The 57,671-nt window shown below is 48.3% G+C and carries 53 protein-coding genes (2 of these 53 running past the window's edge); 30 read left to right on the top strand and 23 right to left on the bottom strand.

Going from position 1 to position 57,671, the window contains the following annotated elements:
• The 3 genes from K7B07_RS07965 to gltX all read left to right on the top strand — a co-directional run.
• A protein-coding gene (locus K7B07_RS07965; RefSeq protein ID WP_223708774.1) for a RagB/SusD family nutrient uptake outer membrane protein crosses the window boundary here: on the top strand, positions 1–1,100 show its 3' portion. 691 nt of this gene lie to the left of the window's left edge; the window shows 1,100 of its 1,791 coding nt (coding positions 692–1,791); the start codon falls outside the window, past its left edge; the stop codon is at positions 1,098–1,100.
• A gap of 40 nt (positions 1,101–1,140) precedes the next feature.
• On the top strand, positions 1,141–4,278 hold the full coding sequence (locus K7B07_RS07960; protein WP_223708773.1) for a glycosyl hydrolase: 3,138 nt from the start codon (positions 1,141–1,143) through the stop codon (positions 4,276–4,278).
• Between the two features lie 137 nt (positions 4,279–4,415).
• A complete protein-coding gene (gene gltX / locus K7B07_RS07955) occupies positions 4,416–5,945 on the top strand; it encodes a glutamate--tRNA ligase (RefSeq protein ID WP_223708772.1) in 1,530 nt (509 codons plus the stop codon).
• 79 nt (positions 5,946–6,024) lie between these two features.
• Here the strand turns inward: gltX and K7B07_RS07950 are convergent, their stop codons facing one another.
• The gene (locus tag K7B07_RS07950) at positions 6,025–7,842 is read right to left on the bottom strand and encodes an ABC transporter ATP-binding protein (RefSeq protein WP_223708770.1); all 1,818 of its coding nucleotides are present in this window, start codon (positions 7,840–7,842) and stop codon (positions 6,025–6,027) included.
• A gap of 67 nt (positions 7,843–7,909) precedes the next feature.
• On the opposite strand from K7B07_RS07950, the gene K7B07_RS07945 reads away from it, so the two are divergent.
• Entirely contained in the window at positions 7,910–8,287 is a 378-nt protein-coding gene (locus K7B07_RS07945) for a ribosome-binding factor A (protein ID WP_223708768.1), read from the top strand.
• A gap of 169 nt (positions 8,288–8,456) precedes the next feature.
• Positions 8,457–9,680 carry an FtsX-like permease family protein gene (locus K7B07_RS07940; protein ID WP_223708766.1) on the top strand — a complete coding sequence of 408 codons (1,224 nt, stop codon included), beginning with the start codon at positions 8,457–8,459 and terminating at the stop codon, positions 9,678–9,680.
• A gap of 171 nt (positions 9,681–9,851) precedes the next feature.
• On the opposite strand, the gene K7B07_RS07935 is transcribed toward K7B07_RS07940, so the two are convergent.
• Positions 9,852–10,685, bottom strand: a complete 834-nt coding sequence (locus K7B07_RS07935; RefSeq protein ID WP_223708765.1) for a transketolase — start codon at positions 10,683–10,685, stop codon at positions 9,852–9,854.
• 160 nt (positions 10,686–10,845) lie between these two features.
• Between K7B07_RS07935 and K7B07_RS07930 the strand changes: the two genes are divergently transcribed.
• The 5 genes from K7B07_RS07930 to K7B07_RS07910 all read left to right on the top strand — a co-directional run bounded on the left by K7B07_RS07930 (position 10,846) and on the right by K7B07_RS07910 (position 14,470).
• Entirely contained in the window at positions 10,846–12,000 is a 1,155-nt protein-coding gene (locus K7B07_RS07930; RefSeq protein ID WP_223708763.1) for a glycosyltransferase family 4 protein, read from the top strand.
• 86 nt (positions 12,001–12,086) lie between these two features.
• Positions 12,087–12,650, top strand: a complete 564-nt coding sequence (gene frr / locus K7B07_RS07925; protein ID WP_223708762.1) for a ribosome recycling factor — start codon at positions 12,087–12,089, stop codon at positions 12,648–12,650.
• Between the two features lie 72 nt (positions 12,651–12,722).
• Positions 12,723–13,139 carry a large conductance mechanosensitive channel protein MscL gene (gene mscL / locus K7B07_RS07920; protein WP_338041188.1) on the top strand — a complete coding sequence of 139 codons (417 nt, stop codon included), beginning with the start codon at positions 12,723–12,725 and terminating at the stop codon, positions 13,137–13,139.
• 106 nt (positions 13,140–13,245) lie between these two features.
• The gene (locus K7B07_RS07915; protein WP_223708759.1) at positions 13,246–14,034 is read left to right on the top strand and encodes a segregation and condensation protein A; all 789 of its coding nucleotides are present in this window, start codon (positions 13,246–13,248) and stop codon (positions 14,032–14,034) included.
• Between the two features lie 19 nt (positions 14,035–14,053).
• Entirely contained in the window at positions 14,054–14,470 is a 417-nt protein-coding gene (locus tag K7B07_RS07910) for an OsmC family protein (RefSeq protein ID WP_223708758.1), read from the top strand.
• 49 nt (positions 14,471–14,519) lie between these two features.
• On the opposite strand, the gene K7B07_RS07905 is transcribed toward K7B07_RS07910, so the two are convergent.
• Genes K7B07_RS07905 through K7B07_RS07895 form a run of 3 tightly spaced genes read right to left on the bottom strand, consistent with a single transcriptional unit; the run spans position 14,520 to position 18,304 of the window.
• A complete protein-coding gene (locus tag K7B07_RS07905) occupies positions 14,520–15,566 on the bottom strand; it encodes a patatin-like phospholipase family protein (RefSeq protein ID WP_223708757.1) in 1,047 nt (348 codons plus the stop codon).
• A gap of 8 nt (positions 15,567–15,574) precedes the next feature.
• A complete protein-coding gene (locus tag K7B07_RS07900) occupies positions 15,575–16,111 on the bottom strand; it encodes a hypothetical protein (RefSeq protein ID WP_223708756.1) in 537 nt (178 codons plus the stop codon).
• A 48-nt stretch (positions 16,112–16,159) separates the two neighbouring features.
• Positions 16,160–18,304: a helix-turn-helix domain-containing protein gene (locus K7B07_RS07895; RefSeq protein ID WP_223708755.1), complete on the bottom strand. Its 2,145-nt coding sequence runs from the start codon at positions 18,302–18,304 to the stop codon at positions 16,160–16,162.
• Positions 18,305–18,442: 138 nt separating this feature from the next.
• Here K7B07_RS07895 and K7B07_RS07890 point away from each other — a divergent pair, with 138 nt between their 5' ends.
• Positions 18,443–19,516: an AI-2E family transporter gene (locus K7B07_RS07890; protein ID WP_223708754.1), complete on the top strand. Its 1,074-nt coding sequence runs from the start codon at positions 18,443–18,445 to the stop codon at positions 19,514–19,516.
• 71 nt (positions 19,517–19,587) lie between these two features.
• Here K7B07_RS07890 and K7B07_RS07885 read toward each other — a convergent pair whose 3' ends face one another.
• The 5 genes from K7B07_RS07885 to K7B07_RS07865 are packed head-to-tail and all read right to left on the bottom strand — an operon-like array spanning position 19,588 to position 25,082.
• Complete coding sequence (locus K7B07_RS07885; protein ID WP_223708753.1) at positions 19,588–20,781, bottom strand: hypothetical protein; 1,194 nt, start codon at positions 20,779–20,781, stop codon at positions 19,588–19,590.
• A 9-nt stretch (positions 20,782–20,790) separates the two neighbouring features.
• Complete coding sequence (locus K7B07_RS07880) at positions 20,791–21,432, bottom strand: ATP-binding cassette domain-containing protein (RefSeq protein ID WP_223708751.1); 642 nt, start codon at positions 21,430–21,432, stop codon at positions 20,791–20,793.
• 6 nt (positions 21,433–21,438) lie between these two features.
• Positions 21,439–23,124, bottom strand: coding sequence for a DUF4836 family protein (locus K7B07_RS07875; RefSeq protein ID WP_223708750.1), 1,686 nt, complete (start codon positions 23,122–23,124; stop codon positions 21,439–21,441).
• Between the two features lie 40 nt (positions 23,125–23,164).
• Positions 23,165–24,535 (bottom strand): histidine--tRNA ligase, encoded by a 1,371-nt coding sequence (gene hisS, locus K7B07_RS07870; RefSeq protein ID WP_223708749.1) that lies wholly within the window; start codon positions 24,533–24,535, stop codon positions 23,165–23,167.
• Positions 24,536–24,593: 58 nt separating this feature from the next.
• The gene (locus K7B07_RS07865; protein ID WP_223708748.1) at positions 24,594–25,082 is read right to left on the bottom strand and encodes a low molecular weight protein-tyrosine-phosphatase; all 489 of its coding nucleotides are present in this window, start codon (positions 25,080–25,082) and stop codon (positions 24,594–24,596) included.
• A 109-nt stretch (positions 25,083–25,191) separates the two neighbouring features.
• Here K7B07_RS07865 and rlmN point away from each other — a divergent pair, with 109 nt between their 5' ends.
• Positions 25,192–26,238, top strand: coding sequence for a dual-specificity RNA methyltransferase RlmN (gene rlmN / locus K7B07_RS07860; protein ID WP_223708747.1), 1,047 nt, complete (start codon positions 25,192–25,194; stop codon positions 26,236–26,238).
• Positions 26,239–26,250: 12 nt separating this feature from the next.
• On the opposite strand, the gene K7B07_RS07855 is transcribed toward rlmN, so the two are convergent.
• The 4 genes from K7B07_RS07855 to K7B07_RS07840 all read right to left on the bottom strand — a co-directional run bounded on the left by K7B07_RS07855 (position 26,251) and on the right by K7B07_RS07840 (position 29,182).
• Complete coding sequence (locus K7B07_RS07855) at positions 26,251–27,078, bottom strand: aminotransferase class IV (protein ID WP_223708746.1); 828 nt, start codon at positions 27,076–27,078, stop codon at positions 26,251–26,253.
• Entirely contained in the window at positions 27,075–28,217 is a 1,143-nt protein-coding gene (locus K7B07_RS07850; RefSeq protein ID WP_223708745.1) for a DmpA family aminopeptidase, read from the bottom strand. Before K7B07_RS07850 ends, K7B07_RS07855 begins: the two co-directional genes overlap by 4 nt.
• A gap of 186 nt (positions 28,218–28,403) precedes the next feature.
• A complete protein-coding gene (locus K7B07_RS07845; RefSeq protein WP_223708743.1) occupies positions 28,404–28,874 on the bottom strand; it encodes a DUF5362 family protein in 471 nt (156 codons plus the stop codon).
• Between the two features lie 116 nt (positions 28,875–28,990).
• The gene (locus K7B07_RS07840) at positions 28,991–29,182 is read right to left on the bottom strand and encodes a hypothetical protein (RefSeq protein WP_223708741.1); all 192 of its coding nucleotides are present in this window, start codon (positions 29,180–29,182) and stop codon (positions 28,991–28,993) included.
• 158 nt (positions 29,183–29,340) lie between these two features.
• Here K7B07_RS07840 and K7B07_RS07835 point away from each other — a divergent pair, with 158 nt between their 5' ends.
• Both K7B07_RS07835 and K7B07_RS07830 read left to right on the top strand, forming a co-directional pair.
• Entirely contained in the window at positions 29,341–29,688 is a 348-nt protein-coding gene (locus K7B07_RS07835) for a phage holin family protein (protein WP_223708739.1), read from the top strand.
• Positions 29,689–29,928: 240 nt separating this feature from the next.
• Positions 29,929–31,224 (top strand): Ig-like domain-containing domain, encoded by a 1,296-nt coding sequence (locus K7B07_RS07830; protein WP_223708737.1) that lies wholly within the window; start codon positions 29,929–29,931, stop codon positions 31,222–31,224.
• A 92-nt stretch (positions 31,225–31,316) separates the two neighbouring features.
• Here the strand turns inward: K7B07_RS07830 and K7B07_RS07825 are convergent, their stop codons facing one another.
• Positions 31,317–31,736 carry a Fur family transcriptional regulator gene (locus K7B07_RS07825; RefSeq protein ID WP_223708735.1) on the bottom strand — a complete coding sequence of 140 codons (420 nt, stop codon included), beginning with the start codon at positions 31,734–31,736 and terminating at the stop codon, positions 31,317–31,319.
• A gap of 9 nt (positions 31,737–31,745) precedes the next feature.
• The gene (locus tag K7B07_RS07820) at positions 31,746–32,369 is read right to left on the bottom strand and encodes an SCO family protein (RefSeq protein ID WP_223708734.1); all 624 of its coding nucleotides are present in this window, start codon (positions 32,367–32,369) and stop codon (positions 31,746–31,748) included.
• Positions 32,370–32,487: 118 nt separating this feature from the next.
• Between K7B07_RS07820 and K7B07_RS07815 the strand changes: the two genes are divergently transcribed.
• Positions 32,488–32,889 (top strand): MerC domain-containing protein, encoded by a 402-nt coding sequence (locus tag K7B07_RS07815; RefSeq protein WP_223708733.1) that lies wholly within the window; start codon positions 32,488–32,490, stop codon positions 32,887–32,889.
• A 78-nt stretch (positions 32,890–32,967) separates the two neighbouring features.
• Positions 32,968–33,393, top strand: coding sequence for a YybH family protein (locus tag K7B07_RS07810; protein ID WP_223708732.1), 426 nt, complete (start codon positions 32,968–32,970; stop codon positions 33,391–33,393).
• On the opposite strand, the gene K7B07_RS07805 is transcribed toward K7B07_RS07810, so the two are convergent.
• Complete coding sequence (locus K7B07_RS07805; RefSeq protein WP_223708731.1) at positions 33,394–33,624, bottom strand: hypothetical protein; 231 nt, start codon at positions 33,622–33,624, stop codon at positions 33,394–33,396. It lies immediately after the preceding gene.
• Positions 33,625–33,856: 232 nt separating this feature from the next.
• On the opposite strand from K7B07_RS07805, the gene K7B07_RS07800 reads away from it, so the two are divergent.
• The 10 genes from K7B07_RS07800 (at position 33,857) to K7B07_RS07755 (ending at position 45,798) form a co-directional block, all read left to right on the top strand.
• The gene (locus K7B07_RS07800; RefSeq protein ID WP_223708730.1) at positions 33,857–34,327 is read left to right on the top strand and encodes an LSm family protein; all 471 of its coding nucleotides are present in this window, start codon (positions 33,857–33,859) and stop codon (positions 34,325–34,327) included.
• Positions 34,328–34,379: 52 nt separating this feature from the next.
• Positions 34,380–35,627: a transcription termination factor NusA gene (nusA, locus tag K7B07_RS07795; RefSeq protein WP_223708729.1), complete on the top strand. Its 1,248-nt coding sequence runs from the start codon at positions 34,380–34,382 to the stop codon at positions 35,625–35,627.
• Between the two features lie 82 nt (positions 35,628–35,709).
• Positions 35,710–38,628, top strand: coding sequence for a translation initiation factor IF-2 (gene infB, locus K7B07_RS07790; RefSeq protein WP_223708728.1), 2,919 nt, complete (start codon positions 35,710–35,712; stop codon positions 38,626–38,628).
• Positions 38,629–38,782: 154 nt separating this feature from the next.
• On the top strand, positions 38,783–40,183 hold the full coding sequence (locus K7B07_RS07785) for a peptidylprolyl isomerase (protein ID WP_223708727.1): 1,401 nt from the start codon (positions 38,783–38,785) through the stop codon (positions 40,181–40,183).
• A gap of 146 nt (positions 40,184–40,329) precedes the next feature.
• Complete coding sequence (gene gmk / locus K7B07_RS07780; protein ID WP_223708725.1) at positions 40,330–40,932, top strand: guanylate kinase; 603 nt, start codon at positions 40,330–40,332, stop codon at positions 40,930–40,932.
• A 39-nt stretch (positions 40,933–40,971) separates the two neighbouring features.
• Positions 40,972–42,219, top strand: coding sequence for a hemolysin family protein (locus K7B07_RS07775; protein WP_223708723.1), 1,248 nt, complete (start codon positions 40,972–40,974; stop codon positions 42,217–42,219).
• Between the two features lie 63 nt (positions 42,220–42,282).
• Positions 42,283–43,134, top strand: a complete 852-nt coding sequence (gene tatC, locus K7B07_RS07770) for a twin-arginine translocase subunit TatC (RefSeq protein ID WP_223708722.1) — start codon at positions 42,283–42,285, stop codon at positions 43,132–43,134.
• 11 nt (positions 43,135–43,145) lie between these two features.
• On the top strand, positions 43,146–43,601 hold the full coding sequence (gene rpiB, locus K7B07_RS07765) for a ribose 5-phosphate isomerase B (RefSeq protein ID WP_223708720.1): 456 nt from the start codon (positions 43,146–43,148) through the stop codon (positions 43,599–43,601).
• Positions 43,602–43,657: 56 nt separating this feature from the next.
• On the top strand, positions 43,658–45,199 hold the full coding sequence (locus K7B07_RS07760; protein WP_223708717.1) for a M28 family peptidase: 1,542 nt from the start codon (positions 43,658–43,660) through the stop codon (positions 45,197–45,199).
• Between the two features lie 131 nt (positions 45,200–45,330).
• Positions 45,331–45,798 (top strand): hypothetical protein, encoded by a 468-nt coding sequence (locus K7B07_RS07755; protein ID WP_223708716.1) that lies wholly within the window; start codon positions 45,331–45,333, stop codon positions 45,796–45,798.
• Positions 45,799–45,879: 81 nt separating this feature from the next.
• Here K7B07_RS07755 and K7B07_RS07750 read toward each other — a convergent pair whose 3' ends face one another.
• Positions 45,880–46,854: a deoxyhypusine synthase family protein gene (locus tag K7B07_RS07750; RefSeq protein ID WP_223708714.1), complete on the bottom strand. Its 975-nt coding sequence runs from the start codon at positions 46,852–46,854 to the stop codon at positions 45,880–45,882.
• 129 nt (positions 46,855–46,983) lie between these two features.
• Here K7B07_RS07750 and K7B07_RS07745 point away from each other — a divergent pair, with 129 nt between their 5' ends.
• Both K7B07_RS07745 and mutL read left to right on the top strand, forming a co-directional pair.
• Positions 46,984–47,526 (top strand): Uma2 family endonuclease, encoded by a 543-nt coding sequence (locus tag K7B07_RS07745; protein ID WP_223708713.1) that lies wholly within the window; start codon positions 46,984–46,986, stop codon positions 47,524–47,526.
• 127 nt (positions 47,527–47,653) lie between these two features.
• Positions 47,654–49,501, top strand: coding sequence for a DNA mismatch repair endonuclease MutL (mutL, locus tag K7B07_RS07740; RefSeq protein WP_223708712.1), 1,848 nt, complete (start codon positions 47,654–47,656; stop codon positions 49,499–49,501).
• A 782-nt stretch (positions 49,502–50,283) separates the two neighbouring features.
• Here mutL and K7B07_RS07735 read toward each other — a convergent pair.
• The gene (locus K7B07_RS07735) at positions 50,284–51,801 is read right to left on the bottom strand and encodes an OmpP1/FadL family transporter (RefSeq protein ID WP_223708711.1); all 1,518 of its coding nucleotides are present in this window, start codon (positions 51,799–51,801) and stop codon (positions 50,284–50,286) included.
• Positions 51,802–51,820: 19 nt separating this feature from the next.
• Positions 51,821–52,840, bottom strand: coding sequence for a hypothetical protein (locus K7B07_RS07730; RefSeq protein ID WP_223708710.1), 1,020 nt, complete (start codon positions 52,838–52,840; stop codon positions 51,821–51,823).
• Positions 52,841–53,129: 289 nt separating this feature from the next.
• On the opposite strand from K7B07_RS07730, the gene proS reads away from it, so the two are divergent.
• On the top strand, positions 53,130–54,605 hold the full coding sequence (proS, locus tag K7B07_RS07725; protein WP_223708709.1) for a proline--tRNA ligase: 1,476 nt from the start codon (positions 53,130–53,132) through the stop codon (positions 54,603–54,605).
• A 62-nt stretch (positions 54,606–54,667) separates the two neighbouring features.
• Here proS and K7B07_RS07720 read toward each other — a convergent pair whose 3' ends face one another.
• The 3 genes from K7B07_RS07720 to lpxA all read right to left on the bottom strand — a co-directional run bounded on the left by K7B07_RS07720 (position 54,668) and on the right by lpxA (position 56,752).
• A complete protein-coding gene (locus K7B07_RS07720) occupies positions 54,668–55,075 on the bottom strand; it encodes a cobalamin B12-binding domain-containing protein (protein ID WP_223708708.1) in 408 nt (135 codons plus the stop codon).
• Between the two features lie 269 nt (positions 55,076–55,344).
• Positions 55,345–55,971, bottom strand: a complete 627-nt coding sequence (locus K7B07_RS07715; protein WP_223708706.1) for an ABC transporter ATP-binding protein — start codon at positions 55,969–55,971, stop codon at positions 55,345–55,347.
• The gene (gene lpxA, locus K7B07_RS07710; RefSeq protein ID WP_223708704.1) at positions 55,946–56,752 is read right to left on the bottom strand and encodes an acyl-ACP--UDP-N-acetylglucosamine O-acyltransferase; all 807 of its coding nucleotides are present in this window, start codon (positions 56,750–56,752) and stop codon (positions 55,946–55,948) included. Before lpxA ends, K7B07_RS07715 begins: the two co-directional genes overlap by 26 nt.
• A gap of 167 nt (positions 56,753–56,919) precedes the next feature.
• Between lpxA and K7B07_RS07705 the strand changes: the two genes are divergently transcribed.
• On the top strand, positions 56,920–57,671 hold the 5' portion of the coding sequence (locus K7B07_RS07705) for a helix-turn-helix domain-containing protein (protein ID WP_223708702.1). 187 nt of this gene lie beyond the right edge of the window; 752 of the gene's 939 nt are visible here — the first part of the coding sequence; its start codon is at positions 56,920–56,922; its stop codon lies beyond the right edge, outside the window.

Here is a 57,671-nt window from a genome sequence, read left to right as displayed (position 1 = left end):
AACTGGAAGCAACATCAAAGACAGGAGAAGCGCAGGACGCCTACACCAAATCCATTCAGTATGGAAATGATGTAATCGACGGAGGCGTTTATTCATTAATGCAGGACCGGTTCGGGAAACGGGCGAGTGAAGCAACCATCAGCATCCCGGTATATAAAGGAGGACTTTACAGTACCGCAAGCATTGTAGACACGGTTCAGCAGACGACCAATGTTTTCTGGGACCTGTTCCAGGAAGGAAATGTCAATTACCAGGAGGGTAATAAAGAATGTATCTGGGCCGCCCAGGTCGATTATGCCGCTTATCGAACGGGAGACGGGGAATCGAAACTGCCGTATTCCAGAACCTATGGGCCCGTATTCAGGGATGGTTCTTCCGGTAATTTAACCGGAACCAATGAGGATGTAGGCGGTCGCGGCATTTCACAAATGATGCCCACATTTTATGCAAGGGAAGAAATATTCAGTTCCAAATGGGGCAACGACATGCGCAACAGCGATGCGGCGTTCCGCCGCAGGTTTAAAAGCAATGTGGTGGCTTCCTCCTATTACAGGAAAGAGGTGCCCTGGAGTGTTTTATACAATGGCAGTTCAGATAATACAACCAATATAAATAACAGAAGCCTCTGCTATCCCATTTCCTGTAAAATTGCTACCGATAAATATACGGGCATTCCCGACGGGGAGAATATGAGCAACCTGTTTCGCGATGAATACATTATCCGCTTGCCGGAAACCATTCTGTTACGGGCCGAAGCCAAACAGCGGAGCGGGGATAAGGCGGGTGCTGCCAGCGATATCAACCTGCTCAGAACCCGTGCACAATGTAGTTACAAGGTTACGGCAGGAGACATGGACGATAACTTCAATTTAATTCTTGATGAACGGGCGCGGGAGCTGATCTATGAAGAGTGCCGGTGGAACACGTTGTTGAGAATGGGCAAGGCCATTGCTGTTGAGCGGATTAAAAAGTATGCTTACTGGCCGGAGGCACAGGCTACGCTGACATTTAATTTCAACCTTTGGCCCATTCCGCAAAAGGTTATTGAAACCAATAAAGATGCGGTAATAGCACAGAACCCTGATTGGGTGAATAAATAAACCGGAAATAGTACCATTCTATAAAATACCTTTAATAAAAATGATACGCAGCATTTTTTTCCTAAGTATTTATTTGATCGTCGGAACGCAAATCCTGAACGGACAGCCGGGTGGTTATGATCTGCACACCACTAAAAATCTATCTGTCGATCAGATCAAAAAAGGGTTTACCATACCACCTCCGGAGGCAAGATTACGCTGCTACTGGTGGTGGCTCAACAGCATGGCCACCAAAGCCTCCATTACACGGGACCTGGAGGAGATGAAGAAAAAAGGATATGGAGGCGCCTCCCTGGTGGATGCCGGCAGCTCCAGTTATAACGAAGCGCGCAAGACCGCGGCAGGGCCCGTTTTTATGAGTCCGCAATGGATGGAGCTTTACCGGCATGCTGTAAAGGAAGCCGACCGGTTGGGTATTGAACTGAGTGTGAACATCCAGAGTGGCTGGAATCCCGGCGGGCCATTTGTTACGCCGGAATACGCACTCAAAAAAATGGTTACTGCAGATACCCTGATCAGCGGAGGAAGAAAGCTTTCTTTAGCACTGCCGCAGCCGCCCGCAACAATCATGTACCGGGATGTGCTGGTGCAGGCCATCCGCAGGCCCGCAGGCAATGTTCTTTTGAAAGATGCAGCGATTGCCGACTGGTCATTAAAAACATTCAACCGTTCGATGGGCGGTGCCGGCATCTACCCGCTGTATAAATTCCGGGCGGGCTTTGATACCGTATCCGGAACAACACCTTTGCAGCAAAGCACGATCGTCGACCTGACAAAGTACTTTGATGGAAAGCTGCTCAAATGGGAGGCTCCGCCGGGGGAATGGATCATTATCCGCTATGGCTGGACCAACACGGGCGTAATGACCTCTACCACCAGCGATGGCTGGAACGGATTATCGCTGGATCATCTGAACCCCGCTGCCTTTGACCTGTTCAACCGTTCAGTGATTTCCCCGTTGATCACAACGGCAAAGACTGCCGGAAATAGCGTACGCTATCTTCAGACAGACAGCTGGGAGATGGGCGTGGTTAACTGGACACAGGATTTTCCCGCGGAGTTCCGCAAACGCAGGGGGTACGATATCAGCCGGTTCATGCCGGTGCTGGCGGGTTACCTGGTGGAAGACCAGGGACTGACCAACCGCTTTTTGTACGACTTCAGAAAAACCGTGGGAGACTGCATCCTGGATAATCATTACCGGCTGTTTTACAAAACGGCACATCAGAACGGGATGGGGATACATCCGGAATCCGGTGGTCCGCATTCAGCCCCGATAGACGCATTGCAGGTAATGGGGATCAATGATTTTCCCCAGGGCGAATTCTGGGCTATGGCCAATACGCACCGGGTTTCGGATGCGGCCCGCCTGATCGTAAAACAAAGCGCCTGTGTGGCGCATACCAACGGGAAACGTTTTGTTGCAGCAGAGGGCCCTACCAGCATCGGCCCGCAATGGGAGCGTGCTCCAAAGGATCTGAAAAGTAATATCGACCGTATCTTTTGTTCCGGTGTCAACCGCATCGTGTGGCATACCTTCACCTCATCACCAAAAGAATACGGCCTGCCGGGCAATGAGTATTTTGCCGGCACCCATATGAATCCCAATGTTACCTGGTGGCAGGAAGCGGGCGCTTTTCTATCCTACCTGAACCGCGCCAGCTACCTGCTGCAGCAGGGATTATTTACAGCGGATGTGCTGTATTATTACGGAGATGATGTGCCCAATTTTGTTTTCTTAAAAGAAGAATTTCCACAGCTTCCTTTTGGTTACGACTGGGATAAATGTTCCAGGGATGTAGTGTTAAACCGGCTCAGCATAAAAGACGGCAGGATCCTGCTGCCCGACGGCATGCAATACCGGCTGCTGGTGCTTCCGCCGGAGCAGGCGATCAGTCTGGACGTATTAAAGAAAGTGGAACTGCTGGTAAAACAGGGGATGACCCTGTATGCTCCGCGTCCCGGATCTGCAACGGGTCTTACAGATTATCCCGGAAGCGATAAAGAACTCCGCACTGTTGCAGACCGCCTGTGGGGCAGGATCGACGGAGTAGCTGTAACGGAAAACCGGTACGGACAGGGCCGGGTCATCTGGGGGAAACCCCTTCCCGATGTGCTTGCTTCCATGCAGGTAACGCCGGATTTCAGCTTTACGGCTGCGGATCCGGGGGCTTCCTTCGATTATATCCATCGCTGTTTAAATGATGCTGATATCTATTTCTTATCGAACCGGTTTGAGCACCGGCAGTACAATGATTTTGAATACCGCTATCTTCCAACAGCCCCGGATCGTTATGAACAGATCGAGGCCAGTTTCCGTGTTACCGGAAAGGTTCCGCAACTCTGGGACGCTGTAACGGGTGAGGTGACGGAACTTGCGGTATACCGGGAAGAGAACGGCCGCACCATCGTCCCGCTTCATTTTGAGCCGGGCGGGTCAAAATTCATCATGTTTAAAAAGCCGGATGCACCCCATGTTCATATTACAGCGGCCGAATATGAAGGGCAGGCAATTTTCCCCGGCAATAAAATGACGGCGAAGACGTATCCGCAGGCACAGTTTTACCGGAAGGGCCAGCAAGTCATTGCCGACTTATATGAAGCAGGGACCTATACCCTTACCTGGTCCGATGGAAAGAAGACAAGCCTGGATGCTCCGGGCAGGAAGGAGCTTCCGGTGGATAAGCCCTGGAAACTGAAATTCGATCCTTTATGGGGACCTGCAAATGCTTTATCACTTGATACATTGAGGTCCTGGACCGCGCTGGAAGATCCCAAAGCAAAATACTATTCCGGAAAAGGCGACTATACCACTGCGGTTGAGCTGCCGGCAGCGGCATTAAAGAGTAGCCGGATCTTTCTTGACCTGGGGAATGTTCAGGATCTTGCTGCTATAACCGTTAACGGGAAGCAGCTGCCTGCAAACTGGTGTTTCCCGTTCCGTGCAGACATTACCAGTCTGGTTAAGGCCGGCCGCAATGAAATAAAAGTAGCAGTGGTGAACCTTTGGACGAACCGGCTTATCGGCGACAGCAAACTGCCTGAAGCAGCACGAAAGACCCGGACCAACGTGATCAAATTTGAAAAGGACGGCGCAGAAACACTGCTGCGGGTATCCGGTCTGCTGGGCCCGGTGGTAATAACGGCCGTGCCTGAAATAACACTGCCACAGCCCTGATGAATGCAGCTTGCTTTTCTGATAAACGGTAATCTAATTAAATCTCAAATCTCAAAATCCAAATCTCAAAACCCAAATCTCAAATCTCAACTTGCAAAACCTTAAATCCCAGCAATCAAGTCGTACCTTTGCCCACTATGACAACGGATAAAAAAGTACGGGTACGTTTTGCACCCTCGCCCACGGGCGGTCTGCATCTGGGCGGTGTAAGAACTGTGTTATACAACTATTTGTTTGCCCGTCAGCACGGCGGCGATTTTATTTTACGGATCGAAGATACCGATCAGACCCGCTTTGTGCCGGGTGCAGAGGAATACATTTTTCAATGCCTGGCCTGGGCCGGCCTGGAGCCGGACGAAAGCGTAAAGCACGGCGGTGCGTACGGTCCTTACCGGCAGAGCGAACGCAAAGAGCTTTATCGCAGCTATGCAGAACAGCTGGTGGAAAATGGCAGGGCCTATTATGCATTTGATACGCCTGAAGAGCTGGAACAGATGCGCCGGGATTTTAAAACAGAACAAAACCCTTCCCCGCAATATGATCATCAGGTGCGCGGCAAAATGCGTAATTCGCTGACACTGTCAAAGGAAGAAGTAGCGCGGCTGCTGAAGGAAAATACACGGCATGTGATCCGCATCCGGATGCCGGAGAATGAAACCATCGGTTTTACGGATATGATCCGGGGCGAAGTGAACTTTAATACCTCCCTTGTGGATGATAAGGTACTGCTGAAAGCAGATGGAATGCCGACCTATCACCTGGCGGTAGTGGTGGATGATTATTTAATGAAGATAACGCATGCATTCCGCGGGGAAGAATGGCTGCCCAGTGCGCCGGTGCACATCCTGTTGTGGCAATACCTGTTTGGTCTGGAGCAAATGCCGCAATGGGCACATTTTCCGCTGATCCTGGGGCCCAGCGGAAAACTGAGCAAGCGGGACGGCGCTAAATACGGGTTCCCTGTATTTGCAATGAACTGGACCGACCCCAAGAGCGGCGAGCTGACGGAAGGGTTTAAAGAAAAAGGATTTTTACCTGAAGCATTTATCAACCTGCTGGCAGTGTTGGGATGGAACGATGGTACCGAACAGGAAGTATTTTCGCTGGAAGAACTGATCCGCAAATTTTCAATGGACCGGGTACACAGTTCCGGGGCCAAATTCGACTATGAAAAGGCAAAATGGTACAACCACGAATGGATCAAAAAACTGGCACCGGAGGACCTCACACAACGCGTGAAGGAAATGCTGATTGCAAAAGAACTTCCGGTTACGGATGACGGGGCACTACAGCAGATCGTGGAAATGGTAAAGGACCGTACCACGTTACTACCTGACTTCTACGAGCAGACAGCTTATTTTTTTCAAACGCCTGAAAATATTGATATTGCAGCCATTCAGCCCAAGTGGAATGAGGCCAAGCAATTATTTTTTACAGAGCTGATCCGCAATTATGAACTTACCGATACCTGGGAAGCGGCAGTGCTGGAGAATAGCTTTAAAGAGATCGCTGCAGCCAGTCAGCTCAAGCCCGGAGAAGTGATGTTGCCATTGCGCATCATGCTGGTGGGTGGAAAATTTGGTCCGCATGTGTTTGATATCGCTGCGATCCTGGGGAAAAAGGAAACGATGCAACGCATCCGGCATACATTAGGGTTGTTGAATTAAGCAATTAGCTGTCAGCAAGCAGCATTCAGTAACCAGCACTGGTCTGACAAATGAATGCGGAATGCTGACAGCTCCAGTCTCACTTCACTTCCTGCATTTCCACCAGCTTTTTATAAAACCCGTTCTGTTCCAGCAGGCTGTGATGAGTACCCCGCTCCACGATCTTTCCTTTTTGAAGTACGATGATCTCATCCGCGTTCCGGATCGTACTCAGGCGGTGGGCAATCACGATGCTGGTCCGGTGCTGCATCATTTTATTGATGGCATCCTGCACCAGCCTTTCGCTTTCCGTGTCCAGCGAAGAAGTCGCCTCATCCAGGATGAGGATGGGTGGGTTCTTTAGCAGCGCCCGGGCGATGGTAAGGCGCTGGCGCTCTCCACCGCTCAGCTTACTGCCGCGGTCTCCGATATTGGTGGCATATTGCTGTTCCTTGTGCATAATAAAATGATGGGCGTTTGCAATTTTTGCTGCCTGCTCAATGGCTTCGGCACTGGCGCCCACTTCACCCAGCGCAATATTGCTGGTGATGGTGTCATTAAATAAAATGGGCTCCTGTGTTACAATACTCATGAGGCTCCGGACGGAGTGCAGGGAATAGTCCTTTATATTGATGCCATCGATCAGCACGGCGCCTTTTGTGGCATCATGAAAACGCGGTATAAGGTCGGCCAGGGTAGATTTGCCGGAGCCGGAAGAGCCCACCAGGGCAATGGTCTGGCCTTTCTTTATGGAAAGATCAATATCCCGTAAGATAATATGCTCGTCATAGGCAAAGGTTACGTTTTGAAAAGTGATCGCTTCTTCAAACTGTTTCAGCTCAATGCCGTTGGGGTTCTCATCAACCGTTACAGGGGTGTTCAGTACCTCTTCGATCCGCCGGATGGCCGCGGCTCCCTTATTTAAATTGCTGAAGGAGGTGGAAAGCGTTTTGACCGGGTTGATAAGATTGTAAAACATGGCCAGGTACGCAAAAAAATCGGGGGCTTCCAGGTCTATGCGGTCAGAAAGGATCAGCCGGCCTCCAAACCAGAGGATGCCTACAAATACCATAACCCCCAGGAATTCGGACATGGGCGAGGCCATATCGCGCCTGCGGCTGATGCGGTTCTTGGCATCGGTCAATGCATCATTCACCGCATCGAACCGTCCTCTTAAAAGGTTTTCGACATTAAAGGCCTTGATCACCCGCAGACCATTCAGGGTTTCATCCAGGATCGACAGGGATTCACCTAATTTGATGGCGGCCTCATTCGACTGGCGTTTCAGAGCTTTTGAAATGCGCCCCAGTATAAAACCGATCACCGGAATGCACAGGAGTATGAACCCTGTAAGGACAGGACTGATCAAAAACAATGCAATAAGTGTAAAAATAATATTGAGCGGATCCTTGATCCAGCCTTCCAGTACGCCGATCACTGATCCCTCCACCTCGTTCACATCATTGGTGACCCGGCTGAGGATATCGCCCTTGCGCTGTTCTGTAAAATAACCGATCGGTAATAGCAGTATTTTGTCATAAATATCCGACCGGAAGGTGTTTACGATCTTATTCTTAATCGGATTTAATACATATGCGGAGAGGTAAAGAAAAAGATTCTTTAAAAAGATGGCAACGATCAGCACCATACAGATGGCACCCAGCAGCTGCACCGCCGTCAGATCTGTTCCATTTACCAGCGCGATTAGAAAACCTTTGAGATTTGTTAAAATATTGGGAGCTGTCTCTGCAGCAACTGCCGGCTTTTTATCGCCGTAAAAGATGATATCAAAAAAGGGCTGCAGAAGGGCAAAGCTGAACAGCGCAAAAACAATGGACAAAACAGTGAACAAAAAAAACAGGAAAATACCGCCTTTGTAGGGGCGCAGGTAATATAAAACCCTTGAATATTTCTTCATTCCTTAAGGTTATGGTCACTAAAACCTGTAAAGTAACTAATTTTACACAGAACAGAAAGAGAAGATTATGCAGGAAAGTAAACGTCAGAAGCAGGTGGCCGCACTGCTCAATGAAGAGATGAACGGCATTTTTCAAAAGCTGGGTCTGAATATGATCGATGGGGGAATGGTGTCTATTTCAGGCGTTATGATAACGCCCGATCTGCTGGAGGCCCGCTTTTACCTGAGTTTTTTCCAGGTGAATGATGCCGGAGCGGCACTTCATAAAATTGAGGAGCGGCATCATGAGATAAAAAAAGAGCTGGCTGCGGCCGTAAGACATCAGCTGCGCAATATTCCGGTATTGAAATTTTATGCAGACGATACCCTGGACCACGTGTTTAAAATGGAAGAGCTGTTTAAGAAAATCGAAGAAGAACGGAAGCAGAACGGAAGGCCGGAATAAAGCGTCAGGCATCAGCGATCGCTTTGGGTATTATCAGCCGCTGGCTGTAAAAGGATCTTAAAGCCGGATGCGGATAACGGCGTTGATTTCAGCAGCTACCTGATAGCTGAAAGCTCAAAGCTGACAGCCAGCAGCTCAAGCACATAACCAACCATCAAAATCATATAAATTGCAGTTTCTATTTGCGTGGCGTTATTTCAGGGCCAAGAAGTCGACCAATGTGATCAATATTATCGCCTGGATCTGTATTGTGGCCATTATGATCGGAACGGCGGCGCTGATCCTGGTGCTGAGTGTGTTCAATGGTTTTGAAGGCCTGGTAAAATCGCTTTATTCCTCTTTTTATCCCGATATTAAAGTAACACCCGCCTCGGGTAAATTTCTTACGCTGAGTGAGCAGCAGCTGCAGCAATTAAGGGGCGTTAACGGATTACGGAATTACTCACTGGTAGTAGAAGAAAAAGCGATCCTGCGGAATGGTGACAACCAGGCCCTGGTATCCCTCAAGGGTGTGGACGACCGGTTCCGTAATGTGAATAATATCGCGGGCCATATCGTAAGCGGCCGTTTTGATATCGGAACGGCAGACCATCCCAGGCTGGTGGTGGGTGGTGGTATCGAGGGGTCACTGAGCATACGCGCCAATCCAAATGTAGAGCCGATCAGTATATATATCCCCCGTAAAAGTGAATCGGAAGAATTTGATGCGGTCAATAATATTACACCCGACACCATAAGAAGTGCGGGTACTTTTATCATCCAGCAGGATTTCGACAACAAATATGCCATTACGCAGATCCGTTTCCTGCAGCAGGCAATGGGAATAAACCCCAATGAATTCAGCGGGATCGAGATCGCCGTTAAGGATCCGGCTGCTACGGCTAAGGTTCAGCAGTCCATTCAGCGATTGCTGGGCAATGCTTTCCGGGTCCAGGACCGTTACCAGCAGAATCAGAGTTTATATGCGATCATGAACCTGGAACGGTGGGTATTCTATGCCATTCTCAGCCTGATACTGGTGGTGGCGGCATTTAATATGGTAGGTGCACTTACCATGCTGGTGCTTGAAAAGCAAAAGGACATCAGTGTGCTGAACGCCTTGGGTGCTGACCGCAGGTTTATTCTGAGGATATTTCTTAATGAAGGTTTTTTACTGGCTTTTATCGGGGGAGGCATGGGTATGTTGCTGGCATTATTACTGGTGCTGTTGCAGCAGCAGTTTCACCTGGTACCCTTACAGGGTGGTTCTTTTTTGATTGATTATTTTCCGGTAACACTAAAGCTGAGAGATTTCCTCCTGGTGGCGGTAACGGTAATGGTGATTGCTTTTATTGCCTCATGGGCACCGGCCTGGAAGGCTTCAAGAAAAGAGTTCTCTCTCAAAGCAGAGTAGACAATAAAAAAGGCTACCGCTTATGAATGCTGTAACCTTTTATTGTTCTTTCAATTTCTTATTTCTGCGAGGTTCCGAATGCCGGACTTCTTGCCCTTCAACTTTTCACTTGGGAATCGTATACAGATCAGCAGTATTCAGACAGAACCTGTAATCTGCAAGCTGTAACGCTTAGTAATCTCCCAGCGTTTCCGGCAATTGTGCCAGGGCTTTTGCCAGCTGTTCGTCATTGGGTGCGATACCGTGCCAACCGTGATCATTCTCCATAAAATCAATCCCCTTGCCCATCACGGTGTGCATCATGATAGCGATCGGTTTTCCGTTACCGGTAGCGGCTTTGGCTTTTTCAATAGTGGCTACCACTTCGTCCATATCGTTTCCGTTCATCTCCATCACTTCCCAGCCAAATGCTTTGAATTTTTCGGCAAGGTTACCCATGTTCAGCACTTTATCCGTAGGACCATCGATCTGCTGGCCGTTCCAGTCCACGGTGGATATGAGATTGTCTACTTTATGTGCCGCGGCAAACATAATGGCTTCCCAGTTCTGTCCTTCATTCAGCTCCCCGTCTCCGTGCAGTGAGAATACCAGGTGCGGATCCTTGTTCATTTTTTTGCTTAAAGCAGCGCCGATGGCAACACTCATTCCCTGTCCGAGCGACCCGCTCGCTACCCGTATACCCGGAAGGTGCTCGTGTGTGGCCGGGTGTCCCTGCAAACGGCTGTCTATTTTTCTGAAGGTAGCCAGCTCTTTTATATCAAAATATCCCGAGCGGGCCAGCACCGAATAAAATACGGGGGAAATATGGCCGTTGGACAAAAAGAAAAGGTCTTCATTGATACCATCCATATTAAAGGAGGGATCATGTTTCATTTCCTTAAAGTACAGGGCTGTTAAAAAATCAGCGCATCCAAGAGAGCCTCCGGGGTGGCCGCTGTTCGCTCCGTGAACCATTCGTACAATATCACGCCTAACCTGTGATGCAATTTCCTGTAAACTTGCCATAATCTGTTTTTTGAACAGCAAAAGTGCGCTTTTTTTTTGATAATTCCTGTTCATTAGCAATGAATTCTGGACTTCCCGGTTTTTGTTCCGGAATTAAAATCTGTATAAAAATTGGTATCTTGGTGATAAAGCTTACTTTTGTCGTCGTAAACCTTATTTGATGCTTGAAATTCTGGTGACAGCTGTTGTAGCTTTTACAGTTGCGTTTCTCGCAATTCCTGTAGTAATGCTCATTGCGGATAAGAAAAAACTCTATGATATCCCGGATGAGCGTAAGTTACACACCCATGCAATAGCCTCTCTTGGAGGTGTCGGTGTTTTTATCGGCTTTCTTTTTGCTGGTTTGCTTTGTCTTAATTTTACAAACACACCGGAGATCCGTTATTTTTTTGCCGCCGCTACCCTGACCTTTTTTATCGGACTGAAGGATGACCTTATTGCATTATCCGCCACAAAGAAATTCGTGGCGCAGATCATTGCGGCAGCCATTATCATCCACCTGGGCGGCATCCGTCTGGAAAGCATGCACGGTTTTTTGGGAATGGAGACACTGGATCCTATGTACGGCGTTCCATTGACCTATTTTACTATTATCCTTATCATCAATGCGTATAACCTGATCGACGGAATTGACGGGCTTTCCGGAAGCCTGGGGCTGATGGCCACCCTGCTTTTCGGAACCTATTTCCTGCTGGCGAAAATGTACCCTTATGCAGGTTTTTCATTTGCACTTTCCGCCGCTTTAATGGCATTCCTTATTTTCAATTATCACCCGGCAAAGATCTTTATGGGCGACTCCGGTTCTTTGCTGGTGGGTATGGTGGTATCCATACTGGTATTGAAATTTATTGATGTGGCCAGCCAGCCGGGAGCAGCCTTGCCCATTACCTCGGCAGTTGCCGTAGGTGTTTCGGTGCTGATCGTGCCATTGGTGGATACCATACGTGTTTTTGGAAACCGGATCCTCAGGGGAAGGTCGCCTTTTTCACCAGACCGGAACCATGTGCATCATTTGCTGCTGGATCGTGGCCTGGGGCATTCCACTGTTACATTGATTTGTGTTTCTGCAAATATATCCCTGATCCTGATTACTTACCTGACCCGCAACTTTGGGAATACGGCTCTTATCATAGCTCTTTTTGGCACCTCATTCCTGGCATTGGCCTTTCTTTACTATACCCTGCCGAAACGGAAACTGGTTATTCACCGGAGGTATGTGGTCAATCAAAACCGGCAGCAACGGGCAGCTCCGTCTGCACAATCCAAGGTTATCAATCTCCAGACCAAAGAAAAAGTTCAGGATAAGGTGCATTAAGCCATTGTAATTTATTCATTTCCGGCCGGGTTTTCCATTGTTTCGGTTCCTTTCATTAGATTTGCGTCTTTAAATTTTTTGATTTTATGCAGGAACAAGTAAGTAAGCTAATTGAATCATCGGAAGAGGGTATGAAGAAAGCCATTACGCACCTGGAGGCAGGACTGGCAAAAATACGCGCCGGAAAAGCAACACCACAGATACTGGATGGGATCTTTGTCGACTATTACGGATCCGCTATGCCGATTAACCAGGTGGGAAATATTACCGTGCTTGATGCCCGTACCATCAATATTCAGCCCTGGGAAAAAAATATGCTGCAGCCTATCGAACGGGCAATCATCGCTGCCAACATCGGCCTGAATCCCCAAAATGATGGTGTCAATATACGCCTGTTCCTGCCCCCCCTTACAGAAGAACGCAGAAAAGAACTGGTGAAGAAAAGTTTTGCTGAAGGCGAAAACTCAAAAATAGGAATCCGCAGTGCCCGCCGGGAAGTAATTGAAGGGATTAAAAAACTGCAGAAGGAAGGATTGAGCGAAGATGGCATGAAAGACGCAGAAGCAGTAGCCCAGCAACTTACAGACAAGTACATTGCCACTGTTGAAAAATACCTGGCTGTAAAGGAAAAAGAAATAATGGCCGTTTAACGTACATTATTTGCCCCGAAATATCAATAATCCAATCACTATTTTATAACTTAAAAATTCAAACACATGGGAATGCTTAAAGAATTTAAGGAATTTGCCATAAAAGGGAATGCGGTTGACCTGGCCGTGGGTGTTATTATTGGTGGGGCCTTTGGCAAAATTGTATCAAGCATTATTGATGATCTTATTATGCCGGTAGTAGGCGCGATCATCGGAAAACCGGACTTCAGCAGTCTTTACCTGGTGCTGAAAGGGAATGTCCCTCCAGGTACCAAACTGGAAGAAGCGCGGAAAATCGCGGATACTTCCATTTTCGCTTATGGTAACTTTATCACAATTGCCATTAATTTTCTGTTGCTGGCCCTGGTGATTTTCTGGATGGTGAAAGCAATGAATAGAATGAAGAAAGAGACCCCTGCGGAAGCAGCGGCACCTTCTTCTACAGACCAGTTACTGATGGAAATCAGGGATGCGCTGAAAAAGCAATAAAAATCTGCCCAACTTATTCACAAAACGTCCTGCATCACAGGACGTTTTTTAGTGTCAGGCCCTTATTTATTACATTTGTCTTCTTTTCACTGTTCAATATTTTCAGGTGAGTACAACATATCAGATAAAGCTTTCCCAGTTCGAAGGGCCTTTTGACCTCCTGCTATTCTTTATAGAGCGGGATGAACTCGATATTTACAATATCCCTATTACAAAGATCACCAACGATTTCCTGGTATATATCCGTGAACAGGAAGCCCTGAACATCGAATTGTCGAGTGAATTCATTCTTTTTATTTCCACGCTTATGCGCATCAAGGCAAAAATGCTGATCCCGCGCAAGGAACTGGATGCGCAGGGTAACGAGATCGATCCGAGGGAAGAACTGGTGAACAAGATACTGGAATATAAACGCTTTAAGGAAGCGTCAGCACAAATGGCCGAGCTTGAAGCGATGCGGATGCTGATGGTAAAAAGGGGGAATATTCAGAAAGAACTGTCGGTGATCGGGGAAGAAGCAGGCGAAGGCACCGAGATACACGCCATTACCATGTTCAAGCTGATGAAGGCGTTTGAAAAAGCGATGCAGCGGTATTCTGATAAGATAAATACTCCGGTGCATACGGTAGTACGGTACAACTATTCCATGGAAAACAGCCGGGTCAAGGTAATGGAAGAGGCGCAGCGTGCCAAGACACTTTCTTTCGAAAAGCTGTTTGATTACGCAGAGACCCGTGTGCACGCGATCTTCCTCTTCCTCTCCGTTCTGGAGCTGGTGCAGCAGAGCTTTCTGAAGATCATGATCGGAGACGGAAAGAATAATTTCATACTGGAATATGTAGCACCGGAAGACCGCGAAGAAACAATGACCGCGATCGAACCCTCATTCTCTTAACCATAAAAATATAAAACTCATGAAACGTTTTGCAACGGCCAACTGGCAGGGAACGGGAAAAGATGGAACGGGTAAGACCTCGACACAATCCGGTGTGTTAAGCGATACGCCTTATTCTTTTAAAACACGTTTTGAAGAAGGGAACCCCGGTACCAACCCGGAAGAGCTGGTAGCAGCGGCTCATGCCGGTTGTTTTACCATGAAGCTGAGCTTTGTGCTGAATGAAGCCGGTTTTACAGCCACCAATATCGATACCAAATGTACGGTTACCTTTGAAAATGGCGCTGTAACGGAAAGTCACCTGGATGTTCAGGCTGCGGTTCCGGGCATTGACCAGGAAAAATTCGATGCGGCCGTCAGGGATGCTGAGGCAAATTGCCCGATCAGCAAACTGCTGAATACAAAAATTACGGCCACAGCTGTACTGAACGGATAATGCTGCGATATATTATAATAGCCGGTGTCCGTAACGGGTGCCGGCTTTTTTAGGCCCAATCAGTCTCTCCGGGTTTTAACCGGGCCACATAGTTTTGCAGCGCGATCTTACCCAGCTGAACCATTTGTTTCATTTTGGCCGGTTCAAAAACAAGCCCGCCGGGACCGCCGTCCAGCGCCGTTTCGGGCTGCAGTACATGTAATTTTACCGGAGGACGGTTGATCAGATCTGTATAATCCGGGGAGGAACTGCTGAAATAACGTCCCAGTGCAGCTTCGGAGACACCATCGGCCCTCATGGCGGCCTTTACCTGGTTGATATAATTGAGAAAGTGAATGTGTTGCCGCGCTGCATACAGATCATTATCTGCCACATCGGTTATAAAAACAGCGACCGTTTGCAGTAAAATGGAAAGCAGGTTATTGTAAATTGCCGGGTCGGGTGCGCTGTTCCTGGCGGAAAGCAGGATGGTAAAGAGCTCATCCGCACCGGCTTCCAGCGCAATGCCGACGCCGGCATATTCGCGGGTACCGCCATCCACATACTGGTAATCCGGATGAATTGCTCCCGGAAGATCCTTATTGATCCGCACAGGAGGCATAAATACCGGTTGGCTGGCTGATGCCATTACCGCTCTTCTGAACTGCTCGGCGCTCTCTATCTTTTCTATGCGGTAATAGCTCCCCGCTGTTACGGGGGCGGGGTCTGTGGTATAGACCACTAATTCCTGGCTTTGCAAACAGGTAGTGGTCAGATATATTTTTTTGGCAGCAGTGCGCAGCTGCGCATAAAAAGTGTCGGTGTAGATCTGTCGCACCCGTGACCCCAGCCCGTTTGCGGTATACAACGAATTGCCGTTCCAGATACTGGTGCCCAGATTCTTTTCTTCAAGGAGGTCTCCGGTGGTAACACTGGTGTAGAGGTCTTCCAGTACATCGAGCTGATTCATGGCCGCAAGTGGGGCGATCAATGCCCCGGTGCTGGTTCCTATCACCGTGTCGAAGGTTAACCTGTAGGTGGTTTCCAGGTCTTTGATAACACCAACAGCAAATGCTCCTTTGGACCCTCCGCCACTTATGATCAATGCTTTATTCATAAAGAAGATTATTCAAATTGTGGTTGGACCTTACGGGTCTTATTGAACTGATAGGCGATGAACGACTGGAACCACCACTGGTTCAAATGATAATCCCGTTGTGCGGTAATGCCGATCTGTATTTTTTGCAGGAGTTCCAGCCCGATGCCCCCACCGGCCATGCGTTGCCGATGCGTACCCCAGTTGGCTTCTGCAAGCAGCTGGATATTTCCAAATGCCAGGGCCATGGGCTTTTGGGTCCTGAGGTCTGCAAGTTTTAATGCGGCTGCAGGGCCGAAGAGACCAGAGATCCTTTTATTGTTGTATACCATACCGGCATTGGCACCCAGCCGCAGCCGGTTAACAACAACCGTTATCTGCGGACTTAACGCAAGACCGCCGGTATAAAGATCCGGAGTAACGGACCGGAAGCCGGTGGTGAACCCGTTATTTAATTTGACCAGTAATATACCTCCCCTTGTAAATTCGGTAACCTGTTTTGTTTGTGCAGCTGCAGAAGAAAAAAAGAACAAAACAAGGAGGAGGGCACTTGTTTTTGAAGGCATCGGAAAGATTTCCTTAAAGATACTATTTTACCCGACCGGTTGGCACCCCTAATTTGAGTGACCGGAAACGGCTGCTGTTTTTGAGCCCTTGGCTGCCCAGTAGGTAAAATGATTGATGAGCACGCGCAGTTCATGAAATTCAAAAACGGGCAGGGCGCTTTTTGCTTCCTTTAATGAATCCCATTTTCTTGTTTCAAATGCATCTTGAAACCGACGCAACTGCTCTTCTGAAAAAAGTACATGGATATCCAGTATTCCCACGGAAGCCACCTTGGCAAAGTGCCCGAATACCGTACTGAGTGCCAGGTTCCGCTCTGCTGCGATGGCTTCAGGTCGCATTCCTTCCTCCAGCAGGGCATAACTGATAAGATGGGACGGTTTGGCGGGCTCTTTTTTAACGGGTGTAATGGTTCTGTCTGCAGCAATGAGCTTTTTGTCGAATAAATGCAGGTCCATCAGGCGAAGCAGGTACTGCTGCAGTTCTTCAGTCAGGGTTTCCACCGTGCGGTTATAAGCTTTGGCCCCTTTCTGGTTCTTGGTTTTGCTGTAATGTGCTTTTACGGGATCAAGAAGTCTGGTCTGCACCAGGTCAAAGAAATAATTAACGGCGCCAGCGCTTTTTTCGCTGATCGTGCGCCAGGTTTCTGCGGTGATCGTACGCATCTGGCGATGGATAAAATGTTCAAATTTCAGAAAAGTACTTTCGAGAAGTGTGGCCGATTGCTGTACCGGCTCGGATACACCGGAAAAATCCATGTGCTGGATCAGCGGGTTTTCGGCAGCTGCGATCCAGTTTTCCACTGCGGTTAAAATCGGTGCACTGTTGAAGGTTTGCAGCAGTTTGCTGATGGCAAACGTATGCTTTTCTTCTTCGTAGATCGATGCGATTTGTTCCGAGGCATCGGTGGCTTCATGAAAATCACTGATCCTTGTATCCCGGAAGATGTTCGATGCCCGGATGGGGGACTTCAGCACAATACCTTCCAGGGTCCTGCAGCGGCTTAGGGCCACATATACCTGGCCGTTGGTAAAAGAAGCCCCGGCGTCGATGATCACTTTGTCAAATGTAAGTCCCTGGCTCTTATGGATCGTAACGGCCCAGGCCAGCCGGAAGGGGAATTGTTCGTAACTGCCGGTAACCTCTTCCTGTATTTCTTTCTTTTCATCCAGATAGTATTTCTTGTTTTCCCATACTTCGCGTTCTACGGCGAGTTCTGCTTCAGTTCCTTCCGGTATCACAACGACCTTGTCGTCCTCGACCCGTACCACCCGGGCGATCCTTCCGTTATAATATTTTTTTGCTTCGGAAGCATCGTTGCGGATGAACATGACCTGTGCATCGGGTTTCAATACCAGCTGGGGATCATTGGGATAAAGATGTTCCTTAAAATCGCCGCTGATAATGGCCGGACAAGGAACCGCCGCACCCGGCAGCAATTCCAGCCGGCTGCTATTGATCCGGTCGGCCATATGATTGTGCGACACCAGGTAGATGTAATGATCCTGCGGTTCGAAAGAAGGTTGATACCGGGTATTCAGCAACTCAAAATCGATCCGGCTTTTTTCACCCTCGCGGATCGCATTAAGAAGGGAGATGAACAGGGCATCGCTTTGGCGGAATACCGTGGAAAGTTCCACCGTAACAAAAGGGGTGCTTTTCAGTGCCTTTGATTCAAAAAAATACGGGGAGGCATAATAGGGCGTCAGCAGTTTTTCAGCGGCAGATTTTACAACCGGGGGCAGCTGATACAGATCGCCGATCAGCAGCAACTGCACTCCGCCAAAGGCCAGTGAAGAGCGCCGGGCTGTTTTTAAAGCCAGATCGATCATATCCAGTACATCAGCCCGGAGCATTGATACCTCATCGATGATCAGTATTTCAAGCGCTCTTAACAGCTCCAGCTTTTCTTTCCGGTACTTGAAATGGGGCAACAGCTGCGGTATATTAATAGCTTCATTCCGGTCTACTGCATCCGTTGTGGGCACAAATGAAGTAAGGGGTAAACCAAACATCGAATGAATGGTTACCCCACCTGCATTGATCGCTGCAATGCCGGTAGGCGCCACCACAATATGCTTTTTTAATGTTTTACTGACGAACTGGTTCAGGAAAGTGGTTTTTCCTGTACCGGCCTTGCCGGTAAGGAAAACACTTCGCTGTGTGAACTCAATGATATTATAGATTTTTTCCAACAACGCGATGCTGCTTACAACATTTGATGACGGGTGTCATAGGCAGAACAAATATAATATTTAAATGATAAAAGACCATCAGTGCAGAAGAGTATATAAACAGAAAATACTCTATTTTTATAGTTATAAAAACATAAAATGACCTACAGGAAAATAGACAACAATATACTACGGCAAATTGTACTGATACTGCTCATCGGCCTTCTGGGATTTATGATCTTTTTTAACCTCCGGTATTTTACGCCCGGAGCCCTGGGTGCCATTACATTGTACATCCTTTTCCGTAAAACATTTTTCCGGCTTACCGAAGAACGGAAATGGAAAAAATCCCTGGCCAGTTTTCTTCTGATGTTTGGCACACTCCTGGTGATCGCGCTGCCGTTATGGCTGATCATAGAGGTAATGATCCCGCAGATCAGTAATCTGCTGGCCAATAAACAGGTGATCGTGGAAAAATACAATGCAGTTAAAGCGTTTATTGCCAGCAAGCCCCTGCTCAACCGGATCAACCTTTCTGACGAGTCCCTGATGCGCACCCTTGGAAAAGTGACCGCTTATTTCCCGGGCATCCTTAACTCAGTGGCTGAAATCTTTGTGAACATTTTTACCGCCCTGTTTATCCTCTATTTTATGCAGGTGAATGCGCGGGGAATGGAAAAACGGATCCGCCTGTTCATTCCTTTCAGCGATGACAACACCCAAACGCTTTGGGAAGAGACAAAGATGATGGTACGTTCCAATGCGCTGGGGATACCGATCCTGGCCCTGTGCCAGGGATTGGTGGCGGTGCTGGGATACTGGATATTCGGAGTGGGTAATTTTGTGATGTGGGGACTTATAACCGGTGCGGCTTCAATGATCCCCGCTGTAGGCACGATGATCGTATGGGTGCCTATCTGTATTGTTGTTTTTGCAACCGGACATGTAGGCAACGGCATCGGCCTTACCTTATACAGCCTGATCATTGTAGGCGGTATCGATAACGTGTTGCGGTTTACCATCCTTAAGAAAATCGGGGACATTCATCCGCTGATAACGGTTTTTGGTGTGATCCTGGGTCTTAAGCTCTTCGGCATCATGGGGCTGATCTTTGGCCCGCTGTTTATGTCGTACTTTTTATTAATGATCCAGGTGTACCGCATCGAATTCGGAAAGAAGAGCGACAAGCTGCCCCACGGACCCGAAACGGTGGGCGTTGTCGAAAAAAAATGAATGAAATGAAACCGTAACTACCGGTGTGCAACATCAACACGGAGTCGGTTTTTTTGATAGCAGCACCGTCCTTATCCCAGCTGATACAACAACTTTTTTACAAGACGCGCATTGGTTACAATAGCCATCAGGATCAATGCTGCCGCCAGCAGGAGCACGATCCAGTTGACGAAGGAAGAAAGCTCCGGACGTCCGAACATCACAAACTGATGAAAGGCCCATTGCATTACCTGGGTGCAGACGAGTGCGATAAGGACAATAAAGAGATAGACCGGGACGAACTGGTTGGACACATTTTTTCCCAGCCAGGCAGGGGAATAACCAAGCACCAGCAGCAGTTCCAGGTGTTGCCGGCTTCGGGCAATGACCAGTTGCAGATAAAAAGAGAACAGCATCAGTGCCAGGATTACCACCAGTAACCCGAAAATGCCCAGTCCGCTGAAGACTCCCTGCAGCACGATCTTATTACGCCCCAGCAGCGTTTTATCGCGGCTGATGACATAATGCTGCGCATCCAGGTACCGGATCAGCTCGGGATCATTCACATCTTTTAATTTGAGGAACAACCGGCTTGCTTCCTGGCGGTCCTTGCCGGAAAAGGTTTTATTGGCCCATTGCAGAAAATTTTTGGGAACAAGGACCGAGTTCACCCGGTCGCTGAAGGCAACGATCTTACCGGAAAAAGTAACAGACTGATCCCTGCCGAAACAGGTGATCTGTACGGGAATGCCCATAGCGGTTTCCTTTGAAAGCTGCGGCAGGCCCTGCCCCGGTGCAAAGATGTTGTAGATCTCAAAAAAATCGGAGGAGAGGATAATGGGAATATTGCGTTCACCTTCCTGCCAGGTGAAATTGGGCGGCAGGGTATCTATAAAATCGTTGTCGAGCGCCTCCAGGAACATATCCGTGCTGAAGGGCAGTACATTGCCGGCACTCAGCTGTACCCTGAAATCGTTGGCCAGCAGGGGTGAGGCACCGGTGATGAAGGGCTGTTTTTTTACGGCGTCGATCTCGCCGGCATTAAAAAGATTCTTTTCCGGTTGCCCCATCGTTTCATTGGTGATGGTTTTGGTGATGGATACAAAGTCAAAACCATCTTTGCGGATGCTGCCTTCCTTTAATAACTGCTGGATGTTGATGAACATCTGAACCGAACATAACAGCAGCAGCACACCGATGCCCAGTCCGATATAGGAAAACCAGCGTGATGAGGCATTGGTTCCGGTATACAATAAAGGTTTTACAGGCTTGAATGATACTGCCACAACAACGATTTATAGATGATACAAATGGGTGGCCGGAAAAGCGGCCGCTTTTGCCAGTTCCGCAAAAAGAATCGTGGCCTTTCTGCCGGCTGCCTCTTCGAGGATCAGGTCAATGGCCCTTTTGGTATTGGCCGGATCCAGGTGACTGAAGGGTTCGTCCATCAGCAGCAATTCAAACGGTTGCAGCAGCGCGCGTATGATCACCGCCCGCTGCTGCTCGCCGTAAGAACAATTTTTTGCCGGGGCATCCAGCCGGTGCTCCACCCCCAGGGCGCGTGCCATCTCAACAATACGTTCGGGTGGATGATACGGGTTTAACTGCCGTTTTATCTCCAGGTTTTCCCGCAGGGTCTGTTCTCCGAATAGCCGCATGTCCTGCAGGATAATGCTTACCCTGTCTTTGCGCAGTTGCGCTATGGCCTCGCGACTGAACGTACTCAGCGATTTACCGTCGTATAAGATCGCCCCGCTATAATCGGTTCTCAGCTGATACAGAAAATGAACAAGAGAGGTTTTGCCCGTTCCGGATGGTGCTACGATATTCACCAGTTCTCCTCCGGAAAACTGCAACTCTTTACCCCATATTTCTGAACTGCTTTTCCGTGCTTCTTCAAAATAAAGTGGCAGCAGGTCCCGTATCTCTAGCTTCATGAAGTATTATTTTTCCTCCGGAACAGGAATTGCAAGGGAATCTACAGACACCGGCCAGTCCTCACGGAGGTCTTTTTTAGGCAGGGCCTGATACATCTGGTCCACATACCGGTTTAGCTGCTTCAATGCATTGGCACTGCCATCTGCGAGGGTTACTTCCACTTTGCTGTATGCCTGTCCGTCCCGGATATCGGAATATGCGGTAGCCGTTTTCCAGAAAGCGGCAGACAGTTCCAGGTTCTTTTTATAGGCAGAATCCCGGTTGTTGGCCAGCGCCGTTGTAAAGGCTTTCTGAAGATTTACATAGCCTCCGAATGTATGCCCGGCAAAGGATTGTGCATAGGCCGGCTTTTGATTTCCCGCCAGGAACGCATCTGTTGCAGCATCGGTACTCCCCAATGCAAACCACTGATCGCCGAGTTTATTTTTTACGGAGTTATCCAGACTGTCGCCCCCCGGTAGCTGGTTTTTCATTTTGGAGTTAAAGGCATCGATCAGTTTCTGAAAGCTTGCTTTATCGCCCACAGCGGAACCAAAGACAAAATCCAGTTTTGTGTGTTCCTTTTCATAAGGGATCTGTTCTCCGTTACCCAGCGTAACAGCACTGGGGGTGCTGCTTACCTGTACATCGTTCAGGGCAAATGCAAGGGAGCCCTTATTGGCTTTGATAAAGTCTTCAGCACTAATGCCCAGCTGCCCCATCGCGGCATTTGCAATACCGTCAACACCCAGCATCTTCAGGAAATCGCGTACCCCGTCCGGAGGATAATTCAATGCGAATGCCGCGAGCACATCCTGGTTGGGTAAATGACTGATGGTTTCGTTATCAATCGCCTTTCCGCTGTGTTTCTTCAGCAGATCCGTAAGTTCCTTGCCATAATAGTTAAGCGCATCCAGTGTGATCTTGCCGTTATCAAAATTGGCTTTTCCTGTGGAGATATTCCCTTCCAGCAGCGTGCTGAACTTCATCATGGAAAGCATGCCGGGAAGGCTGCCTCCGTACAGGTTACCGCTATTGACCCAGTAATGCATGTCTGCCTTATCCGTGATCAGGGATTCAAACCGTTTATCGGCATCCAGTAACTGGTCGCCCTTTAACTGGAAGGTGTTTTTTGCGAAAAATTTCAGACTGTCCGGACTGTATTTCTGTACATTTTCGAAGGAATGCTGTCCCCCCGGTATTTTATGTTCCAGACCCGAAGCATCGATCACGGCAACAAAGAGCTTGTCGTTGAAACAGAGCACTGCTGATTCGTTATCGGACGACCGTGCAACGTTCAGTTCACCGTCTTTTTCAATTTTAACGGTGCCCTTGCTGCCGGTCTCGATCATTTTGGAGAACAGCGCCGCGTCTTTCAGACGGCCTTCAAAAGCTACATAACCGTTATTGCCATTGCGTCTCATAAAAAATACCAGTCCGCCTTTTGGGTCGATGCCGGAGGCTTCCGGGTCGTTCAGTAACTGGCGTCCGAGGGAATCTTTTGTCTGGGCCAGGGCCTCGGTAAACCAGGCCGTCTGCTTGATCTCTGCCCAGGTCAGCTTGGAAGAAAGCGAAGCAAGGTCTATGTGTACCACAAGACCCGCATCTTTGGGAACCAGCAACCCGGTTTTTCCTCCTTTGTTACAGGCAGCGAAAAAGAGTACAAGGCAGCTACTCAGGATGAATAAGCCTTTGTTTTTCACGTTTGTCATGTTATATTGGTTTTTTGTTTCAGTGCATAATCGCGGTGCCTTACTGCACCGGCCGGTCAAAGATATAATTCCCTAAATCATCAAAGGTCACCTGCTGCTGATCACCGGTCTGTAAATTTTTTATTACAATTTCACCGGCTTCCAGCTCCTTGCTTCCCAGTATGGCGATAAAGGGAATGCCCTTTTTATCGGCATACCGGAACTGTTTGTCAAACTTTGCGGTTTCATGGAAAAGCTCTGCTGCCACTCCTTTAGCCCGCAGCTGCTGCATCAGTTCAAACGATTTTTGCGCTTCAGCAGTGCCCAAGTTAAAAAATAAGAGCTTCGTACCACTGTATACATCGGCGGGGAAACGGTCTAACTCGGTAAGTACGTCATAGATCCGGTCAACACCAAAGGAAATACCCACGCCGGGTACATCAGGTACGCCGAATAACCCGGTAAGGTCGTCGTAACGGCCGCCGCCTCCGATGCTGCCCATCTGTACACCTACTGCTTTTACCTCAAAAATAGTTCCGGTATAATAGTTCAGTCCGCGGGCAAGGGTAACATCGATCTTCAGCTCCGGCAATCCGGCCGATGAAATGATGTACTCCAGTTCCCCGATGCCTTCAAGACCGGTTGCATTGTCTGCAAAAAGCGGTTTTAATGCGGCAATGATCGCTGTGTTGCTTCCGCCTATTTCCAGGAACTGCCGGATCAGCGACACCTGCGTATCGCTGAGGCCACGTTGTTTCAGCTCTTCCTGCACTTTTTCGATGCCGATCTTATCCAGTTTATCAATAGCAATGGCAATATCGATCATTTTCTCCGCACCTCCGCAAAGCGCTGCAAGCGCAGTAAGGATCTTCCGGTTGTTGATCCGTATTTCCACCGGCAGGTTCAGCTTTTTAAAAACGGTGGAATAAATGGCGGCCAGCTCCAGCTCATTAAGCAGGGCGCGGCTGCCCACAACATCTGCATCGCACTGGTAAAATTCCCGGTACCGCCCCTTTTGCGGCCGGTCTGCCCGCCAGACGGGTTGCAGCTGATAGCGCTTAAAGGGCAGTGCCAGCTGGTTGTATTGCATGGCCACATAACGGGCAAAAGGAATGGTCAGGTCGTAACGTAATGCACGTTCGGTGATCTCCTTGCTCGACTTACCCTCCAGGATCTTTTCAAAACCGGCTTTTACTTTACCGGCCTTCTGTTCGTTATCCAGCCCGTTGTTCAGGATCTTGAAAATAAGTTTATCCCCTTCTTCCCCGTATTTACCCATAAGGGTGTCCAGGTTCTCCATGGCCGGGGTCTCCAGCGGCTGAAATCCGTATAATTCAAAGACCTTCTTTATCGTATCAAAAATGTAATTGCGTTTGCGCACAGTGGCGGCGTCAAAATCTCTTGTTCCTTGCGGAAGGGATGGTTTACTCACGTAAAAAGAATTAAAGTTGTATGCCCGGGAATATCAGGCTGTAACATATAAAAAAATATTATTGGTTTTGTGTTGTTGCCGTATGCGCTGCTCCGTGGTATCTTTTTACGATACGGTCTGTCGCTTTGTCCAGCATTTCAAATACTTCATGATAACCGGGCTCCGGCCCGTACCAGGGATCCGGAACATCGCTGTTTTTACCGGGAGTGATTTCGTTCATGATCAGTTCCACTTTCGAGGGGTCAAAACGATCTCCGGCAATGTATCTTATTTCGTCCACCACATCGTTTGCCATGGCGTAGATCTTATCAAAGTGCTCAAAATCAGCAGCAACAAAATCACGGGCCCGTTGCGCGGAAATATCAATCCCATGATGTGCCGCTACTTTCTGTGAGAGCCGGTGCGGCGCCTCACCGGTATGATAACCATTGGTACCGGCACTGTCTACCTGCCAGTTCAGGCCAAGCTGATCTGCTTTCTTTTGTAAAATTCCTTCTGCCAGGGGACTTCTGCAGATATTGCCCAGGCATACCATTAAAATCTTCATGGCGCAAAGATAGCTAGGTTTCAGGTCAGAATGGGGAGTTGGTGGGTCAGTGACGGGTGCCCGCGGGAACTTTTCTGCCTTTAAACCACAGGTGGCGTATCTTTGCGAAATGAACACAAAGCAGCAGAACATCCGTAATCTCAGCCTCACAGACCTGGAAGACTATTTTTTGTCGATGGGGGAGAAAAAATTCCGTGCCCGGCAGGTGTACGACTGGCTGTGGCTGAAACCGGTACAGGGCTTTGATGCGATGAGCAATATCAGCAAGGAGCTGCGGCAGCAACTGAGCAGCCGGTTCGAATTTCCGGCGTTGACGGTGGATCTGACCCAGCACTCGGAGGACGGAACAATAAAAACCCGCTTCAAAACAGTGGAGGGCTATCTTACCGAAGGGGTACTGATCCCGACAGAAGAGCGCAAAACGGCCTGTGTGAGCTCCCAGATCGGCTGCAGCCTGAGCTGTAAATTTTGTGCCACCGGCTATATTGAACGGAAACGGAACCTGAGTTTTGATGAGATCTATGACGAAGTGGCGCTGATCAACCAGCAATCCCTTGAGGTTTATGATAAGAAACTCACCAATATTGTGTTTATGGGAATGGGGGAGCCGCTGCTGAATTACCGGAACGTACTGAAGGCCATTGATAAGATCACCGACCCCGAAGGATTGGGAATGAGCCCCAAAAGAATTACAGTATCCACCGCGGGAGTTGCCAAACAGATCCGGCAACTGGGAGATGATAAAGTGAAATTTAAACTTGCGCTGTCACTGCATGCGGCAAATGATAAAAAACGGCACGAAATTATGCCCATCAATGACAGCAACAATATCAAATCGCTTATTGAGGCATTGAACTATTTTTATAAACAGACAAAGAACGAGATCACTTTTGAATACATCCTGTTTAATAATTTCAACGATTCACTGGAGGATGCGGATGAGCTGATCAAGATCTACCGGCAGGTACCGGCGGATCTGGTGAACCTGATTGAATACAACCCGATCGAGTTTGCGAAATTCACCAAACCATCGGAAGAAAAAGTGGATGCGTTCATGAACTACCTCGAAAAGAATAAGGTAAATGCCCGCTTAAGACGCAGCAGGGGCAAGGATATCGACGCCGCCTGTGGTCAGTTGGCGAATAAGAACAATTAACACGGGGCGCTATTACACCTGCGTCGCTTCCATTTCCAGAAAACGGGTATATAGTTTACGGGTCACAGGCCCTGCGGTTCCGTTCCCGATACGGATCCCGTCCACTTCCGTTACCGGCAGGATGCGTTTGGTGGTGCTGGTCATAAACACTTCTGCGGCATGGGTCAATTCCGGCAGAAAAACATCCCGTTCTTCTACCGGAAGCAGTTCACCCGCCAGTTCTATTACCTTTTTCCGGGTGATGCCCTGTAGCAGGTTACGCGAGGGAGTTGCCAGACGGCCTTCCGGTGTTACAATAAAAACATTGGCCCGGGGAAATTCGGAAATGATATGGTTCTGAAAATAGAGAACATCCGCTGCCTGTTTTTCTTTTACTTTTTTCTGAAGCCAGATGCCCATCAGGTAATTGATCGATTTTACCTCGGGGAGGTCCCGCTGGTATTCCTGTGTTATGATTTTGATGCCGGTTTCAAATGTTGCTGTGTCCGGCAACTGCAGCGGTTGCTGCTGCAGGATAAAATTGCCCTCAACCGGTGTGTAGCTGTCCGGCGCATAGCCGCCTGTGGCAATCATACGAATACCGCTTTGCGGGATATGGTTCTTTTCGATCAGCTGAAAAATAAGCGCCTTTACCGCTTCGGGATTATGGGGAACAGTAATAAAAAGCGCTGCTGCGGAATTAAAGAAACGCTGCAGGTAATCGTCGAGGAACAGGGGCTTGTTATGAATCGTTCTGAAATAATCAAAAACAGCATAGCCCCGTTGCAGGGCCAGATCACCGGTGCGTATCCGGTCTTTTCCTTCTTCGGCAAATTCATTGTTTACAAATGTCCATTTCATGGTTGGTACCGGTTGTATTTTTTTAAGATCGAAATTACTTTGTCTCTCGGCAGGGCTTCCACTTTGTGTCCGTCGCGGCCTGTCATAGTGGTTGCTGCAAAAAGCGAATTGATAATGGCTTCCTCTGTTGCTTCGATGGCGGCCAGGAACAAGGGTGAAACATCCTCATTAAAAAGGGAAGTAGTGGTATGCAGGGGCCCTTCCGGCACATGCGGAATTCTTACGGAAGGGCTGGTGGAAAAAGCGATGACATAGTCGCCGCTGCCGTTGCTGGCAATGCCGCCGGTCTTTGCAAGACCCATAAACGCACGCTTGGCCAGCCGTTCGAGGTTGCGGGCATCCAGCGGTGCGTCGGTAGCTACAACGATCATGCAGCTGCCATCCACGGGCTGGTTCAGCTGGTCGCTTAAGAAATATTTTCCCAGTTCCCTGCCCACCGGAACACCGGCAATTTCCAGCACACCGCCAAAATTGGTCTGTACCAGTACGCCCACCGTATAGCCTCCGGAAGCGTTGGGCAATACTCTTGAGGCAGTGCCGATACCTCCCTTGAAACCAAAGCAGACCGTCCCGGTTCCTGCCCCTACATTGCCCTGTGCCACCCATCCCGTGTCCGCCGTTTCAATTGCTTCCAGAATGTCCTTTTCGGAAACATGCCGGCCCCGGATATCGTTGAGGAACCCATCGTTGGTCTCTCCCACAACGGTGTTTACACTCTGTATGTCCAGTTGTTTGTTTTTTTCCAGCGTATAGGTGATCCCGGCATTGATACCGGAGGCTACATTGAGCGTGTTGGTAAGGATCACCGGACCTTCGATATTTCCCAGCTCCCGGATCTGTGTGCTGCCGGCCAGTTTTCCAAAACCATTGCCCACATATACAGCAGCGGGAACTTTTTCCTGAAACAGGCTGCCTTCATGTGGCAGTACAACCGTAGCTCCTGTTCGTACCGAGCTGCCACTGATAAGTGTTTTATGACCGATACGTACCCCGCTTACATCGGTGATTGCGTTGTAGGTGCCGCTGGGCAATACCCCTATTCTGACAGGAGGCTTTAGCTTTTTTGCTGCCGGCTGGGCTTTTGTAGAAATGGTTATGATTGCACTGCAAAACCCGATAAACAAGATACGGTACCACATGGCCTAAAAATAATCAATAAATGGATGTGGTTAAAATAAAGCGACAGTCTGAAAAGCCGGTTTATCGTGTATTGTGGTACTGTTCCGAAGCGATCGGGGCTTCAGCTGCTGAAACATCCCGTTCGCCATAGGAGCATATGCCGGTAAAGACTTTTGAAACCACTGCTTTATCAGAAACTGCCGGGATCAGAACCTCGAAGTCATGGCGCCCATGCCCACGCTCAGAACGGCAATAATATAAAAAGCGATCACCACAATGGTAAGGATACCGGCAAACTTGAAGAAACTTTTCAGGTACCGGAGCCCTTCATTCAGTTCGGTAAGGCTTTCGTTCTGCAGGGCCCTGCGGGCGATGGTACCGAATTTATAAAGATAAAAAGCCGGGAAAAAATAAAGTGCGGCGAATGCAATGTAAAGAAGTCCAATAAATGCGCCGGAGAAGGGGATTCCGCTGTTGCGGAAAGCGGCAGATCCCGCCATCATTACTCCAAATCCGCCTATGAGCATAAAAAAGAGAAAAATGAAACCGATAATGCCAAGAAATTTTGCCCATTTGGAAGCTTCGTCAAGATAAAGCTTGCCCTGTTCGTTCACTTCAAGATGCTTAAAAAGTCCTCCCTCTCCAAATTGCGGAGCGGGCTGATTGAAATTTTCCATGTTGTCTGGTTTTAGTAGATTTTATTTGGTAAAAATGAAATACAGAAGGTAGTATAATAGTATACCTTACCGCAAGTTGTCCTGCAGCTAAAACAGGGTGAAGCGGATCATTGCTGTCATTTGCTTTCATCCTCGGAGTGCTCCTTATGTCCCTTTTTATCCCCGATTTTATCAATCACTTCTTTTCCCCGCTGTAATATGGAAGATACGGGACCTTCCATGTCTTCCTGCGGATCTCCCTCGTGTTTCTGGGGATGTTCTTTCAGCTCCTCTTTCTTATCGCCGGTATGTTTTTTCGGATCATTCATAACTTTTAAATTGGAGGATTTTTAGTATTACAAGTTACAAAAAAATCATAGAAATCCCGGCAATCCGGTGCAAATACAATGGAAAAGATTGCCGGGAATCCTTTCATAATCCTTCAATTTTAGCTACCTTTAACTTTTAATAAACATTCGCTGTTCAAATGAATTTTATACTTAAAGTGCTTATAACCGGACTCATCGCTTATTTACTCCCCAATATTTTGCCCGGTGTAAAAATTGCTGACATGAAAACCGCTGCCTTGTTTGCACTGGTGCTGGCGCTTTTGAATGCGATCATAAAACCTGTGCTGGTAATTCTGACCATTCCGGTCACTTTAGTGACACTTGGATTGTTTTTGCTGGTGATAAATGCGTTTATGGTATTGATCGCAGCCAACTTTTTTAAAGGGGTTGTAGTGAATGGTTTTTGGTGGGCGTTGATATTCAGTATATTGCTTTCCCTCGGTTCTTCCGTGCTTTATTCACTGGTGGGTGGAGGCAAAAATTAAAATTATTTTATTTGGAAAAAATAGGTTCCGGCTGTAAATTAGCAGTTAATCAAAACATTAATCAAAAGTCCTGATGTGTCTACATCAGGACTTTTTTCTTTAGGGATCAGCAGATTGTATACAGCCCGGAATGCAGGATACAACAGGGTTGTAACATATTCCGGAATATTGCGTTTACCTGTTGATATCCGCGCAGGCTGTAACGGTGTGCACTTTATTTTATAATCTAATTCCTGTTGTATGAGAACAGTATCCCGGGTGATACTAATGGATAAAAAAACCGGCAGAAAAAAATATGTTGTGCTATTATGGTGCCTGTGCTTTTCTTTACACCTGGCTGCTCAAAACCATTCCGCAGTTGTAACTACAGACATCAATAATTTCTGGGAAACCTATGACAGCATCCGTACCACAAACGACAGTGCTCAGCAGCGTGCTTACCTGGACCGGTTATTTATTACCAAGGGCACGCCGGGATTGCAGGCCATGATGAAGGCAAGACGGTATACACCGCAGGAGTATATTGACGCGATCAATAAAAGCCCCGAGTTCTGGACTTCGCTCCGGAAGAACACCTCGCGGGCCGGCGCCCTGGCAGCGGATATAGAAACAGGTACGGATCAGTTGCGGAGCATATATCCTGAACTGAAGCCGGCAACCACTTATTTTACCATGGGTGTTTTCCGGAGCGGGGGAACCACTGCCGGTGACAAGATCCTGATCGGCAGTGAAATTATTTTTGCTGATGAAAAGAAAATGAACAGCCTGAAATTCACCGCTGTTCATGAGCTGGTGCATACACAACAGAAAACTACTGAAACCGGTCAGCTGCTGGCACAATCCGTAATGGAAGGTGTGGCAGAGTTTCTGGCGGTAATGGCCACCGGAACGCCCTCCGCGGCTCCGGCGATCGGCTACGGGAAGCGCAACGAGGAACGGGTTAAAAAAGTTTTTGCCAGCCAGATGTTCAGTTCTTATTACAGCTTCTGGCTTTACAGTGATGCAACAAATGAATTTGATACCCGGGACCTGGGTTACTATGTGGGGTATGCCATTGCTGAAAAATATTATGAAAAGGCAAAGGATAAAAAACAGGCCATCAGGGAAATGATTGAGCTGGATTATAGCAACTCCGTATCCCTTGCCGCCTATGTGGATGCAAGCGGATACTTCTCGCAACCGGTGGCCGCCTACGCCAAAATATTTGAAAAAAAACGGCCGGGGGTAATCAGCCTGGAACCGTTTAAAAACGGAAATAGAAAAGTCAGCCCCGGGATCACGCGGATCACAATTACGTTTTCAACGGCAATGCACAACCAGTTCCGGAATTTTGAGTTAGGACCATTAGGAAAGGAGCACCTGGCACGGATAAAGAATGTGATTGGTTTTTCAGAAGATGGGAGGTCCATTTCTCTTGAACTGGAGGCGCTTCAGCCCAACAAAAAATACCAGCTCGTTATCGGAAGCGGCTTCAGGGATCAGGACCTGCGTCCGCTGCACCCGTACCTTATTGATTTTACAACTGGAAGAAAATAGCGGCAGATCTTCTTTCGATTACAGGTGAACAATGCACTAACAGCTTGCAGTTGGTTCTGGGCGGCAGCCGCTTTTATTGATGTATTTCCGGTTTACTTGGCATTACAGGCTTTGCAGATACCTTTTACCACCACTTCCACCTGTTGTATGGTATAGTCCTTCGGCAGTTTAACGGCCGGTGTTACCACATCATCCAGGCAAAAAGTATTGCCGCACCTGCTGCATACCAGGTGTATGTGATGATCATGGTGATGTCCTTCCCCGCATTCATCCTTGCACAGGGCATATTTGATGCTGTTGTCTGAAGTAGGAATCGTATGAATGATCCCTTTATCCACAAACGACTGGAGAGTGCGGTATACGGTTACACGATCGAAATGACTGTCCGTATTTTTTTCAATGTCTGCATGTGCCAGGGCGCCGTCGCTGTTCAGGAACAGGGACAGGATTTTGCGCCGGCCTTCGGTTACGCTTAAATTGTTTTGTTTTAATATATGAACGATCGAATCCATACCTTAAAATTAATTAATTTTTGATGCATTTTTCAGTTCGTCGGCAATATCCGCTATTAACCGGTTGATTTCTTTTTGTTTCAACCCGTCATAAATTTTTAATACGTTTCCCTTTCCGTCCACCAGCGCCCAGAACTGGGTGTGCAGGAAATCATCTTCATTAGAGTTGAGGTAATTCTTCGGGTCATCAATGGTATAGCTCAGACGTGCCATTTTATAAAGACTGTCCTTCCTGCCGGTCAGGAACACCCACTGCCTGGTATCCACTTTCATCGAATCGGCATAATGCTTCAGCTGTGCGGCGGAATCGTTTTCCGGATCGCAGGTGTGGGAAACAATCAAGAACCCCGGGGTGCCTTTGTATTTTTCATAAACCTGTTTCATGTTATTGTTCATCATCGGGCAGATACCGGGGCAGGTCGTATAAAAATATTCGGTCACATACAGCTTTCCCTCCACATCCTTGTTGGAAAAAGGTTTCCCGTCCTGGTCCGTAAAGGTGAATTGTCCCACTTTGCTGATCGGTTCCAGTTTCCGTTTGTTAAAGCCCGGGATAAAATAGACGGCTGTCAGGTAGAATGCGATCGAAAGAAAAACGAAAAATGCAGTATAAAAAATAGCCTTTTTTGACATGCTGAAAAATTAATGCGCAAATGTATTCCAACTGTTTAACAATTAACGCCGGAAAACGTTTATTGATTTGAAAGGATTAAATATTTGCAACAACGTTTCTTTTTTTTATTTTTGCAACATGAGATCAAAAATCAATTGGGACGCACTGGGGATTTCCGCTTCTGTGATCTGCGCCATTCATTGTGCAGTGCTGCCCCTATTTATGGCCAGCTTGCCTCTTTTTGGGATCAATATCATTGAAAATGTGGCATTTGAACTGGGGATGATCTTCCTGGCCTTTGTGATCGGTATCTATTCGCTGTATCATGGTTATAAATCGCACCACCATAAAAAGCTGCCCATCCTGCTTTTTGCAGCGGGGATCTTTTTCCTGGTGCTGAAGCAGGTATTGCTAGAATATCATACCCTGCTGCTGGTACCCGCCGTTATTTTTATCATAGCAGCCCATATTATCAATTACCGGTACTGCCGCAGTCATAATCACGCGCATGCGGAGGATTGTGATCATGATCATTATTAATGGAGGGATCAGCCTTCTGCAATCAGCCTTCAGCCTGGATAATTTTGAATACATTCGCTTTTGTAATAATCCCGGCGTATGAAAAAATATTATTTTCTTGTTTTGCTGAATCTGATCCTGCTGTCCGGCCAGGCGCAGCAAACGGATGAGCAACAAATACGGGCAGTGATGGAGCAGCAGATCACTGCCTGGAACCAGGGAAACCTGGAAGTGTTTATGGATACTTACTGGAAAAATGATTCCCTGCTATTTGTGGGCAAAAAAGGTACAACCTATGGATGGCAGCAGACCCTGGACAATTACCGGAGGTCCTATCCCTCCAGGGACGAAATGGGCACACTTAAATTTACCCTGTTAAAAATACAACCTCTGGGAACCGGTTTTTGCAATGTGGTCGGGAAATGGCAACTGACCCGCAAACAGGGCGATCTCAGCGGGCACTTTACATTGATCTTCAGGAAAATAGCAGGTAGCTGGAAGATCATACAGGATCACAGCAGCTGATTATTTGACCTCCTCAAAATCGATATACTCCCCGATCTTCGGTTTTTCCTTTTTGCGGGATGCGGCAGGTTCCGGTTCCGGCGGTGCAGCTGATCCGGATTGCTGAAACTGCTGTTTCATACCGGAGAACTGGCGTTTGATCTGCCGGGTGGTCCGGTAAACCGGCAGCACCACTTTTACAATAAAGTTGTACAGGAAAAAAAGTAATATGGCGTAAAGTAAAACAGACATCTTCTAAAGTTATACAAATAACGCGGGAACCGGAAAATTGTTGCCAGACAGACCGGGTTTTTGATAAGTGGGGATCCGTCCGTGAGAGCCGGTTCCGTCTCCCGCTTTCCCGGCGCAGGGATCTTTAGAAAATAGTTGTAAAAATTGCTCTTTTTGCGGTAATTGCCTTACTTTTGCGGCAGAAAAGGAGACTGAGGGAACGGAGGCGTTCCCTTCTTCTTTTTTCAGAGATATGGACAAAGAGGCTATAATTCAAACTTTACAGGAAAAAGTAGTTGCGTTGCTGGCGGGAAATCCGTCTCATTTTTTAGTGGATATCCGGATAAAACCTACCAATAATTTTAAGATTTTTATTGATGGGGATAGGGGAGTGGGGATTGATGACCTGGTAAAGTATAACAGGGCGTTGTATAAGCAAATAGAGGAAGAAGGGTTGTTCCCGGATGGGGATTTTTCCCTGGAAGTATCATCGCCCGGATTGGATGAGCCGCTAAAACTGCACCGCCAGTATATTAAGAACACAGGTCGAAATGTGGAGGTGATCCAGCTCGACGGACAAAGGACTGAAGGAACGTTACTGTCTGTGGCCGATGATGCCATTGTAGTGGTTGAAACCAGGGGCAAGGGCAAAAAAATGGAAACGACAGCACATACTATTTTATTGGAAACAATTAAAACAACAAAAATTCAAATTAAATTTTAAAAAGTAAACAGCTGAGGAGCTGTGATTTCATTAAGGTAAATCGTACTTCATTATGGCAAGTATTAATTTAATTGAGGCATTCCAGGATTTTAAAGATGCAGAAAATATAGATCGTCCCACAATGATGAAAGTTGTAGAGGATGTATTCAAAACATTACTCCGTAAAAAATACGGAAGCGATGAAAATTTTGATGTAATTGTTAACGCAGAGAAAGGAGACCTGGAAATCGTGCGGCACCGGACTATCGTGGAAGATGGAGAGGTGGAAGATCCGTTGGCCCAGGTGGCGTATTCGGAGGCGATCAAATCCGAGCCGGATTATGAAGTGGGAGAAGACCTGTATGAGGAAATTGACCTGATCGATTTCGGCCGCAGAGCGATCCTTGCTGCAAAACAAACACTGGCAGGGCGCATCAGTGATCTGAAGAAAAACGTACTGGCAAAGAAATACGAAGACCGGATTGGTGAAATCATCAGCGCTGAAGTATACCAGGTGTGGAAGAAAGAGATCCTGCTGCTGGATGAGGAAGGGAATGAACTGATCCTTCCCAAAAGCGAGCAGATACCACAGGATTATTTTAAGAAAGGTGAAAACATCCGCGCGGTAGTGACCCGGGTGGATCTGAAGAACAATAACCCGGTGATCATCCTTTCCCGTACTTCTCCCGATTTCCTTGCCAAGTTGCTGGAAATAGAAGTACCCGAGATCTTTGACGGTCTGATCACCATCAAAAAAATTGTGCGGGAGCCAGGCGAAAGAGCAAAAGTGGCCGTGGAGTCTTATGACGATCGTATTGATCCGGTGGGCGCCTGTGTGGGTATGAAGGGCAGCCGTATTCATGGCATTGTTCGGGAACTGAAGAATGAAAATATTGATGTGATCAATTTCACCACCAACATACAGCTGCTGATTCAGCGGTCGCTGACGCCCGCTAAAATTACCAGTATGAGTGTGGATCAGGAAAGCAAACACGCCAGCATCTTTTTAAAGCCCGACCAGGTTTCACTGGCTATTGGTAAAAGAGGGGTGAACATTAAGCTGGCGTCCGACCTTACCGGATTTGAGCTCGATGTATACCGTGATACAGAGGATGAAGAGGAAGAGTTTGATGTGGATCTGGAAGAGTTCTCCGATGAAATCGATGAATGGGTGATTGATGCATTAAAGAAGATCGGGTGCGATACGGCACGAAGCGTTTTAAGGATGTCACCCAGTGAGCTGGAGAAAAGAGCCGACCTGGAAAAAGAAACGGTTGATGACGTTCGAAAAATTTTACAAGAAGAACTGGAGCGGGAATAATGCTGCTACCCGGGTGGCATTAGAGATCAGTGAGAATGATAAATAAAAAGTCCGCTGCGGCGGACAAGGGATAAAAAATTTTATGGCAGAAAAGAAACTTCCAAGATTATTACAAGCGGCTAAGGAATTTAACATTGGCCAGGATACACTTGTTGAGTTCTTAGTGGGTAAAGGGTTTGAAAAAGATGAGCTGAAACCCTCCTCTAAGCTGACAGATGCAATGTATGTGGCGCTGCAGCAGGGATTTCATAGCGATAAGGCCGCGAAAATTATCAGCGACCAGGTAGATTTACCGAAAGGATTGGGTGGCGAAGGCAAAAAGCGTCGTGAGGAGGAAGAACCGGCTAAACCCGTCCGCCAGGCAACAAAAGAAGAACCACCTGTGGCTGAAGCGGCAGCACCTGTTACAGAAGAGGAGGTTCCACAGCAAACAGCTGAAGTACCGAAGCCGGTGAATGAAGCGCCTGCTGCAGAACCGGAACCTGTTGTGCCGGCTGCGGAAACACCCAAAAAGGAGGAAGAAGAAAAAGAAGCGCCTGTATCCAAGGTACAGGCTCCGGATATCGGAGGGCCAAAGATCATCAGCAAGATCGATCTTTCGGCGATCGATTTTTCGACCCGCCCCAAAAAAGCGGCAAAAAAAGAAGCGCCTGCGGCAGAACAGCCACAGCAGAAAGCAGAAGTGCCTGCTGAAGTGAAGCCCGAACCCGCACAGCCTCCCGTTGAGGAAAAGGCACCGGTTAAGGAAACGCCCCCTCCGGTGGAAGAAGAAAAGCCTGCGGAGATCCAGATCTCCAATATCCAGGCAGAAAAAATTGAAGGACCTAAGATCCTGGGCAAAATTCAGCTGCCGGTAGATAGCGATACCCGTCCGAAGCGGGACGAGAAGCGGAAGCGGAAACGTATCCCGATCGAAAAGAAAGAAGTAAAAGCCGACCCCGACCAGCGCAGAACGCAGGGCGGTGGCCAGCAGAAGCAGGATGGCCGGAGCGGTGGTCACCACCAGCACGGCGGCGGAGGGCATCATGGTAAAGGCGGTTTCAGAGACCGTCACCGTCCGCACCGCGAAGAGAAGCAGATTGATGAGAAAGAGATCCAGGAAAAAATACGTGAAACCCAGGCCAAGCTGAGCGGCGGCGGTGGTAATAAACAGAAAAGCATGCGGGCGAAAGCGCGCAGGGATAAGCGGAATGAGGCTGCCGAAGCGATGGAGGAAGAAGGCGTTGATAAAACATTACGGGTAACCGAATTTATCAGCGTAAGTGAACTGGCGAGCCTGATGGATGTGAGTTTTGCAGATGTGATCAGCAAATGTATGAGCCTGGGAATCATGGTGTCGATCAACCAGCGCCTGGATGCGGAAGTGATCGAGCTGGTGGCGAGTGAATTCGGATTTGATGTGTCCTTTATTGATATGGAGCAGCAGATGGAGATGGAAGAGGAAGCGGATGACGAGGATGATGAAGCCGACCTGGTTCCGAGAAGTCCGATCGTTACGATCATGGGACACGTTGACCATGGTAAGACCTCGCTGCTGGATTATATCCGGAATGCCAATGTGGTAGCCGGTGAGGCCGGAGGGATCACACAGCACATCGGTGCCTACCGGGTAAAGGTGGCCGACGGAAAAGAAATCACCTTCCTGGATACACCGGGACACGAGGCCTTTACCGCCATGCGTGCCCGTGGTGCGAAGGTTACGGATATAGCAGTGATCGTGGTGGCTGCCGATGATGCGGTGATGCCGCAGACAAAAGAGGCGATCAGCCACGCACAGGCTGCAGGTGTGCCTATGATCTTTGCGGTCAACAAGATCGATAAAGATGGCGCCAACCCACAAAAGATCTATGAGCAGCTGTCGCAGATGAACATCCTGGTGGAAGAATGGGGCGGTAAGTTCCAGAGCCAGGAACTGAGTGCCAAGCAGGGGCTTAATGTAGATAAGCTGCTGGAAAAAATATTGCTGGAAGCAGAATTGCTTGATCTGAAAGCAAACCCCGACCGGGAAGCTACCGGTACTATTATTGAAGCAACGCTGGATAAGGGTCGTGGTTATGTGGCCACACTCCTTGTGGAGAATGGTACCCTGCACCCGGGTGATCTGATCGTAAGTGGTCAGTACTTCGGCCGGGTTAAGGCGATGTTCAACGAGCGGAACAAACGAGAAGACGCTGCGGGCCCTTCGGCTCCGGCGGTTGTGTTGGGTCTGAACGGTGCTCCGCAGGCAGGTGAGAAATTCAAGGTATATGAAGAGGAAGCGGAGGCCAAGAGCATTGCCAACCGCCGCTCCCAGATCCTGCGTGAGCAGGGCATGCGTACCAAGAAACACATTACCCTGGATGAGATCGGCCGCCGTCTGGCACTGGGTAACTTTAAGGAACTGAATGTGATCATCAAAGGGGACGTGGATGGTTCTGTAGAGGCGCTGAGCGACTCACTGCAGAAACTTTCTACCGAAGAAATCCTGGTAAATGTGATCCATAAAGGGGTAGGACAGATCAATGAAAGTGATATCGTACTTGCGGAAGCCTCCGATGCGATCGTGATCGCCTTTAACGTACGTCCATCCCAGCAGGCATCCCAGCTGGCTGGCAATGCCGGCATCGAAATCAAGATGTACTCCATTATCTATACCGCCATCGATGAGGTGAAGAGCGCTATGGAGGGCATGCTGGAGCCTACCATGAAGGAAAAAATTGTGGGGAACGTGGAAATCCGTGAGGTGTTCAAATTTGATAAGGCCGTGGTGGCAGGATGTTATGTGCTGGAAGGCCGCATCAAACGCGACAATAAAGTGCGTCTGATCCGGGATGGTATCGTGATCTATCCTACCGGCGAAAATGCGGTGGCAGAACTGGGATCGCTGAAGCGGTTTAAAGATGATGCCAAGGAAGTGCTGATGGGTATGGAGTGCGGTTTAACCGTTAAGAACTACAATGATATCCGGGTAGGGGATGTGGTGGAAGCTTACGAGCTGGAAGAAGTGAAACGAACATTGTAACCCGGCCCCGGGAAAGAATCGTAACTAATCAGAACATCAGCCGGTTGTCCGGCTGGTGTTTTTCGTTGAATCGGAAGGGTAAAAAACTTTGTTAAATACAGGTCTGTCTGGTGCGGAGAGCCCCGGGCAGTGCTATTTTTGATCTATGTTTATTATGAAAAAAAGAATTCAGCTTTTTTCAGTAAAAGGAATCCTGACTGCTTTAAGTATTTTCATCGCCGTTGCGGGTATGGCTCAGGGCCAGTCGCAAAAGGTGGTTGTTGATAAGATATTAGGTGTGGTCGGCGACCGCATTATCCTGCAATCTGATGTCAGTAATGCCATGCAGGACATGGTCCGCAGCGGGGAAAAAGTATCTCCCGAAGCACCCTGTATGATCATGGAACAAACCATGCTTTCCAAGATCCTGGCCCTGCAGGCGGAGCGGGACTCGATACCGCTTACCGATGAAGAAGTAGAGGCCCAGCTGGACCTCCGGGTGCGGAACTGGATCATGCAGTTCGGGAGCCAGGCTGAACTGGAAACCATTGCGGGTAAAACCGTATACCAGCTGAAGGACGACAGCCGCCCGATGATCAAAGAACAGATGCTCGGGGAGCGGATGCGGAATAAGGTGGTAAGCGAAGTGCACATCACACCCACGGAAGTAAAAGCCTTTTTTGATAAAGTACCTGCTGACAGTCTGCCCTTTCTTGAGTCGGAAATAGAAGTAGGACAGATCTCTATACTGCCGCCGGCATCCAAGGATGTGGAGGAATATATTTATAATGAAGTGATGAATTATAAAAAGCAGATCGAGTCCGGCGCTACCACTTTTGAGGCATTGGCCAAGCGTGTTTCGGAAGATCCGGGAAGCAAGGAGCGCGGAGGAACCTATGAGGTGAACCGTTCGGACAAGTCGACCTGGGACCCTGTTTTCCTTTCCACAGCATTCCGCTTAAAGGCTGGTGAGATCTCGCTTCCGGTGAAGTCTAACCGTTTTGGTTACTTCCTGATCCAGCAGGTAAGCCGCCGCGGGGATAATGCCCAGATCAAAATGATCCTCCGGGTGCCGCCGGTTACCGAAACCGAACTCAGCGCGGCACACACAAAGCTGGATTCGGTGCGTGCAGATATCGAGACCAGTAAGATCAGTTTTAAGGATGCCGCCTATAAATACAGCGACGATGAGAATGTGAAGAACTATGGTCCTTTTGTGCTGAACAGGGATGGATCCACTTATGTGACCATCGACGCCCTGGATAAGGACATGGTGAACACGATAAAGGACATGAAAGTAGGTGAGGTTTCCAAACCGGTGAATTTTACCAACGACCAGGGTAAGAAAGGTGTACGGCTGGTTTACCTCAAGTCCCGTTCGGAGCCGCACCGGCTGAACATGAATGACGACTATGCCAAAATAGCGGAAATGGCGTTGAATCAAAAGAAAAATGTAGAGCTCGATAAATGGCTTCAGAAAAAGATCCCTACCTTCTACATTCTTGTGGATAAAGAAGCTACCGGCGGCTGCCCCAGTCTTTTAAAATACCAGACAACCGATAACAAGGGGTTTTAGCAGGCAGCATCCGGGTTGCTCCGGCGTTCGTATAATGCTGTTTTCCGGATCTGAAGACCCGCATTACTGCCGCGGCAGGTTATTATTTGCGCAGTCGGTATAATTTAGTATTTTGCAAGTGCATGGCATTTAGCAATCCTTTGTTTTTGTATTCACCGTTAGCTTCCGGCTCCAAAGAGCAGCATAAAATTATTATTCTTACTGCTCCTTCAGGTGCCGGTAAAACATCCATCACCCACCACCTGTTGAAAAAGATCCCGCAGCTGGCCTTTTCTATTTCGGCCGCTACCCGGGAGGCCCGGGCCGGTGAGGTAAATGGCAGGGATTATTACTTTATCAGTGTGGATGAATTCACCAAAAAGATCAAGGCCAACGAGTTTATTGAATGGGAAATGGTTTATGAAGGAAAATACTATGGCACCCTGAAAAGCGAATTGCACCGGCTATGGAAAAAAAATCAGTACCCGCTGCTGGATATTGATGTAAAAGGCGCCATTCATGTACAGGAGCAATATCCAGAGGAAAGCCTGTCTGTTTTTATCGAACCCCCGTCTGTAAAAGAACTGAGAAGACGCCTGATCTCAAGAGGAAGTGAAAGCGAGGAGTCGCTGCAGACCCGCTTGAATAAGGCGGAATATGAGCTTTCCTTTATCAATCATTTTAATAAGGTGGTGGTAAATGACGATCTGGAGGAAGCCTGTGCGGAAACGGAGGCGTTGGTACGGAAATTCCTGGGTATCCCTTTGTAAAGTAAAGCGTTTCATCTAGCATTTTTATATCTTTATCATATGGAATGGCAGCTATTAATGTGGATCGTTTCTTTGCTGTTCATGATCTTCTTTGCCGGAGTGGAAATGGCTTTTTTTGGCGCCAGCCGGCTGAATATTGAACTGAAAAGGAAACAGGGCAGTTTAACGGGAAAGTTGCTGGGTAAATTCGTGGATGCACCGGCAATCTTCTGGGGAACCACTGTGATCGGTTATATCACGGCACTTACCATTTTTGTATTGCAGACAAGCGAGGTACTGATACCTTTCTGGCAAAAAAGCGGTATCAATTCCCGGCCGGCACAGATCCTGCTGGAGATCACGTTCAATACGCTGATCATCCTCATATTTGTAGAATTCATTCCCAGAGCGGTTTTCCGGGCCAACAGCAATACCCTGCTCAGCCGCCTGGCAGTGATCATCAATTTCTTTTTATGGCTGCTGTACCCTGTTACGGCAGCATTATTCCGGCTCTCCAACTGGATCCTGAAATATGTGTTCAATGTGCGGCTGGACAAGGGCAAATCCCCTTTCGACCGGAACGACCTGCAATTCATGTTCCGCGACAGCCGCAGGGCCCTGAGGGAGGAAACGAGCACCCATTTGCTTGAAAATGCACAGGAACTGGCCAATATCAAAATACGCCAGAGCATGGTGCCAAGAAAGGAGATCACTGCGGTAGATATCAATGCCCCCGTTGAAACGCTGATGGCAAAATTTGTTGAAACGAAACGAAGCCGGGTTATTGTTTATGAAAACAATATTGACAATATCCTGGGGTTTGTGCATGAGCTGGACCTGTTTAAAAAACCCAGGGATATTGAGTCGATCCTCATCCCGATCATTGCGGTTCCGGAAAGCATGACGGCTGTGGGCCTGATCAATAAATTCAGCAAAGAATCGAAAAGTATTGCCTGGGTGGTGGATGAATTTGGTGGCACTGCAGGGATCATCACCATGGAAGATGTACTGGAAGAACTGTTTGGAGAGATCTGGGATGAATATGATACCCAGCAGTTTGTGGAAAAAAGGATCGCAGAGGACGAATATATTTTTTCCGGGCGGATGGAGCTGGACCACCTGGAAAACAAATACGACTTTGAATTTGAGAACAAGGAAGATGCCGAAACACTGTCCGGATACATCATCAACTTCTATGAAACCATTCCCGCACAGAAGGAGCGGATCATCATCGGTGATTTTGAATTTGATATCCTTGGGGTGAATGACACACGGATAGAGATGGTAAAAGTGAAAAAATTAAAATAGATGCGGCAAAAGCGGCTCTTTTGGACTTTTTATATGCATCTTTGTCCTCCATTTTGATATACGATGGCTTTACTGGATTTTTTAAAGAAAAGGAGTGGTGGTGAGGATGAGATGTCCTTTATAGATCACCTGGAAATTTTAAGGTGGCATTTGATACGCAGCGTGATCGCTGTGGTGATCTGCGCGATCCTTGTTTTTATGTTTTCCAATTTTTTTGTGGATGACATTATTTTCGGCCCTACGCGAGGTGATTTTATTTCCGTGGAGTGGCTCTGTAAAATCGGCCAAAAAGTAGGAATCGGCGATGGGCTTTGCTTTAAAAGCGAACCCCGTTTCCAGGAAACTACCATGACCGGTCAGTTCATAGCTTCGTTTACCGTAGCATTTGTAGGTGGGTTTATACTGGCTTTCCCGTATATCTTCTGGGAGATCTGGCGCTTTGTAAGGCCGGCGTTGTCCGACAAAGAGCGGAAGGGTACCTCCGGCATCATTGTTTGGGTATCCATATTGTTTTTTTTAGGGGTGGCTTTCGGTTATTTTATCCTTACCCCGCTGATGGTGAATTTTTATTTTAACTATAAGCTGAGTGCGCAAATTGAGATCATCCCTACTTTTTCGGATTACCTGGAAAATGTGATCTATACTACCGTCGGGATCGGGGTGCTGTTCCAGCTGCCGCTCCTGGTATTACTGCTGGCCAAATCAGGGATCCTTACCGGCACCGTATTGAAAAAATACCGCCGGCATGCGTTTGTGGTCATTCTTATCGCGGCGGCCATCATTACACCTACAACAGATCCGTTCAGCCTGGCAGTGGTTACGGCTCCGTTGTACATTCTTTTTGAAGTGAGTGTGGCACTGGCCTCAAAGATCGAGCGAAGAAATAAACTGGAAAACCCACAGGAGTGGAGCTAAAAATACTTGTTATGGAAACAACATTTGATCTTACAAAACCCGTGGCCATTGGCAGCGACCATGCGGGGTTTGAGTACAAGCAATATGTCATTTCCTTCCTGGAAGGAAAGGGGCTTGCATTTAAGGATTTTGGAGCGCACTCTACAGAGTCGGCCGATTACCCCGATTTTGCACATCCGGTTGCGGCGGCGGTAGAAAGCGGGGAATATGCCTTTGGCATCCTGCTTTGCGGAAGCGGCAACGGGGTTGCCATTACGGCCAATAAGCACCAGGGAGTAAGGGCCGCGCTGTGCTGGGATAAGGAGATCGCCGAGCTGGCGCGCAAGCACAATAATGCGAATGTGCTGTGCATCCCGGCCCGCTTTATCCCGGAAGATGTTGCCGAGGTGATGGTGGAAGCCTTTATTGCTACCGAATTTGAAGGCGGCCGTCATGAGAACCGGGTATCCAAAATAAGCTGCGGATAAACCGGGAGGCCCCGGTATGAAATAACACTGTATCACCAATACTGAAAATAAAAGCTATGATAAAGCCTTTTTTAGCAGCAGCAGCTGTTTGTATTGCAACCACCGGAATGGCTCAGAAAAAAGCGGACCCTTCTGTTTTTGCAAAGTCGATCACTACCCAGGACCTGAAAAAGCACTTAAGCATTGTAGCAAGTGCAGAGATGGAAGGGCGTAATACACCCTCCCCCGGTCTGGAAAAGACGGCCGAGTATATTACCGCGCAATTTAAAGCAATGGGACTGGCACCGGGCAATAACGGCAGCTACCGGCAAACCTACCAGCTGAAAAAAGATTCATTGACCGCACTGGAACTGACCATTGACGGGATAAAGTTTGAAGCATTCAAAGATGTGGCACCCCTGTATACCAATAATGAAGACATACAGCTGAAGTATGATGAATATGCTTTTGTCGGATACGGGATTGTAGACAATAACCGGGATGATTATACCGGTCTGGATGTAAAAGGGAAACTGGTGGTGCTTGTTTCAGGTACACCCAAAGGATTTACCCCCTCCCAGCAGGGAAGGATGGCGTCTACTTCAATGTCCTCAAAGATCCGGAATGCCTGGCAAAAAGGTGCCGCCGCGGTATTTATAACTACGGAAAATATCCCTCCTTTTACAAAGAATACAGTGGGCTATAAGCCCGACTGGGAAAATGAAACAGGCCCAAAGGAAGCCCCCGTTTTTTTTATCGGCAGCAATGTGGTTGAAAAAGTAAGCAACCATAGCTATGCTGAAATGAAGGAAGCTTTGGATAACGGACAGGTGACCTTGCAGATGAACCAGGCGCCCGTTACACTTAACTACAAGCTGCAAAATGACAAGGCCACTGCTTCCAATGTGCTGGGTGTGATTGAGGGTACCGATAAAAAAGATGAATACCTTTTTATAACCGCCCACTATGATCATGTGGGAAAAGATGCAGAGGGAAATATTTATTATGGCGCAGATGATGACGGATCCGGGACCGTGAGTGTACTGGAAATGGCGCAAGCCTTTGCCCTGGCCAAAAAAGCGGGTAAGGGTCCTCGGAGAACCATTGTATTTATGACCGTAAGCGGTGAGGAAAAAGGGCTCTGGGGATCGGAATATTATTCAGAGCATCCTGTTTTTCCGCTGGATAAGACCACTGCCGACCTGAATATTGATATGATCGGGCGCGTGGACACGGAAAGAGAAACTGCCGACACGCTGAACTATATTTATGTGATCGGGCACGACAAGCTGAGCACGGATCTGCCGGTGATCAATGAAGACATGAATAATAAGTATACCAAACTGGTGCTGGATTATAAATTTGATGATCCCAATGATCAGGAGCGGATCTATTACCGCAGCGATCATTATAATTTTGCACGCAAAGGGGTTCCCATTCTTTTCTTTTATGACGGGATGCTGAAAGCGGATTATCACAAACCAACGGATACCATTGAGAAGATCAATTTTCCGCTGATGGCTAAAAGAGCGCAGATGATCTTTTACACCGCCTGGGAAATGGCCAACAGGGATGAGATGCTGAAGCGGGACCTGAAGCTGCCGGAACAGGCACAATAAACTGCGGCAAGCTGTTCTCCTGTTTCATAACAATAGGAATGTACAGGCCCCGGATCTTTGACGGGCGATGATTTTTTATTATCTTTTCATATCAGTTAACGAGGATTATTTTACCTGATAAATAAAAACTAATGGAACCAAATACTACTGAGCAAAAGGAGGAAAGCCTTTTTGCGGAAATGGCTGCGATCAAACAATTTGAGATGGCGGAATACGCTACCGCGATAAAAAAGGCCCGGAACGCGCTTTTTTGGGTAGCCGGGATCATTTTTGTAACGGAAATGGGGGTTTCTTATTTTCAGCTGGGGGGCTTTAATCTTACCGTGTTCATTTTTGCGTTTGTAATTGCAGCGATCTTTGTCGGGCTGGCCTTATGGACCCGGCAAAAGCCTTACCTGGCGCTGGTAACGGGACTGGTGCTGTACCTGCTTTACATTTTACTGGTAGCTTTTGTAAACGGATCGGCCGATGGGGCATCCGGTTTCCTTAAAGGACTGCTGGGAGGCTTTATTATCAAGATCGCTATCATCGCCATTATCGTTAAAGGGATCCCCAATGCAAAGAAACTGCAGCAGGAAAAAGAGCAGGGCCTCTTTTAACAACAACGCATAAAAATCAGTTGCAATAAAAAAGCGGCACTGATCATCAGCGCCGCTTTTTTTATTATAAGCCGGTTGAATCTACCAGCCCAGGATCCAGGCAAATACCAGCGGTGCCACAATGGTAGCATCGCTTTCAATAATGTATTTAGGGGTGTCGATGTCCAGCTTACCCCAGGTGATCTTTTCATTGGGAACCGCACCGGAGTACGAACCATAAGAAGTAGTGCTGTCACTGATCTGGCAGAAATAGCTCCAGAAGGGTACGTCGTGCCATTCCAGGTCCTGGTACATCATGGGCACCACGCAGATGGGGAAGTCACCGGCAATACCACCGCCGATCTGGAAAAAGCCCACGCCTTTGCCAGCACTGTTGTTCCGGTACCAGTCGGCCAGCCAGGCCATGTATTCGATACCGCTTTTAACGGTGCTGGCTTTCAGTTCTCCTTTAATGACATAGCTGGCAAAAATATTCCCGGTGGTGCTGTCTTCCCAGCCCGGTACTACGATCGGGATATTTTTTTCTGCGGCAGCGATGATCCAGCTGTCTTTGGGATCGATCTCATAGTATTGTTCCAGCTCGCCGCTTAACACGGTTTTATATAAAAATTCATGCGGAAAATAACGTTCTCCTTTTGCTTCTGCTTCCGTCCACTGCTTTACCAGGTGTTGCTGCAACCGGCGGAAGGCTTCTTCTTCCGGGATACAGGTATCGGTCACCCGGTTGTAATGGTTCTCCAGCAGTTCCCATTCTTCTTTTGGTGTCAGGTCGCGGTAGTTGGGAACACGTTTGTAGTGTGAATGTGCCACAAGGTTCATCACATCCTCTTCCAGGTTGGCGCCGGTGCAGGAGATGATCTGTACTTTATCCTGGCGGATCATTTCTGCCAGAGAAATGCCCAGTTCGGCAGTGCTCATCGCCCCGGCAAGGGTGATCATCATTTTGCCCCCTTCTTCAAGATGGGTAACATAGCCTTTGGCAGCATCCATCAGGGCCGCAGCATTAAAGTGTCTGTAATGATGTTCAATAAATTGAGAAACAGGTCCTTTGCTCATAATTTTTTTGAATTTTTACTCCGCCTTCAGATCACAATAAGGTGAGACATTGCGAACCGCAAAAATAAAGATTTGGTGAAAACGGCGGGATGAAATCTTTGTGAACCTATAATTTTGTAACTTGCTGATATGGGAGCTACAATGGCACAAAAAAAATACCAACCTCCGCCAAGAACCGCTATGGAAGTATATGAAATGCTTCCGGAAGGAACCCTTGCGGAAGTCATCGATAATGTACTTTATATGTCACCCGCACCAACCTTTGAACACCAACAGCTACTTGCAGATTTATTTACAGAAATAAACCTCCATGTAAAAAAGCAGAATTTGGGCATATGCGTCTTTTCACCGATAGACGTTTACCTGGGCAGCAATAATGCCGTGCAACCGGATATCGTTTTTATTGCAAATGAAAACCGCTCTATCATTCAGGGCGGTAAAGTAAAAGGTGCGCCTGACCTGATAGTGGAGGTGTTGTCGGGCAACAAAAAACACGACCTGCAACTGAAGAAAAACTTATACGAAACCTTTGGCGTTAAAGAGTATTTTATCGTGAACCCTGCTGATAAAGAAGTAGTCACTTATTATGCTGATGGCAGTAAATTCATTTTACAGGAAAGCAGGAAGGGGAAAATCAAATCAAAACTGCTGCGTAAGACGATCTCCTTCTGATCCCCTGCCTTACCGTACTGAAAGCTGCATCCCATATCTCTGAACAGATATAAGGGATTTCTTTTCCTGAACGCAAAATGATATCCGCAGGAAAACGTACCTTTACCGATTCAAATTTTTAGATACTGTGGCCGATAAGATCCTTTTACTACCTGATAATATTGCCAACCAGATTGCCGCCGGTGAGGTGATCCAGCGCCCGTCCAGCGCCGTAAAAGAGCTGCTGGAAAATGCGGTGGATGCCGGAGCCACAGCCATCCAGCTGATTGTGGTGGATGCCGGCAAAGCCCTGTTGCAGGTGATCGACAATGGCAGCGGGATGAGTGAGACCGACGCCCGTATGTGCTTTGAACGGCATGCTACCTCCAAAATCCGGAATATCGACGACCTTTTCCACATCCACACCATGGGGTTCCGCGGGGAGGCGCTGGCCTCCATTGCTGCTGTGGCGCAGGTGGAGCTGAAAACAAAACGGGCAGAGGACGAAACGGGTACCTGTATTGAGGTGGAGAACAGTACGGTGGTAACACAGGAGCCCGTGGCCGCTCCCAATGGTACCAGTATTGCAATGAAGAACCTGTTCTTTAATGTGCCGGCGCGGCGGAATTTTTTAAAAAGCAATGCGGCGGAAATGCGGCATATTGTGGATGAGTTTACAAGGGTTACGATGGCCTTTCCGCATATCCTGTTCACGCTTACCAGCAACGGGCAGCAGCTGATGCACCTGGAGCCGGGGAGCCTGAAGCAACGCATCATCCAGCTATTGGGCAATACCTATAATGCAAAGATGGTGTCTGTTACGGAGCAGACGGATTATATGAACATCCACGGGTTTACCGGTAAGCCGGAAACGGCCAAGAAAACCCGCGGGGATCAGTATTTTTTTGTCAACAACCGTTTTATCCGAAGCGCGTACCTGAATCATGCGGTGATGAATGCATACCAGGAGCTGTTGCCCGGCGACAGCTTCCCGATGTATGTATTGTTTATCGACCTGGATCCCACACAGGTGGATGTAAATGTGCACCCCACCAAGCAGGAGATTAAATTTGAGGATGAGAAGATCGTCTATGCCTTTGTACAGGCCGCTGTAAAGCATGCACTGGCCCAGTTCAGCATTACGCCCACACTGGATTTTGACCTGGATGTTTCCATTCAGCAGCTGCCGTCGGTAAGCCAGCCCTTTACCAGCGATAAAAAGGAAAAAGCATCCGGCTCTACCCTGTACCAGGGCTTTACCCAAAAGCATCAGGCACATTTTATCGAAAAACCTTCTAATCAGGAGTTAAAGAGCTGGAAAGAGTTTTACGCACCATTGCCAAAAGAGGAGGCCCTGTTCGACTATGAAAAAACGCAGCAGCAGCAACAGCTGGTGGTGCAGCAAAAAAAGAACCGGTTTGAGCCCGATGGCGATACCGAGCTGACGCAGGTGCTGAACACGTACATTATTATGCCGGCAGAAAAAAGTTTCCTGCTCATCAACCAGCAGGCGGCGCATGAACGGGTATTGTACCACCAGATGAAGCAGGCGGCAGCAGGAGCTCCGGTAACCATCCAGAAAAGTATGTTTCCTGTTACCCTGGAGCTTTCCCCGGCGGATGCGGTATTGCTGGCTGAACTATTGCCCGACCTGCTGCTGCTCGGTTACGAAATTGAGCCTTTTGGCAACAACAGTTTTGTGGTGCAAGGTACCCCGGCCGACCTGGAAGATACGGATGAAAAGCACCTGATCGATTTCACCCTGGAGCAATACAAACATTTCAGCAGCGATATCCGTGTCTCCAACCGGGAAAAGCTGATCCGCTCCCTGGCGCGCCAGCGGGCGGTAAAAAGCGGCAACCGCCTCACCGAACGGGAAATGCGGCAGCTGGTAACCGACCTGTTCCAGTGCGAACCCTTCAACACCGCCCCCGATGGCAACCCTACCTACCTGGAGTTTAAGCAGGATCAGATCGAAAAAATGTTCGGGCGGTAAGTAATGCCCCCCGAAGGAGGCCCGCCAATGGTTTTTTTATTAGCATGGCCTGCTATTATGTGGGACCGGGTGCGACCTGCACGACACGGGCCTTTCGTTTGCCAGGGAGAGGAACAATTTTCCATCTTATGTCCCTGTAACTATCGTAACGGCTTTGCAGTGGGGCAGTACAGCAACCTAGCAATGGATTTTTGTAAAGGCCATAGGCCTGATTGATCTTTTAACTCCCGGAATTTATTCCGGGAGACCAACATGCTACGGAGCGCCGGAGTGTCATAGGCACGGCCCATAAAAGTATGCGAGCCCTCCTGTACCCACCAGTATGGGTAGGGAGGGGGTACCCAAAAGGTGGGGAGGGGTGCCCCAAACCTAAACTGACGGAGCAAAAACCTAAACCCGCGAAGCAAAACGCTTAAACGACCTACCTAAAAGGTGGGGGCTTTGCTGCTAAGGGGTGGGTGGGGGGTAGGCAAAAGCTTAACCGACCCATGGCCGAAGGTGGGTACCCCCACCCCCTCAGGTAGGGGTACCCCAGGCAAAAGCTGCGACAGTTTAGCAAAAAGGTGGGTGCGCTAAGGAAAAAGGTGGGGCCCCCCACCTTTAAGGTGGGGGAGGGTACCCCGGTGGGTGGGGTAAGGAGCGGTGATTGCCCTACCCGGTAAACAACAGGCGAATAACACCGTACCCATGCTTGCGGGTGGCTGTAAAGCGGCACCTGCAAAAAGCAGCAGGCCTCCCGAAGGAGGCCCGCCTATAACTAAATTTTCACACACACACATCGTTTAGATCTTAAAGCCCAGTGTAAGCACCACTCTTGATCCGCTGGCTTTAATGGTAGCGGGGTCAAAGTTGCTTTTGTTCTCCAGGCGGTAAGGATAATATACATCATCTTTTGCTGTATAAATATATCCCAGATCGATAAAGAAACCATGATTGCGGTAGCCCACACCCGCTGAGCCCTGGTAGATATTTCCTTTTTCACCTGCCAGGTTTTTATAAGGGTTGCCATAATAAGCACCACCGATACGGGCCATAATGGTGTTGAATTTTAACTCAGCACCCAGGCGGGCATTTAATGCACCTTTGTAAGCATCATCAATGGCAGTATTCAGATCGCGGAAATAGCTTTTATCAGAGATCCCGTTCTCATCATAGGCCTTGAAATTGGAGGCCATATAATTCACATACTCCACGTCGGCTGTTACCAGCCCCTTCTGACTGGAAACATTGTTTACATCCCCAAACAGGTAGGTAAAGCTTCCCAGCAATTTATAAGGTGTCTGTAAAGAATAATCATAAACCGATTCTTCTTCCGGCCGCCATTGGTTGACCGGCTTTCCCTTGTTATCCGGGTTGTTCTCGGATCCGGCTTCGGCATAAGCATCATAATGGTCGGTAAGACTGTACCAGGTAGGCGTATGTGCCGCAATACCGATCCTGAAATTCTGTGTGGGTGTAAACACCGCGCCCAGCTTCACATTTACTCCCATTCCTTTTGTTACCAGGTCGTCTTCAAAATAACCATAATCAAACTGGTTGGTGGCATTCTCACTTTGGTCAAATTCCTCAAATGTTCTTGTTGCACCATACCTCAAGGTAGGCAGACCCACGGATCCCCCCAGGTATACCTTATCGTTCAGGTTCAATCCGCCCCCAATCGCAATTTCCGTAATACCCCCGTTTGTTCTCAGGGTACCTTCCTGGTACAACCCGGTGCTGCGTGCGATGCTGCCCGCAGGAGAACTGTAATTGCCGTTTGCATCTTTGTTGATCCAATAGGTTTGAAAGGCAAGATCGGCACCATAGGGGTCCTGCTCATGACCTCCGAAGGCGTTGGCATTTTCTGCAAACATATCGCCCATGGCGCTTTTATTATTGACCCCATAAAAGCTGAGGCGGTTGTTAAAATCTGCAAGGCGGGTGATACCGATACCGAAGGAAGAGCTTTTGATGGCCTTGTTGCCGCGCCCCTGGCTGGCAAAAACCACTCCTGAAGTTCCGAGGAACCCTGCCGATTTTTTGGCGGTCTCGGTACCATCGTAATAACTGGTCTTATTACTGAGCATATTCAGTCCGCCTGAAATTACCAGGTCTCCCGTTTTGTAAAAACCGAGGTTGGCCGGGTTGGAAAACAGGGTGGATACTTCTCCTCCGATAGATCCGCTGGCACCTCCCAGGGATTGTACCCGCGCTGTTCCGGTTGCTGTCTGCCAGGAGTAACGCAATGCATCCTCAGGTGTCTGAGCCATCACGGTTCCGGCAGATGTTAGAACGATAGCCGCAATTAATAGTTTCTTCATTGATAATCAGTTTAACAAATTAAAATCTTCTTCCGGATCCGCCGCTGCTTCTGCCGCCGCCACCACCACCGGATGAGGCAGGAGGAGAGTAGGAAGGACTTGATGACCGCGAATCCACACTTGGCCTGCTGTAGTTTTCAGAACGGCTGGGCGGCGTATAGGTTTGCGACCGCGGGGTGCTGTAATTGCTGTTCCGGCCGCTATTGTAGGAGTTATTATTGCCGTACCGGCTGTTATAGCGGTCCCTTATTGCCGCGGCCCTGCCACTGCTGGAAGAGTTGCGCGGGTTGGTGTTAACACTGGTATTGTTACGAACTCCATAGGAACCGTTGTTGTTACTGTAAGCCTCTCTTCTGAGGGATGCATTCCGCTGGCTGTAGTTGGGATTGCCACCATTTAAAACCCGTGGGTTGTAGGTATTAAGATTTGCACGGCGTGGTCCGTAGTTCACCCGGTTGCCTACGATAACACCTGGTCCGTAGCCGTAATAGTAGGGGTTGCCCCACCAGCCGGTATACCAGGGATCGTACCAGCCGCCGCCCCAGCCCATTCCCCAGCCACCGTAATAACCGGAGTACCAGGGATTGTACCAGCCACCACCCCAGCCAAAGCCCATACCCATTCCCCAGCCGCCATACCAGCCGGAGTAGTAGGGGTTGTAATACATGTTCCAGTAGCTTACCGGGCTCCAGGGACTGTTCCAGTAGAACGGATCGTTCCAGTAATACCAGTTGTTATAATAGCTGAAATTGTAACGGTTGCCGTAATAGTACCAATCGTCAAGGTCCGACCACCGGTACCGGTTGCGTACTTTCATGCGCAGGTAACGGTCGTCATAGTCTGCATACTCCTCATCATCATAGGAGTCGTAATCGCGGTACCGCTTTTCATCCGACTTTTTAACGTTCGCATATTCATCCTGTGGCGGAGCGGGAGAACTGTAAACATCGTCAGGTGTCTGTCCGGTTTTGTATGCTGTGGTACAGCTTCCGATAAAGAAAGCGCAGCCGAGCAGCAGTATCAATGTTCTGATATTCATTTTGGCGATATTAAATAGTTTATTAATCAGATTGTTATAATTAATCACCAATTGCAGTTAATTGTTACCCTTTTAAATAATACATTTGCAATTGCTGATAAAGTTACGTTAATATTGACGTTCTTTTGTTAAAAAAGATGCATAATATGTTGTTAATTCACAACGAGTTTAACGTAAAAAAGGTTCAAAACGCAACAAGGTTTTTTTAGCGGCGCAGGCAGGGTGCAGACACACTGCGGGACCGGCCGAAAACCCCCGGGATAAGGAATTTATTTAACAATCAAAAAATATGAGCAAGGAAGTTACTTCGAGAGCTGAAGATTATGCACAATGGTACAATGACCTGGTGATAAAGGGCGGTCTGGCCGATTATTCGGCGGTGAGGGGCTGTATGGTCATCAAACCCTATGGTTACACCCTTTGGGAACATATGCAGGGCGCGCTGGACAAAATGTTTAAAGATACCGGTCACGTAAATGCTTATTTCCCGTTGTTTATTCCGAAAAGCTTCCTGAGCAAGGAAGCCGCTCATGTGGAAGGATTTGCCAAAGAATGCGCTGTGGTAACCCATTACCGGTTAAAAAACGACCCGGATGGAAAGGGGGTGGTAGTGGACCCGGAAGCCAAACTGGAAGAAGAGCTGATCGTACGGCCTACAAGCGAAACGATCATCTGGAGTACCTATAAAGACTGGATCCAGTCGTACCGCGACCTGCCCCTGCTGATCAACCAGTGGGCCAACGTGGTACGCTGGGAAATGCGCACCCGTCTGTTCCTGCGTACCGCAGAATTTTTATGGCAGGAGGGGCATACCGCGCACGCCACCAAGGAAGAAGCGGTGGAAGAAACCCGCAAAATGCTGGATATTTATGCCACTTTTGCGGAAGAGTTTATGGCCCTGCCGGTGATTAAAGGTGTGAAAACAGCCAGCGAACGCTTTGCCGGAGCAGAAGATACCTATTGCATCGAATCGCTGATGCAGGACGGTAAAGCATTGCAGGCGGGTACTTCCCATTTCCTGGGGCAGAATTTTGCAAAGGCTTTTGACGTAAAATTCCTCAATAAAGAAAATCAGCTGGAATATGTATGGGCCAGCAGCTGGGGCGTAAGCACCCGGCTGGTAGGCGCATTGATCATGGCACACAGCGACGACCAGGGTCTGGTGCTGCCCCCCAAAATAGCCCCGTTACAGGTGGTGATCATCCCCATTTATAAGGGCGCCGACCAGAAGGCGGCCATCGACGCCAAGGCGCTGGAGATCCTGGAAAATCTTAAAAGTAAAGGTGTTCGTGTAAAATACGATGACAGCGACAATAACCGCCCCGGCTGGAAATTTGCCGAGTATGAAATGAAAGGGGTGCCTGTAAGGCTGGTGCTGGGTGCGCGCGACCTGGAGAACAACAAGATCGAAGTGGCGCGGCGCGATACCCGCGAAAAAGAGACGGTGAACCTGGATGGCATTTCCCAATATGTGGACGGACTGCTGGTGAAGATCCAGTTCGAGATGCTGCAACGGGCGCGGGTGTTTGTACAGGAGAAAACCACGCCGGTGAACAGCTGGGAGGAGTTTGTAAAAACGCTGGATGAAAAAGGCGGTTTTGTTGCGGCGCACTGGGATGGTACCGCGGAGACCGAAGCGGCCATCAAGGAAAAAACAAAAGCCACTATCCGCTGTATCCCGCTGGATAATCCCCAGGAAGAAGGGGTCTGTATCCTGTCCGGCAAACCGTCTAAAGAGCGGGTGCTGTTTGCAAGGGCCTATTAATTTTTGTTCAAGGTTTAAGGTTCAATGTCGGATACGTTAAACCCTTAACGTAAAAACGGAGCTCAGAAGCTCCGTTTTTTTGCTACTTCCGTTTTAATATAGTCTGCTATGGATTGCGTGGTGCTGCCGGGGGCAAATATTCTGCCTACGCCTATGGCGGTTAATTGTGCGGCATCTGCTTCGGGAACTATGCCGCCGCCGATAATAAGTACGTCCTCCATCTTTTTTTCCTTCATCAGCTCCAGTACTTTGGGAAAAACCGTCATATGGGCCCCGCTCAGGATGCTTACACCGATCACATCCACGTCCTCCTGGAGGGCAGTGCTCACTACCATTTCCGGGGTCTGGCGCAGACCGGTATAGATCACTTCCATTCCTGCATCGCGCAGCGCAGTGGCAATAACTTTTGCCCCGCGGTCGTGACCGTCCAGGCCTATTTTGGCAACTAAAACACGAATGGGTCTGTTCATGCGTACAAATGTATGTGTTAAATTGCTGGGGTGATCAAAAATCCCTGTTGCTGCGCTGCGTTATCTGGTTGCAATGCGAAATGAACAGGCTTGTTAACTGGCATATAGTGCAACCAGTAGTACCTGCGTCTTTATTCCATTGTACGAATTCGCCATGGTGGTTCTGGCAAAAGTGCCCTGTATTGCCGGGGATGCCGGGTATTGTACCGGACGATGAAGTGAGTGACACAACCGTTGCTGACAGGAGTGCTGAAGCCGGGTAAAAAAAATCAAAAGGATTTGTAATCCATGATGCTGAGGCGCTGTTTGCAGAATTTATATTCCACCTCATCATTACTGCCTACGATCACCAGCCGGTTGGTGCAGTATTTTTCAATAAGTGTATAGTACAGTTCAATACCCTGCTGGTCGAGGTTGGTGCAGGGCTCATCCAGCAGTACAACGGGGGTGTCTGAATAAATACATTGCGCCAGTTTGGCCCGCTGTTTCATACCGCTGGAGAAGAGCTGGATGCGTTTGTGTGCGGCAGCCTGCAATCCCAGTTCTTCAATGATCTTCCGGGCCGTCATTCCGGCAATAAAGGGTTTGAACTTTCCGTGAAATTCCAGGAACTCCAGGAGGGTCATTTCTTCGATCACTTCCAGGTAGGGTGCGCAATAGGCGATCTGCCGGTATACTTTTTCTGTTGGAACGGGTTGACGGTCTGCCCAGGTACAGCTTCCCTCGTTCACGTGCATGGTACCGCTGAGGACCTGCAGGAGGGTACTTTTCCCGGAGCCGTTTGAACCGATGATGGCATAACTGTTCCCGGATTCAAACCGGAAGGAGAGGTTCCTGAAGATCCAGTCACGGTTGAACCGCTTGCCAGCCTTATTCAAGGCTATCGTCATCGCCATTCCCTTTGGTATATCGTTTAATGATACCACGTGTGCTTTCCTGAACAAAGGTGAGGATCTCGTCCCGCTCGTCAGTTACGGGAAATTCTTCTTCCAGCAGCTGTACCGCCTGGGTAACATTCAACCCACGGTTGTAGATCGTACGGTAAATATCCAGGATATGATTGATCTTATCTACAGAGTAGCCATTCCGCTTCAGTCCTACTGAATTAATGCCGGCATAGCTCAGCGGCTGGCGGGCTGCTTTGATATAAGGAGGTACATCCTTGCTTACCAGCGATCCCCCGCTGATAAAGGCATAGGAGCCTATTTTTACAAACTGGTGAACGGCGCAAACACCGCCAAAACCCACATGACTGCCCAGTACCACATGCCCCGCGATCTGTGTGCTGTTGCTCAGCGTGCAATAGTCGCCGATGACACAGTCGTGGCCGATATGACTGTAAGCCAGGATCCAGCAACCTTTGCCCACCACGGTCTTCCAGCGGTCGCTGGTGCCCCGGTGGATGGTTACAAATTCACGGATCACGCAGTCGTCGCCGATCTCCACGGTTGTCTTTTCGCCTTCAAATTTTTTATCCTGGGGTTCTGATCCGATAACGGTTCCGGGAAATATCTTGCAGTTCTTTCCAATACGGGTGCCTTCCAGGATGGTTACATTTGAGCCGATCCAGGTACCTTCACCAATCTCAACATCCTGATGGATTACAGTAAACGGGTCTATTTTTACATTCCTTGCAACTTTTGCATCCGGATGTATATATGAGTTAAAATGGATCATGTACTTACAGAATCAACCAATATTAAATAATGGCGCAAATTTAGACATTCAACAATTAATTGTAATTATTTTTTTTAGTAATAGGTTGCAAATCAGTTATTATTACGATTAATTGACATTCAATAGTTGGCTTTTTCAGGTATTGGAGATACCTTTGGCTCCGTGTTATGAGTGCAACAGAAGAAATTATAAGATTAAGTTTCAAGGACTTGGATCAGTCGGCTTCCCTGGAGCTGGTCTCGCACCGGGTACACCAGATCCCGGGGGCTGTTCAATACGAGATCAAGCGCTTCAGCCGTTCGGTAAATATTTTAACAGAAGATATGGGAATGCTGGTGTATGAGTACAACAGTCAGAAGCCCAAAGAAAATAACCTGAAACTGAAGTTCTGCCTCGCCGGCAACATGTATTGTGCCAGGCAAGACTGCAGCAACTGTACGGCGGGCCGGCCGAAAGACTGTGCAGACAGTACCGATAGCGTAGATGTAGTGAGTGTTCAGTTCACCCCATCGCACCTTTCGCAATTCATCAAATCGAGAACCAGCAACAGTTTCAGCGACTCGCTGCTGAAGTTCAAACATAAACTTTCCTTTACCCGCACCCTTCCTTTGTGCTGTAAAACAAAAACAGTGATTGAAGGCCTGCTGGGGCACAGCTATAACGGTACGCTGGAGAACATCTATGTAAATGCACAGCTGCAGATGCTGCTGCTGCTGACCATGGACTCCATGGCCGATGATAAGGAACTGGAAGTGATCAGCTGTAAATTCCTCTCGAATGAGGCGGATAAGGACAAAGTGGAAAAGGCCCGGGAGATCCTGATCAAACATATCGGCGAACCCATTACCATTAAAGAGCTGAGCCGCAAAGTAGCCATGAATGAATGCTATCTAAAAAAAGGCTTTAAGGAAATGTACGG

Origin of the sequence: Niabella beijingensis, assembly GCF_020034665.1 — a bacterium.
Classification (GTDB): Bacteria; Bacteroidota; Bacteroidia; order Chitinophagales; family Chitinophagaceae; genus Niabella; species Niabella beijingensis.
The sequence above is the reverse complement of the archived record's forward strand: the minus strand, read 5'-3'. Positions and strand labels throughout refer to the sequence as shown.

Excerpts from the sequence above, each read along its gene's own strand:
- K7B07_RS07960 (WP_223708773.1), top strand. The coding sequence starts at position 1,141 with ATGATACGCAGCATTTTTTTCCTAAGTATTTATTTGATCGTCGGAACG.
- gltX (WP_223708772.1), top strand. The coding sequence starts at position 4,416 with ATGACAACGGATAAAAAAGTACGGGTACGTTTTGCACCCTCGCCCACG.
- K7B07_RS07950 (WP_223708770.1), bottom strand. The coding sequence starts at position 7,842 with ATGAAGAAATATTCAAGGGTTTTATATTACCTGCGCCCCTACAAAGGC.
- K7B07_RS07945 (WP_223708768.1), top strand. The coding sequence starts at position 7,910 with ATGCAGGAAAGTAAACGTCAGAAGCAGGTGGCCGCACTGCTCAATGAA.
- K7B07_RS07935 (WP_223708765.1), bottom strand. The coding sequence starts at position 10,685 with ATGGCAAGTTTACAGGAAATTGCATCACAGGTTAGGCGTGATATTGTA.
- K7B07_RS07930 (WP_223708763.1), top strand. The coding sequence starts at position 10,846 with ATGCTTGAAATTCTGGTGACAGCTGTTGTAGCTTTTACAGTTGCGTTT.
- frr (WP_223708762.1), top strand. The coding sequence starts at position 12,087 with ATGCAGGAACAAGTAAGTAAGCTAATTGAATCATCGGAAGAGGGTATG.
- mscL (WP_338041188.1), top strand. The coding sequence starts at position 12,723 with ATGCTTAAAGAATTTAAGGAATTTGCCATAAAAGGGAATGCGGTTGAC.
- K7B07_RS07910 (WP_223708758.1), top strand. The coding sequence starts at position 14,054 with ATGAAACGTTTTGCAACGGCCAACTGGCAGGGAACGGGAAAAGATGGA.
- K7B07_RS07905 (WP_223708757.1), bottom strand. The coding sequence starts at position 15,566 with ATGAATAAAGCATTGATCATAAGTGGCGGAGGGTCCAAAGGAGCATTT.
- K7B07_RS07900 (WP_223708756.1), bottom strand. The coding sequence starts at position 16,111 with ATGCCTTCAAAAACAAGTGCCCTCCTCCTTGTTTTGTTCTTTTTTTCT.
- K7B07_RS07890 (WP_223708754.1), top strand. The coding sequence starts at position 18,443 with ATGACCTACAGGAAAATAGACAACAATATACTACGGCAAATTGTACTG.
- K7B07_RS07880 (WP_223708751.1), bottom strand. The coding sequence starts at position 21,432 with ATGAAGCTAGAGATACGGGACCTGCTGCCACTTTATTTTGAAGAAGCA.
- K7B07_RS07875 (WP_223708750.1), bottom strand. The coding sequence starts at position 23,124 with ATGACAAACGTGAAAAACAAAGGCTTATTCATCCTGAGTAGCTGCCTT.
- K7B07_RS07865 (WP_223708748.1), bottom strand. The coding sequence starts at position 25,082 with ATGAAGATTTTAATGGTATGCCTGGGCAATATCTGCAGAAGTCCCCTG.
- rlmN (WP_223708747.1), top strand. The coding sequence starts at position 25,192 with ATGAACACAAAGCAGCAGAACATCCGTAATCTCAGCCTCACAGACCTG.
- K7B07_RS07855 (WP_223708746.1), bottom strand. The coding sequence starts at position 27,078 with ATGAAATGGACATTTGTAAACAATGAATTTGCCGAAGAAGGAAAAGAC.
- K7B07_RS07850 (WP_223708745.1), bottom strand. The coding sequence starts at position 28,217 with ATGTGGTACCGTATCTTGTTTATCGGGTTTTGCAGTGCAATCATAACC.
- K7B07_RS07845 (WP_223708743.1), bottom strand. The coding sequence starts at position 28,874 with ATGGAAAATTTCAATCAGCCCGCTCCGCAATTTGGAGAGGGAGGACTT.
- K7B07_RS07840 (WP_223708741.1), bottom strand. The coding sequence starts at position 29,182 with ATGAATGATCCGAAAAAACATACCGGCGATAAGAAAGAGGAGCTGAAA.
- K7B07_RS07835 (WP_223708739.1), top strand. The coding sequence starts at position 29,341 with ATGAATTTTATACTTAAAGTGCTTATAACCGGACTCATCGCTTATTTA.
- K7B07_RS07830 (WP_223708737.1), top strand. The coding sequence starts at position 29,929 with ATGAGAACAGTATCCCGGGTGATACTAATGGATAAAAAAACCGGCAGA.
- K7B07_RS07825 (WP_223708735.1), bottom strand. The coding sequence starts at position 31,736 with ATGGATTCGATCGTTCATATATTAAAACAAAACAATTTAAGCGTAACC.
- K7B07_RS07820 (WP_223708734.1), bottom strand. The coding sequence starts at position 32,369 with ATGTCAAAAAAGGCTATTTTTTATACTGCATTTTTCGTTTTTCTTTCG.
- K7B07_RS07815 (WP_223708733.1), top strand. The coding sequence starts at position 32,488 with ATGAGATCAAAAATCAATTGGGACGCACTGGGGATTTCCGCTTCTGTG.
- K7B07_RS07810 (WP_223708732.1), top strand. The coding sequence starts at position 32,968 with ATGAAAAAATATTATTTTCTTGTTTTGCTGAATCTGATCCTGCTGTCC.
- K7B07_RS07805 (WP_223708731.1), bottom strand. The coding sequence starts at position 33,624 with ATGTCTGTTTTACTTTACGCCATATTACTTTTTTTCCTGTACAACTTT.
- K7B07_RS07800 (WP_223708730.1), top strand. The coding sequence starts at position 33,857 with ATGGACAAAGAGGCTATAATTCAAACTTTACAGGAAAAAGTAGTTGCG.
- nusA (WP_223708729.1), top strand. The coding sequence starts at position 34,380 with ATGGCAAGTATTAATTTAATTGAGGCATTCCAGGATTTTAAAGATGCA.
- infB (WP_223708728.1), top strand. The coding sequence starts at position 35,710 with ATGGCAGAAAAGAAACTTCCAAGATTATTACAAGCGGCTAAGGAATTT.
- K7B07_RS07785 (WP_223708727.1), top strand. The coding sequence starts at position 38,783 with ATGAAAAAAAGAATTCAGCTTTTTTCAGTAAAAGGAATCCTGACTGCT.
- K7B07_RS07775 (WP_223708723.1), top strand. The coding sequence starts at position 40,972 with ATGGAATGGCAGCTATTAATGTGGATCGTTTCTTTGCTGTTCATGATC.
- tatC (WP_223708722.1), top strand. The coding sequence starts at position 42,283 with ATGGCTTTACTGGATTTTTTAAAGAAAAGGAGTGGTGGTGAGGATGAG.
- rpiB (WP_223708720.1), top strand. The coding sequence starts at position 43,146 with ATGGAAACAACATTTGATCTTACAAAACCCGTGGCCATTGGCAGCGAC.
- K7B07_RS07760 (WP_223708717.1), top strand. The coding sequence starts at position 43,658 with ATGATAAAGCCTTTTTTAGCAGCAGCAGCTGTTTGTATTGCAACCACC.
- K7B07_RS07755 (WP_223708716.1), top strand. The coding sequence starts at position 45,331 with ATGGAACCAAATACTACTGAGCAAAAGGAGGAAAGCCTTTTTGCGGAA.
- K7B07_RS07750 (WP_223708714.1), bottom strand. The coding sequence starts at position 46,854 with ATGAGCAAAGGACCTGTTTCTCAATTTATTGAACATCATTACAGACAC.
- K7B07_RS07745 (WP_223708713.1), top strand. The coding sequence starts at position 46,984 with ATGGGAGCTACAATGGCACAAAAAAAATACCAACCTCCGCCAAGAACC.
- K7B07_RS07735 (WP_223708711.1), bottom strand. The coding sequence starts at position 51,801 with ATGAAGAAACTATTAATTGCGGCTATCGTTCTAACATCTGCCGGAACC.
- K7B07_RS07730 (WP_223708710.1), bottom strand. The coding sequence starts at position 52,840 with ATGAATATCAGAACATTGATACTGCTGCTCGGCTGCGCTTTCTTTATC.
- proS (WP_223708709.1), top strand. The coding sequence starts at position 53,130 with ATGAGCAAGGAAGTTACTTCGAGAGCTGAAGATTATGCACAATGGTAC.
- K7B07_RS07720 (WP_223708708.1), bottom strand. The coding sequence starts at position 55,075 with ATGAACAGACCCATTCGTGTTTTAGTTGCCAAAATAGGCCTGGACGGT.
- K7B07_RS07715 (WP_223708706.1), bottom strand. The coding sequence starts at position 55,971 with ATGGCGATGACGATAGCCTTGAATAAGGCTGGCAAGCGGTTCAACCGT.
- lpxA (WP_223708704.1), bottom strand. The coding sequence starts at position 56,752 with ATGATCCATTTTAACTCATATATACATCCGGATGCAAAAGTTGCAAGG.